This window comes from Halobacteriovorax sp. RT-2-4, assembly GCF_047085445.1.
In the GTDB taxonomy this organism is placed as follows: domain Bacteria; phylum Bdellovibrionota; class Bacteriovoracia; order Bacteriovoracales; family Bacteriovoracaceae; genus Halobacteriovorax_A.
The window spans coordinates 1-57,671 of sequence record NZ_JBKIXY010000001.1 but is presented as its reverse complement, the minus strand read 5'-3'; the positions used below and the strand labels follow the sequence as shown (position 1 = coordinate 57,671).

Genomic DNA, 57,671 nt, shown 5'->3' with positions numbered 1-57,671 from the left:
TCTTTCACTTCCTTTACAATTAGATCGCGTGAGTAGCGATTAATCCCAGGCATTGAAGTTACAGGAATCGTTTGATTTTCTCCACCTACGATAAAAAGTGGCATAATCAGATCATCTACTGTTAGCGTTGTTTCACGCATTAGAGATCTCATGGCGTGATTCTTTCTATTTCTTCTTGGACGAATATTATTTAAATACATAGATTATAATCCCATTTGAATTTTAGTTTTATAAGCAAGGGCATACATTGAAATTTGCTTGATCATACTTGAAAGTCCATTCGCACGAGACATTGATAAGTGCTGGCGAAGACCAATAGTATCTAAGAAGTCAGGCTTAGTTGCGAGAATTTCATCAGGTGTAGCATCTGAGTAGACACCAACTAGAATTGAAACAATCCCCTTTACGATGGCCGCATCGCTATCGGCACGAAAAAAAACTTTTCCATCTTTAAGCTCTGGAATTAGCCAAACTTGAGACTGGCATCCTTTAACTTTATATTCTTCTTGTTGTAAATCTTCAGGTAGGGACTCCATCTGTTTCCCGCGAGAAATGATGTGCATGTAGCGATCTTCCCAATCACCAAATCCATTAAATTCTGAAATAAGTGCGTCAACTCTTTCTTGTATTTGCAAAATGAACTCCTTAAGTCAATATGAGTCGGAGTCTAGCATTTTTTAGATAATGCGTGAAGCAAACTCCACTACTTTTTCAATTTGAGCGGCAATGTGGTCAATAAAGTTTTGAAGGGCAATGAAAAAGCCGTAATTTCCAACCTGATTTGTTAGCATCGCAATCATTGAGTCCAGAATATCAAGATACGGCTGCAAACCAAATTTCTTGACTAGTAATTCGATATAAGTAGCGACACCTTCCACGTCACGTCCTTCGTTTGTTACAACATATAATGGGTTCTTAATAGTGGCCACGAAAGCTCCTTTTTTGTCTCTTAACTATAGTTATAAAGTCGAATCATTCCACGAATCAATTAAATTTGCGATTTTATTAAATTGTTCATGAAGCGGCTGATATTCCTTAGAATTATAAGCATAAATTGACTTCTTAGCGGCCTGTGATTTCACTATTTGGGCCTTATTAAAGAATGGAGCAATGAAGCGGTCATCTCCAGTTACTTTACGAATCAGTTCCTTAATCTCATCAAGATCACTCTCTTCTTGCTTACGTCTCGTATCCATTAGATTCGGAATATGAGTGATGATCTCTGGAAGCTTCACTATATCCATATCTTCTATGTCTGATAACATCCCATAAAAATGCTCTAGCCCCTTCATTGAAAAATCATCTGGTCTAAATGGAACAATCACTCCATCACTGACGCAAATACTATTAACAACTAAAAGCCCAAGAGTTGGTGGACAATCAATAAGAATATAATCGTAGCGTTTTCTTAATCCCGCTTGTTCTACATATTTTTTTAGAATTGTTTGTCTTGGAGAATTAATGGCAGCGACACATAATTCAAATCCAGATAATTCTTGGGCCGCCGGAAGTAGATCAACACCTAACTCGGACTTGAAAACAACTTTTTCGAAAATCGTTGAAGAATGCAGATGCTTAAGTTCTTTAATTGAATTAAGAAGCAGATTGAAAATACTAATACTCTCTCTACTTTCTTCATGACCAAACAAGTAACTCATATTCGCTTGAGGGTCCATATCAATAACAAGAACTTTGTGACCTTTCTGGGCCAAGGCATGGGCAGTATTAAAACACATTGTTGTTTTACCAACCCCACCCTTTTGATTAAGAAAAGATATTATCTTTCCTTTACCTAAATCTTCTAAAGTATTTGTGCGATTGCGACCAAAGAACATAACCTTCTCCCAAGAATCATTCATTGTCATGATGCTTAAAGATTATATCATAAATTTAGAAGTGGGTACCAATTAGTCATATTGATTTGGATCAAGTTCGATAACACAACGCAGACCAATTCGACTACTTGCCTCAGTATCTGGAAGAAACTCAAATGCGTACACACCAGCACCCGAAAGACTTGAATAATCACCACCACTTGCCATACTTCCGTTAACTCCGCCAGTATTGTCAAAGATTCTAAAGATCTCATCATCGTGAAGTTGTGAGTTAGTGATACCAGCAGTCGATCCGATTCTTAGAGTATAATCATTAATAACACTTCCTGGCATAGCATCTTCAGTAGCTTTTGCTGCATTTGAAATAGGAATACCGAAAACATAGTTAAAATATCTTGCACTATAATCAGAAACATTTTCAAATAAATGACTTTCAAGCTCTAGGTCACAATCATTGTCTCCATCAGAGTCATTACATGGCCCAATGAGTGAATCCATCAGATAATCACCTGTCCCACCATAGATATCAGCTTTAGTTGAAACAATTGAAGCAAAAGAATAAATATTAGCATTGAAGCTATAGGCCGTATTAGAAATCTCAGAAACGTTTCCTACAGCATCTTGAACACCAAAGGCAGATGTACAATCTTGCGTGAATACAGAACCTGTATGCAAAGAGCGAATTCCTGAAGAATTTGTTCCAGGAATTGTATGAATATCTGATGAGCTTAAGTTATCAATATCCATGAACGAAGACTCAAGCCCACTTGCTAATGAAGCATTACACTTACTTGAAGAATTAAGCGCAAGTCCTCTTTCCACAACTTCAACATTAGCATCAGAAGTCGCTCTAACATCCCATGCACTATAAGCAATTTGCTCATCACGAGTTGGCAGCTTATAAGTAGTAGCAGCACCATAACCAACGATCGTTGGAGCGCCAGTTAGTGTTGTACATGCATTAACAGCACTAGAGTTAGTAATATTAGTTAATGGTGGCAAGAACGACTGGAATGCAACAGCAGAGTCTAAAGTCTGAGTTGAAAAGTTTTGCCAAGTTCCGTTTTTAACATAACAAGTACCAGTTGATCTTTCATAGAAGATTGATCCGTCAGGACCATCATAGGCTCCAAGATTTTGGGCCACACACTGTCCATCAGTTGTATCACAGCTTGTTTTTGAATAAGGGCATCCCATTTCAAAACGAGGTACAAGTAAGTCCTTACCAAAGTCATAGACAGAACCAATCGTTCCAAGAGCTGAGGCAGTATCACCAAAGCCTTTATACTCACATACATAGTTACTATCGATAAACGAATCAGAATGCATCATCTCACACGCCTTCTTATTAACCATCCAGCGATGTACAAATGCAAAGTTTTCTTGAGGTGCAACCACAGTTAGTTTTGCAACATTATTATTAGTTGTAATCTCTAGAGATTCATTATCCCCTAGCTGATTAGTGTAGCTAAGAACTGGCCTAACTTCATAAACATAAGTGTGGTTTGGAACAGGAGCTAAACGCGAGTTCTCACCGTTATCAACATATGTATTTGACGAAGTAATAAGTTCTCTATTTAGTGGATTGCTATAATTAAACGTATAAAGAGGGCCGGCCTTCTTACGATATACATTGTAGCCTTGAATTGCTCCAGAAGTACCGACAGTGAAATTCTCCCATTCAAGGTTCACTCTAGAAGTACCATGATAAGGAATCCAATTTGATCCATCTGAATAAAAACAATCCTGACCAGTAGTTGCCTGATAAGCAGTATTAAATAAGAATTTTCCGTTATTATCACTTGCAAGTAATGTCTCAGTTTGAGAATTGAAAACAACACTTACAGAGCTAGCATCACCTGAATCATATGTTACATCACCAATACAACTTGCACTTCCAAGATCATCACAAGTTGTTGTCGTATCTTCTAAAAGTCCATCAGTTGTGTAGTCGCGATTAACCTCTGAGATATTACATGCAACAGACTTATTAATTAGTACCCAATCACTTGAAGTCGTTCCAGTTGAATAATAACAAAGATTTCCTGCCGTACGGTAAATAGCACCAGCAGAATCAGGTTTTACATTTGATGTGTTTGGAGCAACCGTTCCATAACACTCTTTTCCACCGTCACACTTAGTAAGAGAATGTGAACAAGTAAAGTTTGTTTCAACACGAATTCCAAAATGGTTAACCTTTGTACCAAGGGCCTTTACATCTGCCCAACCATGATGAGCAACTGTCTGCGGCTCAACTCTAACTTTGAAAGAAACAGAAGTTCTCGGTGATCCAGTTCCATTATCCACAAGATCAAATGAAATCGTTGTCTCACCAAATTGAGATGCCGTTGGGATCATTTTTATTCTTAGAATTTCATTAATAGAAATTCCATTATCAATTACACCACTTGCCATAGCACCATTTACAGCAGCAAGATCTCCGGCTTCACTATATTCACCATCTAGATCAGTATCTTTTAAAAACTGAATATTCATTGGCTGAATCAGTACATTATTAGTTGAAACAACATTTTCAATCGTTACTGTTTGAGAAGCTTCATTGATACTTCCACCTTCACTAATAATAACATTATCAATAATAATATCTTCTTTTTCACCAACGATAACATCACTCATGTAACTAGCGTTTTGAGTACCGTTATTAGAGGCCACTGACCACTCGTCTGTATCAATTGATTCATAACATAGGCCGTTTGTGCGATCAAAATAAATGACAGGGTCATTACTTACGTGTGACGTAGGATTGAAGCTAGGTGCTCCATTTCCAATACAGTTATTTACACCACACTCGGTACGTCCAGCGCGGCGATTATATACAGAATAATTACAAATAACAGGTGCATCAGATGTTTCAAGAACAACAACATCAAGTGTTTGAACAACAGACTCCGCATTACTTGAATCTCTTACAACAAATTGGAAATCATCAGGTGTACCTAGCGTATTAGCGCTATTACCATTGAGGGTTTCGTATAAACATGTAATTGCACCACCTGAAGAAATTGCACAATCCTTAATTGTCCCCTCTGTTCCTGAGACAGAGCTTTGTCCGGCCATCGTATTAATACGACTTCCGCTACCATCGATAAAATAAACAGTAAGAGTCGATGTTGTATTATCGACATCAGAAACACTACCTAATGAAATCGTTTCACTTACGCTATTCCAATCAGAAGACTCATTCATTGTATGCGTAAATGGCCCACCTGCAACAACTGGCGGATCATTCTTAGCATTGATAACAACATTGATATAACCTGTTGTATGGAAATCTGCCATACTCGTTAAAGGTAATGGTGAGTCAGAAATTTGATATTCTACTGTATAGACACCATTAGCATCTCCATCGAAGTAAAGATTACAATAAGTGGCATCATCAACACTATTAGCATGAAAGTTATCTCCAGGAGCACCTGTACATGAACCTTGGATATCTGAATAATTTGTTAAATTTTTAAATTTATAACGGAGATCTGAACTTGGAAATCCCATATAAGAATCATCTGATGCAGTTGGAAAGTAAAAACCAACGGCAGTTTGGGCACCTGGCGTTCCTGTGCCATCTTCATCCACTGTAACAGTGATAATATTAGCAGCAACAGGCTCATCATCGACTTCAACAATTCTTGCAGAAGCAACACCAGTATTAGAGTACTTTCCATTTGCATAGATTTGATACTCAACCATGGCCTCTGAAGAAGCATTAAAGTAATCAGTATTTGCTCTAAAGGCTAAAGTACACTTACCTAGCGAACAGTTACATGAAATTGATGAGTTTTGGACACTTGCATGAATTGAGTTAGCACTACAGAAAGTTGCAAAGTCTCCATCATAATCAAAATATCCAGAAACTGGAATTTCATTTACTTCACTATCAAAAACAAAAGTAATTAAGTCATCTTCGCTTACTGTCGCAGACCTTGTTGCAGCAACACTTGGTGATTGATCAACATTTGTCACATCAACATATAATCTTGAAACGGCACTATCACCATCATCATCACTGATATAGAAATCAATATATGATGAACCATTAATATGGCGTGATGGTTCAATATCCATTGAACAAGTACCACTAATACATTCACAAGTAGCACCTAACATTTTTATTCCAGGAGTTGGACTCTCTGTTGTGTTAGGCCCAGTAATTGAGGCCACGATAATTGGGTTAATCAATGAACTAGAATTTATAGCATTCGTAATTTGAAGTGAAGTTGAAAATCCAGAATCAATTTGTACTGTGATTGTATTTGTTGCAATTGAAACAAGTTCTGATCCTGCAATAACAGAAGGATTGTCCACAAGTTCAATATATAGATCAGCATAGTTAATTGCATTTTGCCAAGTATTAACTCTTTCAAAAGTCATTGAACCAATTGTAATCGATTGATTAAGGCCTGAAGAGCTATTGACGATCGTACATGAAGTTGGGATTCCCCCATTTTGATCAGTAAAAGAGATTGGAAAACTTGTCTTAAGCGCATCTTCCATCATAGAGACTGAAGTTGTCGTGATAACTGGAGCTTTGGGAGATACATCTAGAACACAACTTCTTGTGATCTCATCGAAATAGTGTCCATCATCACAGCTTGCCTGCTTCAAAGAATTCATCTGCGGTGTACAACCGATGAAAGCACTTAAAAATATTGTAAATAAAAGTAAACGATTCATTATCTTTCCCAAGTATCCCAATAACTTATCGCCAAAATATTTCTTAACTTTAAATAAAGACAAACAAACACTTATGTTATTTCAATATTATAGAAGATAGCTGATCCCGCCTCTATATTTATGTAATTATTGATACTTAGATATGCACTAAAGAATGAAAACGCCTTAAATAACTGACAGGCGCTCTCTTCTATTTGCAAAATTTGAAACTTTGATTAAGCGAGCAAAGTGCTTGCCTCATTTCTTCATTTTCTTCTTTAAGCTTATTATTTTCTTCTTTTAGTGTAGCTATCTCACGAGTATTTGTTGCCAACTGAACTTCAACACCTTCACTCATAAGCTTATACATGGAAATATTCTTATCTAGCTCTTTTACAGCTTCAATAAGTGGCGACACTAAGACTGCATAATCCACAGATAGCCATCCATCTGCATTCTCAATGACGGCCGTTGGAAATTGCGCTTGAACATCTTGAGCGATTACACCGATTGAGTGCATTCCAGGAGAAAGTGATTTTTCATTCCAATCAAATTCAACCCCCTTTAGTGCCTTAATCTTATCAAGTGCATTTTCAATTTCGACAACATTATCTTTTAATCTTTCATCAGATGTACAGTTCGTGGCACCGGCACCACCTCCAAGCGTACAGTCTGTTGCACCTTGAACTCTTAGATTGCCTACGACATGAAATTGCTCTGAAGGTGTCGTTGTTCCAACTCCAACACGCCCTGCTGCCGTAACAGTCATACGATCAGTATTTGCTGTAGTGATTGTAACAGGAAGGCTTGAGCCAACTGCTCCTGCTGAGTTCATATTTCCAAGCTTTATACCAGTTCCATTATCTACAAGAACTTCAAAATTATTAAGCGTTCCACCTTTAAAAACAACATTATCAATTCCACCTTGAGAAATAATCTTTTGTGCTGAAGTAACTTGACCAAAGAATGCTGAACTTGTCGTTGCATCACCTGCAATCGTATTAACAGAAATATTTCCAAAATCCACATTACCAGTGACAGTAATATCACTGTCAAAAGTAGCGGCGCCCGTAACCTGTAGAGCTCCATTTACAACAGCATTTCCATTATTTGTAAGTACGCCTGTATTTACAAGGCCACCTGTTGAAGTAATTCCATTTCCTTGAATTGTCCCACTTGCTGTTAAATTTGTTGTTGATAAATTTCCGGTATGAGAAAGTGTTCCGGAAACAACAGTACTACTTAACTGAGAAATACCTGTAACATTCAGATTGCCTGCAAGTTGAGTACTTCCACCAACAACCATCTGGTAACCCGATGTATTGGAAACGGCAGAACTACCAACTAATAGCCTTCCATTATTTGTCAGTCTCATATTTTCTTGTTGAGTATTAGAAGTATTTGCAGTTGTATAGAAATTCAATTCAGTACCAAGATTTGTCGCACTAAAATTTTCTGTCGCAGTTGAGCGAATACTTGCAGTATTAACTATTCCACTACCAGTATCTCCACCAAAGTTTAAGAGACCTAGAACATCGTTAGTTGTTGTCATCGAAGGTGCAGTGATTAGACCTTGTGAACTTGCAAGATTAATTGATGACTGATTTCCACCATAAGAATAGAATTGTCCACTCGCATCTCCAGAGTCACTACGAACATCAATTTGAGCAGTCGCATTGAATGTTCCAAGATTTGATGTGTGCCCAAATGAAAGAAAACCATTTGCATCGTAGAGAGCAAAATCTGAAGATTCAGATTGAAATGCAATATCACCAGGTCCAGAACTACCGGCCGTTATTGTCGTCGTTCCAGAATTAGTCATATTGATAGCATTAATATTTGTAATCCCAGAACCGTCCCCTACAAATGCAGCAGCTGTAACAGTCGATGAAACATTAAAGTTTCCATTTATTCCCGAGTTACCATAAACGTAGAACAGATATAGTGGATTAGGAATACCACCAACTGATGTTCTCCCTGAAGAGTCGATATAGAATTCAGCAGAATTCCAAAAAGATGAAGTTAAACTATCTCCGTCTCCATCAACATCGATAAAGAAGTAATTCATCCCACCGACATTAGTGTTACTTCCGTATACTCCCATCGTGGCATTATGCTCTTGTCTTAAACCAAATGATAATGCCCTTGCCCAACTAGATCCTAAACCAGAACTAACATTTCCACCAACATGCAGTAGAATACTTTCTTCAGCAGTAGTAGGGCCTGCAATATTTCCACTTACAGTTAATTTTGAAGGGCCTTCATAAGGATCATCAGAAATTGTAACTTTTCCACCTGAACCTACTCGTCTAATATGTGAACCACTAATATCCCAAGGGCCAGCATAACTACCATTACTTAATTGCAGATCCCACTTATTAGTCGATTCATTAAAGCGAATGATGTCCCCAGCAGTGAAGGTTTCAATATTTCCATCACCATTTAGATCACCGACAACTGGTGCTGCATCATTAACAACATAGAAGTCACCATTATTAACTCCTGCTACAGAAGGTGGTGTAACTCCTCCTCCAGCATCAAGAATTAATCGACCTAAGTAGTTTGAGCCACCAAGGTAATCAACAGCAACCCAAGCTGATCCATTATACTGTAAAACTTGTCCTGCACTAGATGCGCCAAGAGAACTCAATTTCGAATTCGTAATTGCTCCATCTTGAATTTTACTTGTAGAAATCGAACTATTTTGGACATCAAAACTTACAGATGTCACTGTTTGTCCAAAGGCATCTGTAACAATAAGGTCATAAATAAAGCCACCAACGATCTTTAAACCATTAGGTACTCCTAACCTCACCATATTTGCTGACTTTGATAAAATATTTAAATTAATAACTTGTGGGCCATTCTTTGTTTTAACAGCACTTATTGTTGAAAGGTTTGTCCCATTAAGAATCAATTGATTTGAAGAAACTTCAATAAGTGTAATCTGATGTCTTTTAGTAATATCAGAAGTGTCTGATGAATCAACGTTATTGCGAGCGGTATTACTCACCGGCTTACACGCGACAAAAAGTACAACGAAGAGAATGTAAAATGCATTATTAAGTTTCATATCCATAAATCCCTAATTTCATATCGGAGATTAATAAATAAAGTTAAACTATTAATATTACTATACCAAAGCACTTGGTTATCAATTGCAAATAAGGAGTATTTGCCAATGATTTCTTAAACTTGTCATTGGTTATAAAATACTTATATGAATAGCGTTCAAAGATTTTTGCAAACTCTTTTAGTCACAATTACATTTCTATCAATGGCCACAGCGTCCTTTGCCGAAAAGTATGACCTCAATACAAACCTAATTGTTATTCAAAATATTGCTAATGATGGAATGTCTTTTGTTATTCGAAAAGGACGAGTTGATAATATTGTAAAGGGACAAGTCTCTCTATTTTCTTCGAAGAAGATTTCTTTTACGGCCCGTGCTATCTCCATAACGAAAGAATACTCTCAGTGGATTGTGACTGATAATAATATGCGCGTGCCTTTTGAAAAAGGTCAAATTGTTACAGTTAACTACTCTCCTGAGCGAGTATGGTTAGAAATCCCTAAAATTCTTGGAGATGCAAAATACAAACAGATGCTAGCAGAAGAAGAGATGTCTCTTAGAGAAAAACAATTTCAACGCTATGATAATCGATTTGAATTTTTCTACGGGAAGAATCAAGGCTTAAGTGAATCGACAAGTTCAAGTATTAATAATGATGGAACGAGAACTGGTGACACGTTTCAATTTAACTACGCCATCCCTATTAATCAAACTTTTCAAACAATCATAGGATTTCGCTACGATCTAGACCTTCTGACACTTCTAAATCCAAATGTTGAGCAGGAAACCAAAAGAATGATGGGGACAGCGGCCTTAAAAATTTCATTTAATAATAGTTGGAGTTATCGCTTCAGCTACTTTATTTCACTAGGCGCAGGCTTTGGCCGTTCTGAAACGAGTATCCAAGATACAGTTAGAGTTGGAAGCGCAATGCTTCTTCCATCAGTCAGCTTAGGTCTTGAGTATAAGGTTTCAACTTCTCAATCACTTATTTTCAAAGCTAATTTTGATGCTATCCAAACTGATGAAGAATTCGCAGATGGCTTCCAACAATCGACAGATCAAACAATGTTTGGCCTATCTGTTGGATATGCCTTTTAAGTATCACCTTCACCATCATGAGGAATTGAAGGCTTAATCAATATCCTAATAATATAAGCAAAGAATGATTCTTTCTCTCTTTTATGCTTAAAGAAAGAAGCTTCAGAGACAGGTTGTAACAATAAGGCAATCAGTAGAATTACTTTCATCTTTCCTCCCTAATTAGAAACAATAGTAAAAGGAAAGCATAACGAAAATTGAATGTCATTTGATGTGAAAAAAAATAGGCCTTCATTAAGATAACTTAAGAAGGCCTATACTTTATCGACTTTTTATTTGATTAATTCGATTAAGAATTATTTCTTTGCAGCTGGAAGAACTTCGATTAGTTCAACTTCGAAAGTAAGTGTTGCGCCACCAGGAATTGATGGAGGAGCACCTTGATCACCATAAGCAAGCTCAGATGGAATTACTAGCTTAATTTTTCCACCTTCACCAATAAGTTGCATCCCTTCAGTCCAACCTTTAATAACTCTGTTAAGAGGGAATTCGATTGGCTTATTTCTCTTATAAGAAGAATCAAACTCAGTTCCATCTCTTAAAGTACCTTTGTAATGAACTTTTACAGTATCTGTTTCAGTTGGCTTCTTTGCAGAACCAGCTTCAATGATCTTGTAAGCTAAACCAGATTCAGTCTTCTTAGCACCTTCTTTAGCAACAAATTCTTCTAGGAATTTTGCACCTGCATCTTTTTCTGTTTTAGATACTTCGCTCATTCTTTGGTTTACGATATCTCTAAATTTAAATGCAAATTGTCTTGTATCAATATCAGTTGCATCTTTAGTCATACCGTCACGAACACCTTGAACAAGGTTATTCATTTCTCTTTCAGTAAGTTTGAAATCCTTAAATCTCTTTCCGTAAACATGTCCAACTGAATAGAAGATTTTATCATTTTCAGTCTCAGGCTTTACTTCCTCTTTCTTACCACATGAAACAAATAGTAATGGCGCGATTGCCATTGTTGCTAGTAGTTTCTTCATTTAACATCCTTTGTCTAAATTTATTGAAGTCTTTTTACTAATTAATATTTATATAAATAGATTAAAGTGCTTTGGTCTGCTTTTCAAGCCTTAAATATTTTCATCCATTGCCTTATTGGCCAACATATCGCAGTGCTCATTTTGCGGATGACCACTATGTCCTTTTACCCAACGAAACTGAAGATTAGAAAAACGTCCTGCCACTTCATCAAAACTTTGCCACAGCTCAATATTTTCTGGAGTCTTCTTGTCGGCTTTTTTCCAACCACGTGCCTTCCAACCAGGAACCCATTTCGTAATTCCATCAACAACATATTTCGAATCACTATAAAGGAAAGCGGCATGTCCATGATCTAGCCCCATCTCTTCCAATTCATTCTCTAGTGACTTCAATGATTCAATGGCACCAGTAAGCTCCATTCGATTGTTAGTTGTCTGATACTCGAAGCCAGAGCTTTCAAAGAAAACGACGCCATCTGGATTTTGTCCCATTGCCCCCCACGCTCCAGGTCCAGGGTTTCCACGACATCCACCGTCACTATAGACAGTGTAGGCCCCCATGGCCTCCATTGGTATACTGAAGTGTCCATTGCCACTTGCAACGCCATTATCGACATCCTCAAGGAGCTCGACGCTTTCGCGAAGCTGAGCAATTGCATCATGATCATCTTGTGTATCAAGTACACTTTCTAAATATTCTAAAGTTTTTAGTATGTTTTTCTTTTTCATTACTTAAGTATTCCTTTTTAAAGTCATAAGTATAAAACTTCATTTACAAAAAAGGAAACTTCCACCACAATTTCTTTATGGAATTTATTAAACTAGAGTCTGGAAAAACAGTTAACAACCTTGAAATCGAAGCTTTTAAAAATAAAGTTGATTCACCTCGCTATATCTATCTGATGGCAGGAGTTCATGGAGATGAAATCGAGGGAGTTCACTGCCTAAAAGAAATCTTTTCATGGCTTAAGACTGAGGTTGAGACAGATCTACCTCTAGTCGTTATTCCTATCGTCAATAAAGATGGTGTTAATGCAGGAACGCGCGTTAATGCTAATGGTGTTGATCTTAATCGAAACTTACCTACTCAAAGCTGGGAAAGTGAATTCGAAGAAGATAAGTACAATCCAGGAAGTGCTCCATTAAGTGAGCCTGAAAACCAATTCCTAAATAAGCTCTTTAATGAGTATCCTCCGGCCTTTATTTTATCAATTCACTCATGGAAACCAATTGTAAATTACAATGGTGACTGTAAGGATGTTGCGCAGCTTTTGGCCAAACACAATAATTATCCAATTGCAGATGATATCGGCTACCCAACTCCTGGCTCACTCGGAACTTACGGAAGTGTTGAGCTTGGAGCACCTGTACTTACATTTGAATGCCCAACAGTAGACACTGGTGTAACTGTTGAAGAAGTGTGGCAAGAAAATGAAGTCGGATTCAAAGAAATGATCACATCAGGAATTCTGAAACGATTCCTCTAAAGGTTAATTTACTCTTCTTAAACAAAATTAACTTATCTTCGATAGCGCTAAATCCGTTAATAAGGCATATTCAAAATGAGAGTGCTGCGTTGCGGCGCCCATGTTTATATTTTGGTATAAATATCATTTAGGCCCCAATATCCCTCATAATCCCTCTCTCTTTTGGGCCTAGGTGTAATCGGAGGCCGTCCCACGGCCTCCCTTTATACTTCCCTCAAAAATCGTCAACTCCCTAAACAACCCTGTAGATTTTCCAAAGTCAGCGTCTTCGTACCCCTATTGTTATATATTTACTTCAAATGCGAACTCGTCCGAAGATGAACAAATGGCATACCATTTGCATCAAGTATTGAACGAATTTCATTTTCAGGAACGAAAAAAGGAGACAGAGTGACACCATTTAAGTGTATCTCATTAATTTTACTTGCGCTTACAACAACATCTGTTGTTGCCCAAAGTAGCACTAGTAATATCCAGGGTGTCAAAAAAGCACCAGGTGCGACTAGAAATTGGTCAGCTAGAGTTGATACGACAGTTTCAAGAGATTTATTAAAGACATCTGAGGCAGGCCACTATAGTGGAATGTATAACTCATTTCGTTTCAATATTATTACAGATAAAGGTAGTTTCGCCGCTAAAACAACAGTATCAAAAGACTTTGTTGATGAGCGAAAAAGTAGAATCAGCGATACGTCAGTATCCTTTACTAGAAAGGCTTCTCAGCCATTTGATGGTGTTGTTTCATTTGGTACGGCATCGTTAAAACTTCCAACAAGTAAGGTTTCTAGAAAATATTCTAAGCTTCAAGCAGGAATTAGCTTAAGTGAAGGCCTATCAATAGCCGATAGTGTTATTGGGATTAAGGACCTATCTGCATTAGTTATTCTTGGTGCATCCAAGAACTTCCATGAGTATGAAACAACAATGACTGGAAGCTCAAATACTTCATATAGTCTTTCATCAGTTGCATATCTGACATACAGCGTGTCGGATGCGCTATACCTATCACTTGGAGGAACGTATATGAAGGGATGGACATACCAGAATAATACAAAAGATGCTTATTCGTTCTCACAGGCCATTGGCTATAGCTTTGGCCCTAAATACAACCTAGAGGTAGGTCATGAATTTGGAGGAACTCCCCTATCACCTGATGGGAAAAAGGTTGAGATCGACCTATTTGATGAAAGAGATTCATCAGTTTATGCATCACTAACAATAAAAATATAGAACACACATAACGAAGACAAAGAGAAAGAAGAACAAATGACAAAAAGAACAAAGGTAGAAGAAAAAATGAAAATCAAAAATGAAAACAAGTTTGGAATGCTCAGAGGCCTTACACATGCTTTCGCATTGGCAGCGATCCTTTCAAGTTGTGCAAAGACTCTTCCGGACAAAGAGCCTGATTTTGCACAAGAAAGTTACCGTACTAAGAACTCTGTTACTTCAGCTAAGCTAGTTATTGAATCAAAAGCAGTTGCGACTCAAGAAGAGCTTTCTAAAAACAGAATTTCAACAGACCTAATCGACACAAGTGTTGGAAGTGAAGCAAAGACTCTTTACTCAACTCAAATCGTTAGTTCTAATGATAAGACTTATAATGTTCTTGTAAAAGATCTTCTTATTTTCGCAGAAAAAGAAGGTCAGAAGTTTGAGATTACATTTGATCTTACGACAAACTACCTAGTAGCGTATATCGCTCCAGTAAATGCTAGTGCACAAACTCTTAGCGCTTCTAATAAAATCATTCGCGATGTTCTTCCAGTTAAAGCTTCAAAGCTTGATCGTATTCCATTATTTCAATACGGTGTTGATTTCTACCAAAGAGAAAATGTAAAGAATGATCTTGATGAGAAAACAAGACATATCAGATATGTTGAGAAGGACCGTTCGGAATCAACTCACTATAAAGTTGACTACCTAATCGAAAACAGAACTTACACAGGTGTTTTCGGAATGGATCAAAAAGAAATCGCGACAATCTACCGTCGTGATAAGGTTGAAAATAACCTATTCACAGTAGGACAACTTGAAGACCGAATCCTTAATAACGAAAATGCTTTCACAACGTCTAAGCATGATGGTCATGTTTTTGAAAACAAGGATCTAATCAAGGTTATTCTTGATGACAATGAAAGCAAAGCTTACTTTGCTCGTGTTATCAAGAAAGAAGACCTAACTGATAACGAAGAAAAATTAGTTCGTGCAGAAAGATTTAACCTACTATTTTCTAGATGTGACGCTGATACAGCAAAGAGGGCTAGAATCGCTCTTGATAACTGTTTCCTACGTTCAGAAATTTCTGAAAAAATTAAGTACGTTAAATTCAAGTACGATATCGATGATAATGATGAGATCCTAGCTGAGACGAAAATCTCTTCTAGTACAGTTGCAGAAGATGCAAAATTCATTCAACTAGAAAAAGACTCTCAACCAGAAGAGATTTACCCAACTGAGATCAGAGAAGAGCTATCGACAGCTTGGCTAAAACTTGAAAAATTTAAGAATCAAGAATTCACTTTTAGAAGAGTATTAGAAGACTCTCCAAATATCTTTAACTACAGTTTTGCAGGTTCTAAAGCGACTTTCCACGTTGAAATCGTTAAGTTCCACTTTGAGCCAGATCGTGTTCTAGTAAAAAGATCAAGACCACTACTTGATAAGACAGGATCAACTGATCTTGACACTGAACCATTACTAGCTTTTGAAGCAGAATACTTCCGTGAAAGTAAGAATGACAAAGGTGGAATCGTTTACGTTCCAGCAAGTCACAATGATGAAAGAGCAATTGCAGTAGTTAATCTTGGAAACGATCAAATTGGTGATGTTCTTACGTCACTAGACCCTTACCTAATGAGCGTATGTGGTGGAGGTAAGGCCCATGGTCTTACAGAAGTAAGTGACATCGTACAAGTAGTTGACGGAAGAGATGAATTCCTTAACTTCTCTACTCAATCAACTTATAAGAAAGGAAACTTCTTTAACTGTGCTGACTTCGGTGGAGATTACTGGGGACAACAGAATGAAACGATGACTTTCAAAGAAAGAACTACTTTCATGAAGTATAATCAAGAGTTCGAAGAACCAGAGCAAAACCTTTCTTACGAAGTACAAAAGAAGTTTAACTTTGGTCTATTCACTGGTTCTAAGCTAGTACCAAAAGGATACACTGAGCAAACTCGTGACTTTGATACAACAGTAGACCTACCAATGGTATTTGATATCAGAAATGGTAAAAATATCGAGTACGTACTTACAGGTATTCCATCAAATAAATATGATAAAGATGGGAAGCTAATTAGAAAACTGACTCAAACAGAACTTGATTTAAGAAATAAGATTATCGTTTCTTCTCAAAAAGTTGTTGATGATATCAACCTAGGCTTCAAGCGTGCTTTCAAAGGTACACAATATGAAGGACGTGGTGATATTATCACTCTAAAAATAGAAAAAGATGATTCAATTCCAGCAGGAACGAAGAATCTTTCTCTTACTCACAATCTTGATGGTGAGTCACGTTCAGTAAATATCGAGGTAGTAGAAAAAACTCACCTTGGTGATCTACAACGTAACCACATCTACTGGGTAGAAAAAGCAACTTCAAGTTCAATCATTGGACTTGGTGGACCGTCATTTAACCCAAGAAATGGTGTTGTTGAATCAGCTTCTGTTTACCTATATGGTGGTAACATGAAGTCTTCAATTAACTGGATGGTTGATAAGGCCATCGCAGAGAAGAACTTTGTTAAGAATATTACTCCAACTAAAGAGCTTAAAAACCTTGCTGATGAGCTTAATAAGAAAGCTATTGAAGATGCTCTAGCTGAGCACAAGGCAAAGACTCAAGCGGCAGGACAAAATACACAAGTTGCTGACTCTGATGAAGTTGAAGTTGAAATTGAAGGTGAAACAGTATCTCAAAGCACAAAGAAAGCTGAGATGAAATCTCACCGTCATGGTGTTGCTCATACTAACTTAAAGAGCAGCCTACTTAACACAATTAAGCGTCCAAATATCGCTTCACAGATGGGGAAAATCAAAGATGCTCACCGTCTAATGAAGAACGACTTTAGAGCTAGCTCATTTGATAAAGATGAAGTTCTTTCTAACTTCACAAGAGCTAACCAAAAAGAAGCAAAAGCAGTACATGCTGCTTGGCAAGCAATTGCTAATAAAGATGATGTTGCACTACAAGCTGCGATTCATGGTGACAACTCAATTGAGGCCCTTCAAGCGAAGATCAAGCACTCAATGGAGTACGATGCAAAAGGTAATAAAAACCCAATTTGTAACCACGAAACAGCTGAGTTTGCTCTAAGTAATCTTGCTAAGAACTACGATGTTCTAAAGATGGCACAAACTGACGAAGGTAAGAACGATATCCTAATTGATATTTGGATGCCGACTCTTGCTCACGAAATTGGACACAACCTTGGTCTACGTCACAACTTCGTTGGATCATTTGATAAGAAGAACTGGGTATTCCCAGGAGAAAAAGAAACTAAGAGAACTTCATCTTCTGTTATGGATTATACAATTGATGACCACGCTACTTACGATGGTCTAGCTCCATACGATGTATACGCACTACGTGCAGCTTATACAGGGATGGTTGAACTTGAAGGTTACACAAACTCAAGAAAGAAATCTGTAGAGATCAACGGTGTTGACGTTAAGGTATCTTCTGTAGAGTCTGAATTCGAACCAGGTCTATACTATCACCTAGTAAGAATTAAAGATGTTGTTGATGCACTAGTTGGAGAAAATGGAAACCCATCAAATATCTCTAAGCATAGACTTATGGCGGAAGCTGGTCTTAAGAGAATTAGATTCTGTTCAGATGAGGACGCTGGAAACTCTCCTCAGTGTAACAGACACGACTTTGGTTCATCTTTTGAAGAAATCGTAGATTACCAAATTGCAGACTACCGTCAGATGTATGAGTATATCTACTTCCCAGGTAAGCGTAAGGAATTCTACGGTGGAGCAGCATTTGGTTGGCTAATGGACAAGTTCTACAAGCTTAGAATGATGAATGAAGAGGTATTCTACCACCTAATTTATACTCCAGAGTTGTACTCTCAAGCAGATCAAGCAACTCATGATGCAACAACTAACGACCTAGTTAATGGTGTAATTAAATCACTATTCTTCCTACAGTCGGTAGTTGCAACTCCAGATATCACTCCAGGTGCTGGACTTGATACTGAAGCACAAAGAAACAAGAGATTTGTTTCGACTCTTGTACCATCTCAAACTGAAGTAACAGCTGAAGATGGAACAGTTCTACAAGTAGCAACGCAAAAACCAATGGTTGTTGAAACTAAGTGGAATGAGGCAATCTCACTAGATAGTGATTCATACAGAGCTAAAAACCGTGGTGTTGAATATGATAAGGCTGCAGCTCTTGTAGCACTTACAGAGTCAGAGTCGTACTCTTATAAGTACCGTTCAAACTCTTTAAGAATTCCATACCAGTTACTAGAGCAGTACCTATTTGGAATTGATATTAAAGATTCAATTGTACAATCAACAATTGGAGAAGTTCTTTCTGGTCAAGTTACACCACTAGTATATGACCCAGAAACTGGACGTAATATCCCACTAACTAACGGAGCTTTTAAAGTTGAAGTTGGTGAAGTTGAAACTAACTATGCTGCTATCGGTGGTCTAGTTTACGGTAACATTGATACTTTTGAACAAACAGCTAACCCTGCTCGTGCATTTTGGGTAAACCACATTTCTCAAAACGACCTACTTACTGAGACTTTTGAGCACGAAGGGCAAACTTACCAAATCCCAGAGGATTATGTAGCAGAGAAAACTGATATCAGAAAAGCATATGTACCTTACGCACAAGATTCATATGTAGCTGGTAACGTTATTAAGAAAGCGAGTATGATGCAGTTAATCTCTCACGATGAGCGTTGGTCAACATTCTTTAAAGAATGGGAGCAGGCACAAATCGCAGGACTTCAACTTGCTCAAACTCCAGCGGCACAAGGTGCAACTGAAGATACAATGAAAGCTCAAAAGACAGAGCTTGATATGGCAGCAGCTCTTGGTGATGCAACAGCAATTAAATCAGAGATGGAGAAATACTTCGCTCAGATCAACGCTCTTCTTGCTTCACAAAATCAAAAAGAGATGATTGCAGGATTCCTTGCTCAAAGAGCACTTGTAAAACAAGCTGGTTCATACTTTGTATCAGCACAATTTACAACAATGATGAATGAGATTGGTCTTGAAGGTGTGTCACTTGAATACATTAACCAAGTACTTAGCCAGGCAATCGCTCCAATCGCTTTTGAAGCTGAAGCATGTCGTCTTTCTGAGCAATACTGTTCAACAGTTGATATGATTCAAATGGCAAAGACTGGAAACAAGGATACTTACTTAGACAATAAGATCACTAACCTTCTGAACAACTTTTCAATGCCTTCTGTGAACGAGCAAGGTCAAGTTGAGCTATTCGCACCAGTTATTACAAAGATCATCCAAGGTCTAAATAATAACGAGCAAATCAAGTTAGGAGATGTTTTCTTAAGAGATATCCAAGAAAACAGCTTCGCTCAGATTCAGCAAATGGATCAGCTTGTTGGTGAAGCGATGACGAAAATGAAAGTTACTAAAGATGTAGATAGCTTCTACGGAGATATGAAGAGAAACGTAAAACTTCTTGGATTATACTTCAGACTAATTAATCCGATGGAAGGAAAATAATCCGAACCATCTACCGATAAATTGTTCTTAAATTTGAAACCCGCCCTGTCCAGGCGGGTTTCTTTTTTTGGAGGCGTCATTTGCCACGATGGCAAAATGATGCCGAACAACCCAGAGGCGACCACAAAGGGAGCCTTCGGGTAACCAACTTCAAAAACCACACTACTTACTCATTGAATTAAAGAATGTTATAATTTAAAAACACGATGGCAAAATGATGCCGAACAACCCAGAGGCGACCATGGCCTGCTTCGGCTCCTGCCTCTCGCAGGCATACAATTCTTCCTGAACATAAAGGGAGCCTTCGGGTAACCAACTTCAAAGACCACACTACTACTCATTGAATTAAAGTCCCTAAAAAATTACAACTCGACCCAAAACCTCATCTTCTTAACACCATTAACCTCAATAACATTCTCAAGCTGGCCACGGTTTTTACGAATTGTCTTCTCAGATCCAATATTACCTTCATCACAAGTAACAAGAACCTTTTTAAGGCCCTTAATATTGGCCCTAACGTAGTTTAAGGACTCAGCAAGAATTTTAGTCGCATATCCTTGACGGCGGAAACTGGGGCATACTCCATAACCAATATGGCCACCAACCTTTAAAAGATGATCGTTTAATTCAAAACGAATTGATGTACGGCCTACAATTCTCCCGTCCTCGTTGAAGGCAAAAAGTAATGCGGCAGCTACGTGCTCTTTTGGAATATGAATTCCCCTTGCAAACTCCGGAGCTATCGAAACATATTTCTCAAACTCTCTATTAGCTAGAGTTTCCCAGTAATGAACAAAGTCAAAATTGTTCTCCCAGTCCTCATGGAAAGCAGCAAAGAATTCATCCTTATCCTCATGAGTTAAATATCTTAGAGTAATTCTATTCATGTATCCCCTTCGTCTTAAACTAATCCAAAGACTCTAAATACTCAGCGCATGCTAAGTAAATATCTGCTTGTAAATGGCGGTTTTCTGACTTTAGAAGTCGGCAAACCTCTTCAGTGGTAGCTGATTTTAAATTATTAGAGTTAACGAAATTTGCATCTCCAGTGAAAACGACAGCAGCTGAGATAGGATGAGAAAAATGCTCTCGCAAGGGCGTCTCGTATTTATCTTCTAAGATCCAATGCCCAAGTTTGTTAATACTTTTCATACTAATGCCAAGTTCAAGACCTAGCATTCGCTCTAAACCAAAAATAACGCTTTCCCCTTCTCTTAATTCTCCTCCAGGATAGTCAAGCTTACCACTGTCTTTAACAAGGTATAGCCACTTGTCACCGGCCCTTGGAACAAAGAAAACATTGGTTATAAGGGATTCGTTAATTGGTTCTCCAGTTAAGAAAAAACGGCGTTTAAAATGCTCGTTATCAACAGGAGATAAGAGTGTTGAATATTTATCTACTTCCATTTAATAATTATAACAGAAAATAGAAACAACAAGGCCCTCTTTCGAGGGCCTTATTTATATCAAAATTTAAAATCTGAATTATGCTTTATTGAATTTGATAACTTCAGTTGGACAAGCTTCAGCAGCTTCAAGAATTAAAAGTCCGTTATCAAGTGGCGCATCTGGACGAATCACACAGTTAGTATCTGTAACTTCGAATACTTCAGGGTAAATACCTTCACAAGCGTTACAAACAATACAACCTTCTTCAATCCATACCTTAGAAACAGCAAAGTTTTCTTGAGCAGGAGCTCCTGCACCAGCAGCACCAGCGAATTCACCAGCAAACTGTGGGTTTGCAGAAATTCTAAGTCCTACAGGAATATCACCTTGTGGAATGGCATCTGCAATAAATGAACGAGTTGTTTGGTGATAAAACATCTTTGGTTTTACGTAACCATATTTTTCATTAAATGTTTCAACAGTATTTTCAGCACCACGGAATGCTTCAATAAACTTGCGTCCCTTCATTGTGCGAGATTGAGTAACACCGTCTTTAGACTTAAGTTCGATTTCAACTGTTGAAGAATCAAGGTTTTCAAGCTCTAAAATATCTTTAAAAGCCGGTCCCATTTTAACTTCAATACCAAAGTCAGAATCTTGAACAGCAAAGTCACTTGAAACAGTTACTTGAGTTTTCTTACCAAATGGGTTGAATAGCCTTACCGTAACGTGGTTAAACTTAGCAGGCTGCCTAGAATTATTCCAACGGTAACCAAAAGCAAAACTTTCATCATCTGAAGATTTTAGAACTTCAAACTTCGACTTCCCAAATAGGAAGAAGAATGAACCTGAAAGAAGGCTTAAAACACCTAGTTGGACAACCATCCCTGTTACAACTAATAATGCAATGGCTAATGCAATTAAAGTAGTATTCACTTTATCTCCTTAAATTTCACTTGTAATTTCCTAGAGTATAGCACGAATTAAAATTATTCGTCTAAGGAATTACACATAGTTAAATCGATTTTATCTAACGCAGCTGGACTAAAGCCCACGCAACTCTTAAGTAGTCCACCATTAGCGACCGCGAGTCCAAGTGTTTGATTTTGCGATCTCATCCAATAGTGGCCATCGGCCACATCCATTTTTAATGTTTGGCCATTAACAAAACGTAGGCTCATGGCCTCGTCTAATTCTATTTTTTCAAATCCAATAAGTTCAGTTATCGGATTTGTGTAGTTCAATAAAAAATCATTAGCACTGAAATTTTCATCATCAAAGATTGCCAAATCAATACTATTTTCTAAATCAATTCCTGCTGAATTAGTTCGTCTTAAGTCTTCCAGAGCACCTCTTGTTCCTAATTTCTTAGCAAGGTCATCAAAGAGAACTCGGATATAAGTTCCAGAAGAAACACAAACACGAAAGACGATCTTACGGCCCTGAACCTCTAATAGTTCAATTTCATGAATTGTTCGCTCAACAGGTGGCTTTTCAATAAATACACCTTCTCGTGCCCACTCATGAAGCGCCTTGCCTTCGTGCTTAGTTGCTGAGAAAGCGGGAGGGCTTTGCATATACGGACCAATAAAAGTTTCAAGCTGACTCTTTACCTCATCGAAGCTTACGTCAGAAAACTCTAATTCTTCAATTGTACCTTCTTCAGTATCAAAATCACCTGTTGGAGAATTAACACCAAGAATTCCTGTCGCAATATACTCTTTAGAATCAATTTGAGTGTATTGATTTAATCTTGTTGCAGGTCCAATACCAATAACAAGTAGACCAGTTGCAAATGGATCAAGAGTTCCAAAATGTCCGATCTTACCAATATTTTTAGGAAGGTTTTTTTTAAAGCGCCTAATAACATCAAAGGAAGTTATCCCTTTTGGTTTATCAACTTTAAAAAAGAAAGGCCCAAAGATTGGGCCCTTAAATTTCTTATTTCTTGAAGCCATTAGAAAGACTTTCCTTTATCTTTTTCAGATTGCAGTAGTTTTTCAATTTCCTGCTCATCTTCAAATTGCGAGTCATACTCAGCAGTTAATGAAGGTGTGTGTCTTACTTGTAAAGTCTTAGCAAGGTGACTTCTAATTTTACCTAGAGAAGTATCCATCGCCTTAGCAATATCACCTCTTCTAGAAGGATCGAATGTATCCCAATATAACTTTGCCGTAGAAAAGTCTGGGCTTATCTCAACCTTAGTAATCGAACAAAATGTGAACGCAGAGTTATCTAGTCCACGACGAAGTAATTGATTTACTTCATTTTTAATTTGTTCTTCATATTGAAGTTTTTTCTTATTGCCACTCATGACATCTCCAACCGAATTAAAGAATTGGTGAGTCTGCTGTTAAAACATCCTCAAGCTTACGTTTCTTTTCTTTCAGTTTATATGCTTCGAATAGGTCGCCAACTTTTACATCGTTGTAATTTTCTAGGCCAACACCACATTCGTAACCATTTTTAACTTCTTTAACATCATCTTTAAATCTCTTAAGAGAAGACATCTTACCATCAAACATGATCTTACCTTCTCTAAGAAGACGTACGTTACAACCAACTTGGATAGCACCATCAACAACAATTGAACCAGCAATTGTTCCAACTTTAGGAACAGAGAATGTATCACGTACTTCCGCGCGCCCGATGTACTCTTCAGTAAACTCAGGATCGAGAAGACCTTCAACAGCTAGTTTCACATCATTGATTAGTTCATAGATGATTGAGTAAGTCTTAACATCAATTCCATACTGCTCAGAAAGCTTACGTGCAGAAGTTGATGGTCTCATATTAAATCCAAGAACAAAGGCACCCGAAGTATTTGCCAGTTCAATGTCTGAGTCACTAATTTGACCGACACCACCGCGAATAACTTTAACTTCAACCTCTGGATTTGAAATTGTTTCAATAGCAGATTTAATCGCTTCAAAAGATCCTTGAACATCTGAACGAATGATAAGGTTAAGATCTTTCTTTTGTCCCTCATCTGATACAGCAGTTGCAAAGAAGTCTTCAAGAGAAACTTTTGGCCCTTGAGTCTGAGCTGCAGTTTCAATTCTGATTCTTTCATCAATACGGTTTTGAGCAATCTTCTTTGCTTCTCTTTCGTTTTTAACAACGTTTAGGCTATCTCCTGGAGATGGCGCTTCTGCAAGTCCAATAATTTGTACTGGCATCGAAGGCCCAACTTTATTATGTTGAACACCTTTATGGTCAGTTAAACTTCTTGCACGTCCAAAAGTTTCTCCAACAACAATTGAGTCACCTTTTTTAAGTGTCCCTGTTTGAACAAGAACAGTTGCAACAGGACCACGTCCGTGCTCAATTCTTGATTCAATAACAACACCTTCAGCTGGCCCTTTAGGTTCAGCTCTAAGCTCCATGATTTCAGCTTGAAGTGCAATTGCTTCAAGAAGTTCATCAACTCCATCACCTTTAAGTGCAGAAATATGACAGAATTGAGTTTCCCCACCCCATTCCTCAGGAGTGATATTAAATTCTGTTAGAGCTTGTTTAATACGATCTGGGTTAGCACCTTCACGGTCCATTTTGTTAACCGCTACAATTAAAGGCTTACCTGCAGATTGAATGTATTTAATTGACTCTACAGTCTGAGGCATAACACCATCATCAGCAGCAACAATTAAAATAACAATATCTGTAATATCAGCACCACGCTGTCTCATAGCACCAAAGGCCGCGTGACCTGGAGTATCTAGGAAAGTAAGCTTAGAGTCTTTAACATCTACCGAGTAAGCTCCAATGTGCTGAGTGATCCCACCAGCTTCGCCAGCAGCAATCGATTCATTTCTAATATAATCTAGTAGAGTTGTTTTACCGTGGTCAACGTGACCCATAATTGTAATAACAGGAGCTCGAAGTGGAAGCTTATTTAGTTGCTCTTCAGAAAGAGATTCTTTCCCAAGTGCCGCATCCTCATCAAAAGTCTGATCCTCTACTCTATAATCGTAAAGAGACGCAATTTGTCCCGCTAATTTAAGACCAATATAGTCACCATTTCTAACAAGTAGATTTAGGTCAAGACACTTATCGATCATATCTTTAAGCTTAATAGATAGCTTCTTCGCTAATTGCTCAGCGTAAGCACCACCGTGAAGCTTAATAATTCTCTTTGCTTCTTTTACTTCTGTAATCTCAGTTGATTTCGAAGGTCCTGAGTACTGACGCTTTCTCTTAACTTGAGTATACATTGGGCGTCCAGTACCTTGAAGTGAAGAGTAAGACTTAAGCTCTGAAGTTGCACGTTCTTCGTTAAGGGCTTGTGAACGGTTAACCGTCTTCTTAGCACTTAACATAGAAGCAAGACCACTTAGACGATTTTTATCCTTCTTAGCTGTACGATCTTCATCACCTTCAACAACACCTGCTTTAGTGTTGATATCATCTTGAACTTCTTCGTCCTTAGTAGCAGCTTTCTTTGCCTTGCGAGCAGCAGCTTTCTCTTTATCTTCTTTAGTTGGAGCTGAAACAATTCTTAGACCAAATGGCTTTCCATCTAGAGTCGTCGATTCTTTCTTCTCTTCTTTTTCTTCAGAAGCTTTTTTCTCTTCAGTCTTAGCCTCGACAGCAACTTCTTCTTTTGCTTCCTTAGCTTCAACTTCTTTTTCTTCCTCTACTTCAGGAGCGTGAGCTTCCTCAGCAACAGGAGTACTTACAGTCTCTTCTGCATTTACTTCAATATCTTCAGAAGATTCAACAATAGCTTCAGTGTTTTCATCATCAGAAGTTGCCTCCGAAGATTTTGATGAAGCTTTACGACGTACAACAGTCTTCTTCTTACGAGTAACTGTCTTCTTAGCAGGTTTATCTTCCTCACTATCATCGTCAGCTTGTGCCGCAGACTTCTTTCTTACAGTCGCCTTTTTTGCAGCTTTCTTTTTGACCGTTTTCTTCTTTGTCGCCTTCTCAGCAGGTGCATCTCCAGCACTTCCTCCAGTAAGTGATTCCCACTTAGTAATATCTTCATCAGATAATACCGACATGTGGTTTCTTACTGAGAATCCGTGTGACTTCAGCTCTTCTACGAGGTCTAATGGCTTCTTTCCGAGTTCATTGGCCAATTCAAATATTTTCTTAGGCATTTTATCTCCGTAGTATGACTACACTTTTCTATTTTAAAATTACTTAATTTTAAATGCAGCTAATTCTTCTCTTAATCTTCTTTCTGCTTCATTAAATTTGTCTGAACCTTCATCTTCCTGCTCAGCACCTTCTTTATTAATAATACCTAGGTACTTAGGAACTGCAGAAGCAGATACTAATTCTTCTTCACCTTCTGGTTGAAGCTCAATTGTTCCTTCTTCAACTAACTTTGCAGCTTCATCAATTGCAGTTTGTGCTGTAGCAGCATCAACACCAGTCATAGTAGCAATTTCATCCGCAGGAGTTGCCATGAAGTCACCAATTGCCATGATGCTATTTTGTACAAGTACTTGTGCCATTGCATCTGTAACAGATGGGATTTGAAGTAAGTTCTCAACTGACTTATTAACTTTTTCTTGAAGTTTAGACTTCGAGATAATGTTAATATTGTAACCAGATAGCATTGCTGCAAGACGAACGTTTTGTCCACGACGTCCAATAGCAAGTGATAGCTGATCTTCTTCTACGATTACGTCCATTGATTTTGAATCGTGATCAATAGAAATATTTTCAATTTCAGATGGAGCAAGAGCTGCAATAGCAAATGTAGCTAGATCATCATTCCATCTTACGATATCAATTTTTTCACCTTGTAGTTCATTAACAATATTTTGAACTCGTGATCCTTTCATACCAACACAAGCACCAACTGGATCAATATCTTTATCTACTGATTGAACAGCGATTTTAGCTCTTTGACCTGGCTCACGTGCAGCTGATTTGATTTCAATTGTTCCATCTTGAATTTCTGGAACTTCAATTTCAAAAAGCTTAACAAGGAACATTGGTGAAGTTCTTGAAAGTCTAATTTCTGGCCCACGGTTAGTCATAACTACTTCAGTTAAGTAAGCTTGTACTCTGTCACCAGGGTTAAATTGCTCACCAGGAATTAGCTCTCTTCTTGAAAGAACAGCATCGGCCTTCCCAAGATCAACAACCACGTTTCCACGCTCATATCTTCTAACGATACCAGTTACAAGATCACCTTGTCTGTGCTTAAACTCAGAGAATAGGATTTCTCTTTCAGCATCGCGAACTTTTTGCATAATAATCTGACGCGCAGTTTGTACGTCAACACGTGTGAAGTTAGGGTTTTCAATTTTGATCCCTAATTGGTCACCGATTTCAACATCTTCATCAAGCTCTCTAGCATCACCTAGATTGATTTCAATAATTGAATCTCTTACTTCATCTACAACGTTTTTATATTGGAAGATCTCTACATCATCGTCATCTTCGTTATAACGAGTTTCGTATTCACCTTGAATTCCAAACTTCTTTCTAGCAGTTACTAAGAAAGCTTGTTCAATTGCGTTTACGATAATGGCCTTATCGATACCACGGTCTTTACCTAACACATCAATAATTTTACTTAATTCTGAGAAACTCATTTTTCACCTCAAACAATTACACTTCTGGTTCAAGTGCGATCTTATTAATATCATTTAAGTTTAATTTTAAATCAAAATCACTATCGAGAGTCACGTCGATATAGTCGTCTCCGTAGCTATTTAAGCTACAAATAACTTTCTTAGCATTTGCTGTTTTCTTATCAAACTTTTCACCTGGGAAAAGATCCCCAAATTTCTTATTAAGTTGAACAAGAATACGCTCACCGATACTTAATTCTAAGTGCTCTCTTGTTTTAATTTTTCTAAACATTCCTGGAGAAGAAACTTCTAGAACAATATCATCTGGAATCCAATCAAGTGCTTCCATTGGCTCACTAAAAGCGCGGTCAACGTTCACACAATCTTCGATTACAGCTGTTCTTGTCTCTTTATTCATTATGTAGACGCGTAAAGTTTTAGAACCTTTGATATACTCCATATCATAAAGAAGGTAACCTTCCCCACTTACAACTTCAGTAGCAAGTTCGAAAAATTTTTGTTCCATACCTGAATAAGAGATATCTAAATCCATTAAAACGCATCCCATATGCTTTTACAAAAAAGCCTATAAAAATAAAAAAAAAGGGTAGCCCTAAAAGTCTACCCGATTATATCTTGTTAAATATTTAACTAATCGTTATTTACTCAAAAACCTGAAAAAAACTTTCTAATTTCTAAGTACTTATTAATTATCAAAGATTTTGAAATCTTGTCAAGGTTTGTCATTGATAACTTATGAAAACAACTTCAGCTTACGACTACTTGCATTATAAATGCACTACTTCCATCTGCATAGAAATTCTTCTTTAGATGAATTTTTTCAAGGCCCAATCTCTCATAAAACCTGATGGCCCCCTCATTTGAAGCCTCCACCTCAAGATAAACTTGAAATATTTGGCCATTAAAAACACTCTTGCAATGACTCAGCATGTCTTCAAATAGCTTTTTGGCAATTGAGCGTCTTCTAAAGTCAGGGTGAACGATAATTTTATATAAATGACAAAAATCTGGTTGATTCACCTCAAACACACAAATTCCCACAACTTGATCATCTTCGGCCCAGATACATGAAATGTCTCGACCAGAGGATGCCAATTGTTGCCAATTTTCTTTTGACCAAGGCCATTTGAAAAATGCAGCTTCAAAGTCGCATAAATTCGACAGTATCTCTTCGTCAATATTGCTTATTAAGTCTATTTTGAATTCTTTCATCTTTATAAGAATAACCTTGAGTCAACATTCTTTAAAACGAAGTCTTTATATTCCTCATCTATATAAGGGCCATTATCTAATTTATGAGTTTCTAGAAAATTTTGGTATCTCTTCTTCAATTCGTAATTTGTGTTATAAATCTGAACCACTTTTTTAGTTAGCTCTTTACTTATTTTACAAGTGCCAAACTTTGGATACGAAGCGTACTCACTTTCTAAATCCATAGACTTTGAGAGCAATAATACTCTCTTTATTAAGTCTTTCTGTTTTGCATTAAGGGACTCTGGCGCAATTGTAACTTGCTCAAGAGCAGGAGCTAGGCCAGTTAACTTAGCAATATAGTTCTTTTTCCCTATCAGGCACAAACTTTGATTATAAGCTTTTAAAAGATCATTTGTGTTTTGACCGAAATAGATTTGGCCATTTACAGAGAAAAGGGCCCTATCTTTGAGGGCCCATGTATTCATTAAAAATATTGAAACTAGAATAAATCGCATTAAGTATAATGCTAATTAAACTGGAGAACTAATGTCAACGTTTGCTACAGCTTTACCTGCAGTAAGTTTTGTCTCCATCTGATAACGAATCTTAACGTCTGGGTTGAAAGTATATCCATCTTTACCACGGATAATGTACTTTCTCTTCGTATTACTATTGTCTTTCGGCTCGATAAGCTTTCTTAGACGAGAGATTGACGTATAAATAAGTTTGTCGTGAATTAGTGGATTGTACTCGTCTTTCCAAATCTCACGTGCCAGATCTTCTTTGTCATAAAAAGAACCACGGTTCTTAGCTAGCAAGAATAGAATTTCAAGAAGAACAAAACGGTGCTTAAAGTCGATAACACCAATATTCTTTTCTTTCACTTTTCTATTATTGCGATCAAGGTAAATATCAACACTTGAATCATTAACTTCATGAATTTCAGCATCAAGTACATTAGTTAGACGCTTAAAAGTTGTTGAATCAACTGCTTGCTTTGCAAGGTTATAGTAAAGAGTAGCTTTATCATAATCACCCTTCACTTTTTCAACCTGACCAATTCCTAAAAGAATATAACCATAAAGATTCCAACACTTCTTATTCTGAAGTGTAATATTAGCAAGATTGAAGTGCTTTAAAGAAGCCTCCACATCACCTTTGGCAATTAGGATTTTTCCATAAGTCATATGCATCGAACCACCAAGATATTCCTTATTAATAATCTTTAATAAGTTATCCAGTTGGGCCATGTAATCAAGAGAAAGGTCGAATTCACCTCTATTATAAGCATTATTAGCTAGGGCCAATAAACACTTTGAGTGAAGATCAGGATCATTTTCTTCTTTAGATTTATTATAAGATAGCTCTAAGTCGCTAAATGCACCTGCAAAATCATTTCGATACGACTTGATTAAACCTGCATAATAGAAGTATTCAGCAGAAAGACTACCAAGGTTTACTTGTAAGTCATTAATGATATTCTCACTCTGATTTACATACTTAGCGGCTTTTTCATCTTCAAGCTTTTCAGCAGCAATTCTAATAAGAAAACTTAGAATTTTTAAAACGCGATAATTATCCTGAGGACACTCAGCACAGTCGATGGCCTTTAAAAAGTTTACTTCGGCCTTATTAAGATCGGCTTTATCATAATGAAGTTTTCCTAATTGGTAATAAGCCTTACCAACCTCTAACTTAGTCAAAATATCTTGTGAAGGAATAAGCCCTTCACCATGACCAAGAAAGCCTAAAACCTCAGTCTTAAAGCCGCTGTTTACACTATTTCCAGATTCTTGTCCCCCGACAATCTGCATATCAACTCCCTATTTCTATTCCGCTGTGAGAATTTTGTGGAATCTTACCACAACATGTTCATAACATGTCATCACGCTGCCCGTCAAAACTCTTTATAATAACTAAAATAATTACACTCAAAATATTGATGAACCCTTTAATTATTTGATATTATGGGCCTTTAAAGTAGGAATTATTCCAAAATTTTATGGAGATTACATGCCCAAGTACGATTTAGACACAATCAGACACTCGAGCGCCCACTTAATGGCGCAAGCAATTTCAAGACTTTATCCTAATGAGAGCGTTCAATTTGGCGTTGGACCTGTTATTGAAAATGGCTTCTACTACGACATTCTGATGGATCGAACCCTGGGCGAGGAAGATCTTCCAAAAATTGAAGATATGATGAAAACAATCATCAAAGAAAAATTACCAATCGAAAGAAAAGTTATGACTAGAACTGAGGCTGTTGAATTCTTCAAGTCGCAAGGTCAGGAACTTAAAGTAGAACTTATTGAAGCAATCCCTGAAGACGAAGAAGTTAGCTGTTATTCGCAAGGTGAATTCATTGACCTTTGTCGTGGGCCACACGTAGAAAATACAACTGACCTACCACAAGGTTTTAAGCTTCTTAGCATTGCGGGTGCATACTGGCGTGGTGATGAAAAGCGTGAAGTTATGCAAAGAATTTATGCTGCTTCGTTCTCAGATAAGAAAGAACTTAAGCAACATCTTATGATGCTTGAGGAAGCAAAAAAGCGTGATCACAGAAAGTTAGGAAAAGAACTAGAATTATTCCACTTTGAGCCAGTTGCTCCAGGTGCTCCTTTCTTTATGCCAAAAGGAACAATCGTTATTAACGAACTTGTGAACTATATTAGAAGACTATACCGTATCTATGAATACGATGAAGTTATCACGCCTCAAATCTTAGATAGCTCTCTTTGGCATACTTCTGGTCACTATGAGCACTACAAAGACGACATGTTCTTTTCAAAGATTGACGATCGTGAATATGCGGTAAAACCAATGAACTGCCCATGTCACATGCTAATGTTCAAGCACTATAAGTATAGCTACCGTGACCTACCACTTCGTTATGCGGACTTTGGCCGTCTTCACAGAAATGAAAAAGCAGGTGCACTAGCAGGTCTAACTCGCGTGCGTTCATTCTGCCAAGATGATGCCCATATCTTCTTAGCACTTGATCAAGTTCAAGAAGAAATTCAAAGAACAATGAAGATGATCTTCACAGCTTACGAGCTATTTGGTTTCGATAATATCACTGTTAATTTATCAACTCGTCCAGAAAAGAAAGCTGGTGATGATAAGACTTGGGATATTGCAGAGAACGCACTTGAAGAAGCACTAAAAGCTTCTGGTCACAATTATGTTATCAAAGAAGGTGACGGTGCATTCTATGGACCAAAAATTGATATTGAGGTTGCAGATGCAATTGGACGTAAGTGGCAGCTTGGGACAATTCAGCTAGACTTCCAACTACCAGACCGTTTTGATCTTAAATTCACGACGGCAGACGGTGGCGAAGAAAGACCAGTTGTTGTACACCGTGCCCTACTTGGATCACTTGAGAGATTCTTTGGTGTTTACACTGAGCACGTTGCAGGTGTTTTCCCTTTCTGGCTAGCACCAGAGCAGATCGTTATTGTTCCAGTTAATAATGAAGCACACGGGGAAGCTGCTCACAAACTTAAAGAGCAATTATTTGCGCAAGGTTATCGTGTAAGCGTAGATGATCGTAATGAAACAATGGGATATAAGACTCGCCAAATTCAAAAGTCTAAAATTCCATTCATGTTCGTTGTTGGTGATCGTGAAATTGAAAACAATGCCGTAGCAGTTAGAAAGCATGGAGCAAAAGGTTCGTTCAATTGGACGAATGCAGAAATGCTTGAGAAACTTAAGGCACTAGATAGTTTAAAATACCCTAAAGCATAAGCTTTAGGGTTTTTTATATATTCACTTTAAAAGAAGGTTTCCATGGAAAGGAAAAATATCTTAATCATATGTGGTGGTGGGTCTACTGAGCATGAAGTGTCTCTTCGCTCTGCTCAATATATAAAAGAGCAAGTCGCCATCAATCCAGAGTTCAACCCTATTGTCGTTGAAATGACAAAGTCGGGGGATCTTACTTTAAACGGTCAAAAAGTTAGCCTAAATGGACAGATATTAGAAACGGCAACAGAAAGGCCATATATCAATTATGTCATTCCAGTTATTCATGGACCTCCAGGAGAAACTGGAGAAATACAATGCTTCCTTGAAATGCATAAGCTTCCCTACCTTGGCCCACGCCATGAAGGAAGTAGTATTTGTTTTAACAAGGTAACGACAAAGTTATGGTTTGATCATCTAGGTATACCAAATACGAAGTGGATGTCGATTCACAAAGATTTACCTTATGAACGAAGTGAAGTTGTGGATTTTTTTGAAAAATCAAATAATGACGTTTTCATCAAGGCTGCTAGTCAGGGCTCTTCAGTAGGTTGCTACCACGTAACAAATAGAGAAGATTTGGTGGATGCAATCAATAAAGCACTCGAGTATAGCGATGATATTCTCATTGAAAGAACACTTAAAGGGCGTGAGCTAGAAATTGCAGTATTTGAGCAAGAAGGAAATCTCCACGCATCTAAACCTGGTGAAATCGTAAATGCAAGTGATGAATTTTATGATTATGAGCAAAAATATAGTGAGCAATCAAAAGCTAAAACTTATGTTGAGGCGCCTGAGTTAACTAATGAACAGATCTCTCAAATGCAAATTATAGCTAAGACAGCATTCAAATGCCTAAAGCTAAGACATCTGTCACGCATAGACTTCTTCTTAAGCGATGGGGATATCTACTTAAATGAAATCAATACTTTTCCAGGTATGACAAGTATTTCAATGTTTCCAAAAATGCTAGAAAACACAGGACTCAAATTTAGTGATTTTCTAAAAGAGAAGATTCAAAAAGAAGTTAGATAATATAAAACACTTAAGGGTTAAAGAGATGGAAATCAACTTAATTGGTAAAAACAGTCACGAACACGCTAAAGAAAAGCTAGCAACAATGTACAAGGATAACTTCACTTCTGCAGAGAAGAAAGAATATATTCCTCATCATAAATTTTCACAAGGAGCATACCTTGCGATGGAAACAAGAGATGAAAATTCTCCAGAATTTCTCCTCGATGCTGCTTCACAGATAGCCACACTAGGACTTGGTTTCAATGCAACGGCCCTTTTTGGAACAACAATGCATGAAAGTGCATGGACAGGAAATTATCTCGATTCAACTTTTATCGAAATCGCCGAGTCTTTTAAAACTCTTCTAAGAGAGAAAGCTTCTAACGACAAACTTACACCAGTATTTGTGAACTCTGGAGCGGAAGCCAATGAAGCGGCCCTTATTATGGCCTATATGAAAAGGGCCCATACTGGTGCAAACAAAATCATAGCTTTTGAAGGCAGTTTTCACGGACGCTTCCTATCAACACTTTTCTCGACTTGGAATCCAAGTAAGCGAGAGCCATATCAAATCGAAGGACATGAAACAACTTTCATCGATTATCCTGAAACAAAGAATGATCAATTTATTTTAGATATAGATCCAGAGTGGATTAGATTATGGGAGAATCCATTTTCACCAAGCTTTGAAGCAAATTTAAAAGAATTTGAAAGTAAAGCTGATGATTTACTTAAATCAGAAATCGCCTCTTTAAAGCAACTTCATGAAGTTCTAAAAGAGAATACTCACTTTGCAATTTTAGTTGAGCCAATGCAATGCGAAGGTGGTGATCGCTATTCAACAAATCGCTTCCATGTGGCCCTTAATTTGATCGTAAAATCTTATCAAGTTGCACTTATCTATGATGAGGTTCAAACAGGGTTTGGACTTGGACGAGACTTCTTCTGGCACAGAACATTTGATCTAAAAGATTCACAAGGAAATCAAATTAATCCTGAGTATATTACATGTGCAAAGAAGGCCCAAAGTGGAATTGTACTGACACAAGATCCATGCTGGGAGAATAATGAGTTTCAAACTTCTTCTGTTATCAGAGGTTACTATCAAGCAATAGCAATCGATCAACTTCGCTACAAAATTGCAACAATCGAAGAATATACAAGAAATAAACTTAATCAACTTATAAGTAAGTGGGATCAGCTTTCATCACCTAGATGCTTTGGTGTCGCATTTGCTTTTGATCTATCGGATGCAAAAGATATTGCACCTTTTATCTCAAACCGCTTTGACCTAGGACTACTCTATTATCAAGCTGGAGATAATACACTAAGATTTAGACTTAATACGGCCTGGACTAACGAAGATATCGACTATCTATTCGACGCAATTAACGAGATTGCTAACCGAATTTATAAAGGTGAAACAAATAAACTAGAATATACTCCAAAAACTAAAGTAAATTCTCCCAATGAATACTTATGGCATGCAAAATTAGTGGAAGCCTTCAGTGGGAACCTTCAAGACAAAGCGGCATTTAGCTTTGCCCAAAAATTCTTTAATGAAGAATTTAACTTAGAATTAATTAAAATTGATGGTGAAAACTTCGACTATTACAAACACAAGATTGAAGAAATCCAACGTCATACATATGAGCCAACGAGACAAACAAGCATTGAGAAATTCGAAAAAATTGCTCATTGTAAAGATTCAATTGCGATGGCCCTACTAAGCGAAACAAGACAACTGGTAGGAATCTCATTTGCAGGTAAAATTACTCACTTCCCTCATGAGAGTGGACTACGCTTAGTTAAGTATTTCAATAGTCCAAAAACTCTTTATATGCTCGATACAACAATTATAAATATGGAGCAATCACAAGGAATGGGAAAATACCTAAAGTATGCGCTAACACTTATTGCAAGTGCCAATGGCAACGAATATATCTACGGAAGAAACCGTGATATTCACGCAGGAGCAATGCTTTCTATAAACTGTTCTCTTGGGGCCATCATTGAGATGAAACTTAAAGAGAATTATCTCGATGATGAAGAGCATCGCGATGTTATCATCTATCGCCAAAACCTGAGATGGAGTAATGAGAAATTAAAGTACTCAACTTCCCCTATCTTAAATGCTGCTTCATTCGAGAGTATGCCAACACTTGTAAACAAGATCTGTCTTTCAAACTTCATTGATGAAAGTTTTATGGCAAATCTTAAGCGTTTCAAAGATATCGCACCTAAAGAACTACAACACTTTTTTACAGCGAGTGGACATAGTGAGTGTGTAGAAAAAATATTCAAATCGATTCTTATCAAAAATCAAAAAGAAAGAACAAAAGTAATATCTTTTAACCATGACTATTTTGGTAAGCAAAGCTTTATGTCCGCTACTCTTTCAGGCGTTTTAGACTTCTATCCGAACTCTAAAGTAGATACGATTGGCCAACTAAAAGAAAAACTTGCGACCAAAGATTACTTAGCTCTTTTCATTGGTGATCTTTTAGTCAATTTTACTAATGAAGAACTAAAAGAAATTATAAAAATCGCACATGACAACGGAACAAAAGTTGTTTTTAACGAAAGTGTTTATTTTCATAATAAAAAGAAACTCTTTTCAAAAGACCATGGAATTATTCCGGATGCTAGCTACATTCACATCGCAGGACAAATTGGTATTTGTATGCTGCAAGAAGAAGTCTATGAGTCAAGGCCTCTAATGATGATCTCAACGTGGGATGGTGACGCTTATGCTCTTTCTCAAGCTGTATCATATTTAGAGTCACCTGCTGACGCTAAAAAAGAATTTAAAATTATTAACGACACTTCTTACGCTTTTACATTAAAAGCGCCAAGTATTTTTGGTAACCAAACAAGTAAGAAGTGGTATTTTACATGTTAATGACAGACTTAAATTTACCTATATTCAAATACGATGCTTGTGGCCCATACGAAAATGGGCTTAAGCACGGTGAAACTTTTAAAGAAGCAATACAAGAACTTATAGAGATTAGAACTGGCCTTCTTCTTAAAAGGTCACCGCATTTGAAAGATAAACTTGATGAGTTTGCAAACTTACAGTTTAAAGAAACCATGAAGTTTGATGCAAGCCTAGCACAAGAGATTGAAGGGATAGCGAAAGGCAGTGAAACTTCAATCAAAGACATTATTATCCTAAATAACTACACTGACTTTAGAGATATTCAACTCGATAGTGAGAATCAAGACGAAGGGTGTACATCGGTCTCATATATCGATGATAAAAATAGCATCGCTGCTCAGACATGGGATATGCATCAAAGTGCAAAAAATTATCTCATGCTAATTGAAATTGACGATAAGGATAATGGAACAAAAGAACTTATCTACACAGTTTGTGGATGTTTAGGATTAATGGCCGTTAATAACCATGGTCAATTCATTGGTGTTAACAATATTAATGTCCTAGATGGAATAAATGGAATTATCTGGCCTGCATTAATTAGAAAAGCAGCGAAACAAAAAAGCCTTAATGATATGGGAAAATTACTAATGGAAGCTCCCATTACATCAGGCCATAATTATCTTATAAGCGATGGAAAAAGTGCCTTCAATTATGAGATCACTCCTACACAAAAAGAAATTTTAAATACAAACCCACAAGGTCTAATCTTCCATACAAATCACTGTCTTGGTAGCACAGTTAGAAAAGTAGAAGATCGAAACAATATTAGTAAAACGACACATGCAAGGTTTGATCTTGTCGAAAAGTATAGAAGTGAACTTAAGGATGAAGCATCTATTATGAAACTTCTTATGTCTCACGACGGCCATCCTTTATCAATTTGCTCACACTACTCTCCAGAGGGAGCAAGTGATCCTTCTCAAACATGTGGTGGCGCACTTTATAATTATCAAACACAGATATTTAAGGCCTGGAGAGGCTGCAAAAAATATGACAAAAATTTTGAATATGTAGAAATTCATCTACCCCTAATTTTATGAGAAATTAGATTTTAAAGTGAGAGTTTATGGCCCATCTACCTTTTTTTCACACATGGACAAAACAAAACCAGGCCAAGAAAATCGATATCCAAAATACTTTTGAATGGGGCTATATTACATCTTCTAATCAGAAGATTTATGACCTTTCTTCAGGAAGTTATCATCAGTCATTCGGCAATAGAAATATTCAAATTGAAAAGGCAATGATTGAGCAAATCAAGTCAATGCCAATGGCAACCCCAAAATGTCAATTTGAACTAAAAGAGACTGTATCGAAAAAGCTCGTTAACCTGATAGGTCTTGACGGAAGAATCTTCTATACAACTTCAGGGGCCGAATCAAATGAAAATGCCATAAAGATGGCCAGGCAAATTACAGGGCGCCAATTTATACTATCATGTGAAACTTCCTATCATGGAGCGACACTGGGTGCTCTTGCTCTGACAGGAGATTGGCGCCGAGATGGTGCGGGTGTTCCTTCAAGGTTTCACGCTTTCATTCCAAACTTCTTTAATGATCCAGACTTAGAGAAAACAAAAAAAGTCATTCAAGACATTGGAAGTAGTGATATTGCAGCGATTTGTATCGAAGTTATAACAGGTGGCAATGGCGTCTTCATTCCCCCACAAAGCTACTATGATGAAATCATGAAAATTTGCAAGGAAAATGGAATCAAACTCATTTTAGATGAGGTCGTGTGTGGATTTGGTCGAACAATGACTAATTTTGGTTTTCAAAATTATACAAATTTAGAAGCTGATTTTATTAGTCTTGCAAAAAATATCTCTGGTGGATTCTTTCCATTTGGAGCAGTCTTTGTTAGTGAAGATAATGCAGCTTACTTTGATGACAATATACTAAGCTGTGGACTTACAAATGCTGCACACCCTATCGGATTAAAAGTTCTTGATGAAGTTATGTCATTAATTGAATCGAATGATTTTATTAAAATAAGAAACCAGAACTATGACCTCTTAAATCAATTTAAGATCAAATTAGAAAACTCTCATGCGATAGATTCCATCAGGCATATTGGCCTTCTCATGGCCATTGACCTTAGTGATGTAATCATAGAAAGTTCTCTATTATGGAACAAATTACTTTCAAATGGTCTTTTCATTAATATCACAAACCGCTCTCTAATCCTTTGTCCGTATCTAAATTACGCACCAAAAGAACTAGAAGCTTGCTTAAATAATTTATTAAATATAATCGAGGACTCATATGTACAGTAAGATTTACCCAAGTGCCCAAGAAGCGCTCAAGGATGTAACAAGTGGCTCAACGATAATGAGTGGCGGATTCGGCCTTTGTGGAATCCCGGAAAACTCAATTAATCAGTTAGCTCAAATGGAACTAAGAGATTTAAAAGTTGTTTCAAATAATATTGGAAACTCAGGACGAGGACTTGTAAAACTTTTGAAAAAGAAAATGATCTCAAAAGGATTCTGTTCATATGTAGGAGGTAATCCAGACCTAGAAGCGGCCATGTTCGCAAATGAAATAGAAATCGAACTAGTACCTCAGGGAACGCTAAGTGAGAGAATTAGAGCGGCAGGTATGGGAATTCGTGCCTTCTATACTCCAACAGGATATGGGACAGAAGTGGCCGAAGGTAAAGAAGTCAAAGAATTTGATCGTCCATGTATTTTAGAAGAAGCGCTACACGCAGACTTTGCAATTATCAAAGCACAAAAAGCAGATCCATATGGAAATCTATGGTTTAAAGAAACAGCTAGAAACTTCTCCCCTCTTATGGCAATGGCAGCAAAGACAACGATCGTTGAGGTGGAAGAAATAGTTGAACTTGGAGATATCAAACCTGAAGATGTGCATATACCAGGAGTCTTTGTTCAGCGAATTTATCAAGGTTCAAATTATGAAAATGCTATTGAATTTTTAAAAACGAGGGAGTCATAATTATGTGGACGAAAGAGCAGATGGCCAAAGAAGTTACAACTCTCTTTACAGAGAACTCTACGATTAATCTTGGAATTGGACTACCAACAATAATCCCATCACAACTTCCTAAGAATCATAGCTATATCATTCATAGTGAAAACGGTGTTCTTGGTGTAGGTGACAACCCGACAGAGGCCGAAGTATCGGCTACTTTAATTAATGCAGGCAAAGAAACTATTACGGTTGAAAAAGGTGCAAGCTTTTTTGATAGTTCGATGAGCTTTGGAATGATTAGAGGTGGCCATATCGATTTCTGCGTCCTTGGTGGAATGGAAGTTGATACACAAGGCTCACTTGCAAACTGGAAGATCCCAGGTAAGAAAATCACGGGAATGGGTGGAGCTATGGACCTAGTCAATGGCGCTAAAAATATCATTGTTATGATGAGTCACTATAGCAAAACTGGTGAGCCTAAACTATTACCAGAGTGCACTCTCCCTCTCACTGGAAAAAGTGTCGTTAATTACGTTGTAACTGAATGTGGAAGCTTTAAAATTGAAGATGGAAAATTTAAAGTTTTAAATATGGCCAATGGATTAACTATTAAAGAATTGAATAAGAATTTTGATAACGAGATTTTTGAGTAAAAAAAAGAGGGCCCTGCAACTGGCCCTCCATTTTTTCGGCTTCATGCCTATCTCTTGCTACGACATCCTGTCGATCAATTAAATTATAACGCACAATAATGAAAAATGCAGAAAAAAAATAAATGGGTAAACATTTCCATTTACCTTGAAGCACGTTTATAATTAAACGTAATCACAAAAACTTACGGGGAATAGATGAGTATTTTCAACAGGAATAAAGCGGCAAATAATAGCACTCATGCTTTTGAGTCTCAAAAATACAAACAAACATTTACATATTTTATTCCTTCCCCACCGGCCAGATCGACACCATATCAAGAAAAAGCATTTGATCAAGTTACTCAGTTCTTAAATGCAAAAGAGATGGCCTATCATATTGCTCATACTGCTGTTAATGACAAAGGCCTTTGGGTAATAATTGAGATTTTTGGAAAACAAAAAGAAGTTACAAAATTAATTCAAGAGCTAAATGATTCCTTTAATTCGAGTTACAGTACAGAGAGTGATTCAGAGCTTGAGATTTATTACGAAGAAAATGAAGAGTTTCATAAAGATGATAATTACAAAGCTTAATACAAATCAATTTAAAACTTTAATTATACTCCTAGGATTAATCCCTCTTATCGGATGCTCTGAAGTTGAAAAGCAGTTAAATACTTCTCAAAGTATTAACCATACTTGTCCTATTGTAGAAAAGAAAAACAATATTTTATTAGATAACGAAAAAAATGAACCCGAGATTAGTAAGATAATTAGCTCGAAATCAACAAACTCAAGCTATCGTAATCAGATATTAAATTTTACACTCTCTCAATTATACTTCTCTCCGCACGCGACTACGCTCAACTCTCATACCTTATTGATTGCAAAGGTTGCAGGAAAAGATTTCTTCATTAACAGTATTCCACAAAAACAAAATGATTTCGCTTTTTTGAATGCCATTTCTCAAATGGCAAATTTCTATAAAAAACCGCTCGCAATCAAAAATCGACTAACGCTTATCGAAAAGAACATTAGTGAATACATCTACGCCTCAAACTCTTTGGAACAATTTATTAAAGATAATCAGGCCGAATTATTTAAGAATAAAGATTTGAAAAGATTGTATTTTAGAGGTGCTCAAGGTGTACGTGAGAATGAATTATTTGCAAGACTTAGTTATGTAAAAAGACTAAGTAAATTAACAAAATTTGCTAAAGATCATAATAGTATAAATAGCTACAACTCCAACTACCTGTTTAGAAGAGGTAATTATAGTTGCTCATTTGATTCAAAACTTCATGACTCAAAAATGGCCATCTTAAAAAGGCCTAAGAAATCATACTACAACACTTTTTCTCATTATAAAGACCAGAATAATTATATTATTGGGATTACAAGTTCCCTACCTGAGATTAATAATTCAATCAAAGATGTTCTACTGTCGAATTTTGAAAATGATAATTACACAGCACTTTGTATGAGTGAATTAAAGCAAGGTAGACGCTATATCCTACTCATGAATGGAATCACATATAATGCTCAAGTATTAACAGAACTAATTAATAACTTTCCAAGTGTTTCCTCGGCGCAAGAGTATATGAATACAAAAAGATCTTTAGTTCTTCAAAATCCAAAAAGAACAATCTCTGAAATATATGGAACGACTAAGAACGAACAAGGTACGGCACAATACTATACGCCTGCACTTGGTAAGCTTACGGTACTTGAGCTCAATAATGGATTAAGTACATATAAAGATCCAAGAAATGGTCAACTTACATGCAATTAACACTCAAGGGAGATGCCTCACAAAAGAGTTGGTCCCTAGAGGTCAACGAGTCAGAACTTGAGCTAACTGTTCTTGAATTCCTAAGAAAACATAACATACCTGTTGCATCTAGTTGTGATGGTGAAGAAGTATGTAGACTCTGCCTAATTAATGAAGATCAATTGGCATGTGGCCTACTAGTAAAAGATATCATTCAAAAGTATAATTCTAATATTACTATTTCATATTTATAAACTTATATAAAAAAGGAAAAACTATGCGTTACTTATCATTCGATATTGAAGCTACTGGACTTGAAGAAAAAGATTTAATCATCGAATTTGCAATGGTTCCCTTTTGTGCAAAAACAAAAACAATTAATAAAGAACTTCAAAAACATTTTTATATAAAATGCCCAAGCTTTGAAGAGTTAAAGCCAAATCTAAACCAATGGGTTATTGATCATAATAAAGAACTTATTGAAAAGGCCCACTCTGAAGGCGTTGCAATTGAAGACTTCAAACAAGAGCTTATTAAATATTTTGAATCACCAGAAGTTAAAGAATACTTTGGAAATAAAAAAATCACACTATTTGGAAAATCGATGAGTGCGATTGATCTTCCTTTTATGACAAGAGATCTTGGCTGGGATTTTATGAGAACTTACTTTGAGCACCGTCAACTTGATCTTTCATGTATTGCCTACGGACTCATTGATATGGACATCATACCAGCAGAATGTGAGTCAGGCTCAAAACTTATGAAGTTTTTAAATATGGGTGATGTTGCTCACACGGCACTTGAAGATGCTGTTAACACTGCTCTAATGTACTTTAAGTTATTAGACCTAGTGCTTGTGAAAAAACTCTAGAGGGTCAAAGGCCTTAGAGTCATGTCGAATTTCGAAGTGTAAGTGGTCACCAGTTGATTTACCAGTATTTCCTACTGAAGCAATAACTTGGCCACGAGCAACTTTTTGTCCCTTTCTCGTATAATTCTTATGTGCATGAGCATAGACAGTGAAGAATCCACCAATATGAGAAACGACTGTGATATTACCGTAACCTGACTTCCTACCACTATAAACAACGACACCAGAATCGGCCGAAACGATATATGTCCCTTTACGGGCAGCAATATCAATACCTTCATGAGGTCTGCCCCAGCGATGCCCATAACCTGAAGTTACACGATTAGATGATGGCACAGGCCAAAGGAAGCGAGAGCTTTGACGAAGCTTTTGATAGTTAATAGAAGAAATAGATCGTCCTTCAACACGATTATATAAAATACCATTCTTATAAGGTAGAAAGATCGTATCACCTTTTTTAAAGGCAGCACCTTTATTAAACTCTTCGATTTGCCACTCAGGGATACTAAAAATCTCTGCTAATTTCTTAGCATTATAATTATCCGTTAACTTAATATAGCGCCCATTTTTAAGGGTCGTACAACTAAGTAGCGACATTAATGTTATAAGAAATAGCAATGACTTCTTCATTCGTCCTCATTCGTTTAATTTTCAAATGAGGACAAAAATGATCAATTATTTCAAATTATTTGGAAATTTTTGCCGCCCATTCATGGAATACATCGGACGAAAAATTCAAAAGGTTTAGGAAAGAAAACGAAATATTTCCGTTCATTATGGCATGGTGATCAGATGTCGTGTCTGGATCGATTTCTAAAGGAGATCCACCAATCCAAAAATACTGACGGCCCATTTGATCTACCCTTTCATAGACTTCTTCACTGTATCTTCTCATCTGAGGTGTTGTCCAAACGATCTCTCCAACCTCATTGGCCGACACATTTGGTACATTAATATTCAACAGTGAGCACTCAGGCATTGCAAGCAATGCTTCAGACTTCTTTTCAACGAGCTCTCTAACGACTCCAGCGGCCGTCTGAAAGTGCCTAACATCATCAGATGATCTCATAACAGTAGAAACAGCAATGGCCCTTATTCCTTGAAATACGGCCTGTCTTGCAGCACCAACTGTTCCAGAATAATAGATATCTTGTCCAAGGTTGGCCCCGTGATTGATTCCAGAAATAACCAAATCTGGCCTAAAGTCTAAAACAGAGTTTATTCCAATTAATACACTATCGGCCGGATAGCCATTACAACTAAAAGTGTAATCATTAATTTTTTCTACGCGAATTGGGTCATGAAGAGTTAAGGCCTGAGATGTAGCAGAGCGCTCTTTATCAGGAGCGACAATTGCAACATTGGCGATATCTTTTAGACTTTCATAAAGACACTGAATTCCTTCAGCAGAGTATCCATCATCATTTGAGAGTAAAATATTCATAGATTACTTATTAATCAAAAGCTATTAAATAGCAAGGGCCTTTATCGTAGCACCAAAGTATTCTGATAACTTAGGAACATCAATATTTCGATAACAGCGTTCAACTTGAGATGAGATTTCAAACTTAATATAGTCAGGATCTAGTTGCTCAATAATTCCAATTGAAAGATTTGAATCCCAGTTTAGTTTCATACCTAATTCAAACTTCTCATTCTTAGAAGACATAACCTTTGTATAAAAATTAACAATGAAGCTATTTAATTGTCCCTGCTGCGCCATCTGATGAATATCATCATATAGGAAAACGACACTTTGACATAAGTGAGACTGAATTTTTTCGTAAACTTGTGAGTCAGAGATATCAAAAATTATAGAAAAAGGTTTACCAGATCTTTCCAACTCTTCTTTAGTGTGAAGTCCACTAGTACCATAGTTAATTCTGATATTTGGATGAATTTTTGCAACTTGTTCGATAATTGAATCCACTACAAATGGAGCATCATTTTCAAAATGTAGTTCAATAATATCTTCAAGCTTTAGAAGTGATTCTTTTAAAAGTTCTTCAATGACATAACCTTGGATAAAATTAAAACTCCTAGGTCTAAAATCAAAACCATAGGCCCCTTTTGCCATTTCATTGGCAAATTTAAATCCTCTTTTGTCGTATATACCTTCTAGTACAAATCTCATCCTAATAATTCTACATTAAAAACTTATTCATTGCTTCAAAGAGGATATTATTGCATGAGGTACCAACTGATTCAGGATGAAACTGCATCGTAAAAAAGAAGTTCGGGCGGTATGCCATTAATAATTCATCGTTATTGTCGAAAATGAATTGAGTCAGACTCTCCTTATTACCAGACTTATACTCTCCACTATCAATTTCTACTTTTAAAGAATTATAGCGCTGAAGCTTGGCATGAATTAGCTCAGTCCTATCTTCTCGATTAAAACAATCAAATAGATCCTCATCTTCTTCAAGCTTCATCGTAATGGCCTGACCATGCATTGGCCTAGAGCTTCTCACAACTCGAAGTTCATCAAAAATATTAAGAACTAATTGATGACCAAGACATATCCCTATGATCCGCTTGGCCTTTGAAAGTTCATCTTTAAAGTTGACACCAACACTTACAAAGGATTTTAAATATTCCTCTGGGTGGCCAGGGCCTGGCCCTAAAACGACTAGTTGATTTTCTAGGAGGTCTGAAATATTGCTTTTAGAAAGATTTCGAAAGTTTACGATATCAATATGAAAATCAAACTGATCAAAATAAGAGAGAATATTATTTGTAAAACTATCTTCAAAGTCGATAAAGACTAGTCTCACAAAGTTACCCCAAAGACTGAATCAAAATTCTTAGCATTGTAGTTAATTAAAATCTTCAATGAGATTGATTGATCAAGATTTAATTTATTATTAACAAACTCATCCTTTTGACGATATTCAATATCAAATACCCAACAATTATTAAGTGGATTGTAACGAGTTCCAAGATAAGATTCATATACCCTTTCTAATTCGAAGTCATAGTAATAACCAGTTCTAAATGAAAAGATATCATTTAATTCAAAATCAACATCAATAGTAAAATAACGTCGATCTTCAGAGAAAGAGTCGTAGTTGAAGCCTAGTTCATATTGAAATCTTTTCAAATCATGCTTCATTGTCAATGAAGTAATATGCTTACTTTCTGTATGGAAATAATACTCTGACAAATTAAGCGAAAAGTTATTAAAGTTAAGACCACTTAAAATTGCAAGCCTTGTCAGCCTATCATCAGTATCAATCGTTGACTCTTCATTATCTTCTAGGATTAAACCTTGAGAGATATTGAAATAAGCAATTTTGGAATATTCATAATTATCAAGTTGATAATTAAAATTCTTAAACATCTGATAATTAGGCTTAGGAGTTTTCTTTAAAATATTATTGTTAAACACTAATTCAATCGTATTTGATTCAGGTAAATCAGTACGAGTCGATACATCTTGAAGTGTATTATTTCGACCTCTAATAATATCTCTTTCATCAAAACGCCCATTGTCTTCAAGAAGAGCGAATTGATCCCCTAGTCTCTTATTTCCACGATATTTTTGAGCATTGTAATAAAAATGGTTCACACCGAATTTTAAACTATGTTTATACGAAGAACGATAAAGCTTTCTTACGTCTAATTCTTCTTTTTCTGTACGTGGAATTTTAGCAATTAAGTTTCTTTCCTCATCTTCGATTAAAACAGGCTTGATAATCTCTTCTTGAATATAAGCACGTCCATAAATTTTTTCGATATCGACCCACATTGAAGTATTAACATAGTTCCCATACTTATAACCGTTTTGCTTCTCAAGTTTCTCTGTAGGAAGTACATAGTATTGAGCATCGAGACCCGATTCCATTTTTATATTAATATGAGAGATCGGCCTTAAAACAAACTCTAAGGAAGGGTTATAGTCAAAACGCTGAATATTTCTATAATAGAGATTTTCGTTAACAACATCTTGTTTAAAGTAATCAAACTTTAGATTTTGATAAAAGTTTATTTTTGATAGAACACCTTTCGAATTAAAAATATTAAAAGGTCTATGTCCTAATCCTAGTCTCACAGTATTTTGTACATAATCAGTATCGAAACCTTCGGGATCACTGAAGATACTATTGCTCATAAAACTAGAGTATAAGTTTGCGATAACTGAATCACCCATATAATCAGTAGAAATACGAGAGCCTTTCTCACTACCCATATAGATATTTTTTTCGAAGTACTCCTCATAATCACTTTGAATATCAAGATCTGTTAAATAAGTAGAGTTTGCCCAAAATGATAATTTATTATTTGGATGATAAAAATAGTTAAACTTGTACGCCCCCCTAATCTCATCTTTGCCACTTGGTTCAAGATCGAGCTTACCTGGCTGCCAAATTTTATCGTTTACAGTTTTCCCATCAAATTCGATATTAGAATATTTACCAAGAGAGTTACGATACTCAAGAGCTAGACCATTTCCACGCTTACCAAAAACAGTCGGTGAAAAAGTAGCATCACTATTATCATTAATTGCCCAATAAATTGGTTGCTTAAAGTAGAAGCCCTCATCAAAATCAAGACCGATCGTTGGAAAAAGGAGCCCTGACTCTCTAACCTTTCTAATAGGTAGTGAAACATATGGGATATAAACAATGATCACACCATTAATCTTAACAAATGCATGCTTTAGACTAATATAATCATCAGGCACAACTGTGACTTCTTGCCCTTGAATACTCCAAGACTCAGGACAATCTTTACATGTTGTAAACTCCGCCTCAATCGCTTTAAAAACTCCACTATCATGACGAACAATTTCCTTACCTCTTAGGACAAAGTTTTCATCAACTAGTTTTGCATTTTGTACCGAAAACTCGGCCTTTTGAAGAGAGTATGAAATCTGTGTTCCATAAAGATTAAATTTGGCACCGGCGTAGCGAACATTTCCCCAAATCTTACCAATTTTCGTCGCAAGAGAGATGCTGGCCTTTTCACCATAGATTGTATCTGTACCAAGCTTGATAATAACATTGCCGTGAGCTTCATAAGAGTTATCACTACTTTTACGATAGGCTTTATCAGAAAGAATTTGGACTTCATCATTTTCTCCAAAAGCTAAAACTTTTGGAGTATCTGCGTAGATATTATTTTGAATACTTAGTACGAAGATACTTTTGCATACAAGCGATAAAGTAATAAGAGCCCACAACAAGAAGTTTGTTGGAACCAGATCTAAGTGATTCGATATTTGATTGTTTTTCTGTGTCAATTTCCTCATTAGTACTTAATATTGTATCGAGAAAATCGTGTATTTCATACACTTTTGTGCCAGTCTTTAAGTTTTGTTGAAGTGTTTCCTTACTTAATGCTCTCTCGTGCTGAAAGCTTAAAATATTCACTGATTTAATAATACAAGGATAAGTATTATAGAGCTTAATCGTACTACTAATTTGATCTTCACGACCTGTGGAGAAACTCATCAGTACATCAAATGACTCTTTGCCCTGACAATCTGAAATACTTTTTAAAAGTACTTTATGGCCTAATTGGTTATGAGCTCCAACAAAAACAAACTCCCTATCTCCAACCAGCATACTATCCCAACGTCCAGGAGTAAGAGGCCACTCAATTTTCTTCAACGAATCCTTATCAAGACTCTGCTGAGTTGATTCTTCAAATAGCGCAACGGCCATCTGCCTATTTCTTTCAAAATATGGTAAATCACTTTGTTTAGATACAGAAGTTAAAGTGATATCATCGCGCTCACACCACTGAGAAAGAATATCTTTTAGAAATGTCTGCTCAATATTTTCAAAAAGTTTTCCACCAAAACGAGTGATTCCATATTTTTCAAATAAAATCTCTTTTAATGTGTTACCTAAAATTTCTGTATGATCTAATCCAATTGATGTAATAGCAGCAATTGGCCTTGTGAAGATATTTGTTGCATCAAAGCGCCCGCCTAAGCCTACCTCAAGAATGACAAAGTCAGTTTCATGCTTAAGTGCAAATTTAATGAAAAGAACAAATAGTGCTTCATAAAAAGAGAGCTTTAAACTTTTGATGACTTCTTCATTCTCATCTAATAATTCTGTTAGCTCTTCAATCGAAATATTCTTTTCATTCAATTTAAAGCGCTCAGTGATTGATAAAACATGCGGAGAAGTCCAAAGACAACTTGTAAACCCTGCACGTTCATATAAGTAACTTAAGCTATGGGAAGTTTCACCTTTCCCATTAGTACCACCTACGATAATAACCTTAGACCTTGCTTCAATAACGCGTCTGTCTTGAGAAAGAAAATCTCTGATATGATCTAACTTAGGTCTAAAACTCTCCTTTCCACATAAAAGTGTAAGACGTTTTAGAAATGACTCTTCAAGTTTTTGACTTTGGAAATTATCTGTATTTTTCACGGCAAGAGATATCTCACGAAAAGAAATTTTTGACTATAAAAATCTATTAAAATTGATAGCTCTTATTCTCAGAACCAATAATATTAATTCGTCCATGAGTATTAATTTTTTCAATTTCTTTCGTTAACTGGTCTAAGTAATTTGGCTTTAGATGCCCTAAGTAAATTGGAATATCTTTAGGCATCTTTGCGATCTCAAGCCCCATCGTCTGCGCAGTATGGTGACGACTATCCTTGGCCAACTGATCATAAGAATTAGGGAAACTAACCTCAGAAAAGATTGCTTTAATATTCTTGATTGTTTTGGCCTTTTGCCAGATTGCATCTGTAGGCCCGGTGTCTTGTGTAAAGATGATTGCACAATCACCTTTTTCGATAATAAAGCCAAGAGAGCCTGCAAAGTGATTCACTTTAATTGCGTGAACTGTATACTCTCCAATTTTCTTTGTTTCACCATTTTCAATATTTGAAAACTTAAGAGTTGGATCATCTTTAGTTGGAAGCTTAGTAAAATCCGGCCAAATTTCATCATTTAAAAGATGCTTTTGAATACTTGTTTGAACTTCGTTAGATGTCCAAATATAAAATGGGTCACCTTTTAAACCAAAACAATTATCGGCCAAAAATGCTAAGTCAGAAATATGATCAAGATGAGAGTGTGAGATAAGAATATTATCTATATTTATCTGTTCTTTTACACTGATACCTGTTGCAACAGATCCTGCATCAATTAATAATTTATCATCCACCAAGTACGATGTGGCCCGACACTGTGGTGAGACCCCACCGTGGCCTCCAATGACTTTAACGATCATTCTAACTCCAATTTATTTAATTTTAACTTGGATTAGAAATTTTTACTAGTAATAAGATACTGAAAAAATAGGTTTATTTAGAAGTAAGCTCTTGATAAATCTCTTGTGTTTTTCGATTTGTAATCTTTGAAAGAAGTTTTGCAAGGTTTTTCGGCGTTTGCTTACCGAGATAATTTTGGGCCAACTTTTCAAATTCTTCATTAGATGCTGTTGCTCCAGATTCTAGCTTAGGCCATGATACAACCAAAACAAACTCACCTTTTGCATTAACCAAATCAGTTTTAAATTCTTGTGCTTTAAAGCGTATACACTCTTCAAACTTCTTCGTTAATTCGCGACAAACGCTTACCTGCGCTTCTGGAAATTCTTGTGACAATTGCTCTAGTGTCCCATGAATACGATGTGGTGATTCGAAGAATAAAGATGTTACATTTGTCTGATATGCTTGTTGGAATTTTGCCGAAATCTCACCTTTTTTTCGTGGAAGAAATCCATAAAAACAGAATGGATTTGGTGCCATTCCACTTAACTCAAGTGCAACAGTAACTGCACTAGGCCCTGCTACTGATGTAACCTCACCGCCTTCATTAATGAGCTCTTTCACTAGAATATGCCCTGGATCAGAAATGATAGGACTTCCAGCATCAGAGACAAGAATTGGGTGTTGTGCCGATCTGATTAAATCAAGAAAATACTTAAGACGATCCTGTGAATGATCATTAAATGAGACAACTTTTAAATCTGAACGCTCTATTTCTAATTTTGATAAGAGTGAGCGAAAAACACGAGTATCCTCGGCCAAAACGAGATCACAACTCACAAATGCCTGACGCATATTCTCAGTTATATCTCCAAGGTTTCCTATTGGTGTTGTTACTAGAGTCAGTTTCAAAGTTAGTCCTAATATTTAATGATTCCCCTTATTTATAACTTACATAAGAAATAACTTCCATCTAAAATCTTAATACGCAATGCGTTACAATAATTATTAGATGCTGTTATTTTGTAGAAGAAGGAGTTTAAATGACAATGCAAGCAAGAGTACGTACAGATTCAACAGGAAATATCACTGTCCATATCGAAGGTGGAATGGATTATGAAAATATCATTCCTCTTAAGCAAGAGTTAGCTACAATCACTAACACTCACCCTACTTCATTAATCACTCTTGACCTGACGGCCCTTAACTTTGTTGGCTCTTCAGGAATTGGTGTATTCGTTGATACAATCAAAGCATTAAATAAAAGACGTGATCAAGTTAGACTTTCAAATGTTGCGCCAGAGTTTTTAAAAGTTTTCAAAATCTATAACTTTGATGCAATGGATATTCTAATTAACGAATTCGAAACTGACGATACAGAGCTTTCACAATTCTACGGTCAGAGAAAACGTACTTTTCAGAACTGATAATTTAAAAGATTCACATAAAAATCTTGGCCTGGGCGCTCTTGTTTAAAACCAATTTCGGCCGGGCCTTCTAAAGAGAAGCCATCCTGATTAATTGATCCCTGGTAATTATAACCACCACCCTGGTAGCGAGAATCTTGATAAGGGCTATCATTTGTATCTGGATAATAATAATTTTCTTGGCTAGGCTGCATACGATCATTCTTTCTGTACTCATGGCTTCCTACAATATACCCACCAAAAATTAATCCAGCATAAAGACCAAGAGATGCACCAATTGCAACTGAGCGTCCCGAAGAACCAAATGCCATGGCAGCAGTACCGAGCAGAGCTCCTCCAACGGTTCCATATCCTGCATTTAAAGCGACGATTTTCACACGAGGATCCATATCTGCTTTTGCTTGGAAGCTAGTAAAAGTTGTTGAAATAAAAAGAGTAATTAAGAATAATTTTTTAACCATATGAAAATTGTAAAAGAAGGCCTCGTTCGATGCAAGGTAAATGTTGTTCAAACTAGCGACACTGTGCACGATATTTCAAAATAAGAAGAGATAAAATGAGCACTATTTAATAACCTCAACCTTTGAGACTCTGACATAAAACCGCTCGATTTAACTTCAAACAGCTTAATGAGAAACTCTCCATTTAGCTTATAAATACCTGCTATATCGACTTGCCCACAACCATGCCTACGAAGCATTGTCGAACAAACCAAAAGAGGAACAGATTCAGAGTGAACAAGTCGAGACTTTCTAAGTTCTAATGAACTTCCTTTAGCTATTTTCCTGAGTGACAAATTCTTTTACCCCTTTGAATGATTTTCGATGAATCGGGGTGATACCATAATCTTCTATGGCCTTGCGATGGACGGCCGTTGGATAACCAGCATTTTTTTCAAATCCGTAATGAGGATATTTTTTCGCCTCTCTTATCATAAGGTGGTCACGACACACTTTTGCAATGATTGAAGCAAGTCCAATGAGTGATGATTTTGAGTCACCCTTAATAATCGGATGAATATCGTTAATTTTTTTTGAAGAGAATGGAAACTTTCCATCAACAAGAACGACTGAACTTGAATCGCAAAGAAGATTATGACAGCTTTTTTTCATTCCAAATAAACTCGCCTGAAAGATATTGAGTTCATCAATTTTTTTTGGCGCAACTTTCTCAACACTGTATTGAAATAGTTCATGTTCATTGAATTTTGAAAACTTCTCTACCCCCAATTCTTTGAGAATACTCTCCATTTTTTTAAGTGTTAATTTTTTAGAATCTGTCACACCAACTGAATCTAGCCTTTCGACGAGAGACTTCAAGTTATCAATTGATACCTTTACAGCACAGGTTACAACAGGGCCTGCAAGAGGTCCTCTACCTACTTCATCTGTTGCTAAGATAAATTTATGGTTATCGACAAACTGTGATTCAAACATTTTTGACCCTAAAATAAAAAAAGCCCCTATTTCTAGGGGCCCTTCTATGACTTAAATAGTTTTGATTATTTTCTATCGTAGTCAATTGCGATACGAGCAGATTTACCTGAACGATCTCTTAGGTAGTAAAGTTTCGATCTTCTAGATTTACCTCTTTGAACGATCTCAATCTTTTCTACGTTTGGTGAATGGAATGGGAATACCCTTTCAACACCAATTCCAGAAGAAACTTTTCTAACTCTGAAGTGACCAGTAAGTTTTCCAGCTTCTTTCATTGCAATAACTACACCTTGGAAAATCTGAATACGAGATTTTTGACCTTCAGTGATTCTTGCGTGAACAGCAACTGTATCCCCAGTTTTAAATGTTGGGAATGATTCTACGTTTGTGTTCTTGTAATTTTCATTTACAACGTCTACTAAATTCATTACGAACTCCTACTTTAACGTCTTGAACTTCTCAGAGGACCAACACCGTGTTGTTCTTAAGTAAGTTCTATTTCATGGTCTCAGAGGCACTATTCAGTCGATCTAAATAGATGGCAACTGCCGAGCGAACAGACAAGTGATTATACCCATCAGCACTTCCACCAAAAATTGGCTCAAGCGCAAAATGTGCCCGTTCGAGTACTTGTGCATGAAGACCCCATCCTGTACCAAATAACAGGAAGATAGGCTTTTTGTCAAGGCGCGCATTATTGATCAGGTCAGTTTCTACACCGTTATTTGATTCAAAATTTGCTCCAGTAACACAGACCAAAGGATCAACACCTTCTATCTCTTTGATTTTATTGATTCCCTCTTCCACAGAGTTTACTAGGCGTGCAATGGCAAGTGCATCTTGGCGATCAGGATTATAAGCTCCTGCATCATCTTCTTCCCAGTGTCCTAGGATTCTATTAACTAACTTATGTTGGGCCTCTAGTGGCGTTACAATAAAGTAGTTCTTAATCCCAAAAGTACGACAACTTCTTGCGATGTCGTGTATATCAAGATTCGTTACTGAAGTCGTAACAATATCATCTCTTTTATTTTTAATTGGGTGGTGTACTAAGCCTAGATAAATATTATCTTTCATCTTTGGTATATCCTTAATCTTTATTTCTCATATAGGCTTTATACAAATCTGGCCTATACTTCTTTGTATATTCTAGTTTTTTACTGTGATTGAACTCATCAATCAACTTATGATTTCCCTCGAGTAAAACGTCGGGAACTTTTATGCCATTAAACTCAGAAGGCCTTGTATAAACAGGACCTTCAATAAGTCCATCTTCAAAAGAATCAAGAATTGCGCTATCTTCATTTCCAAGAGCTTTAGGCAAAAACCTCATCATAGCATCAACAATAGTCATGACGGCCAACTCTCCACCAGATAACACATAATCTCCAAGAGAAATTATTTTAGTTACATACTGAGAAATGAAGCGCTCATCAATCCCTTCATATCGCCCACAAATAAAAACATACTGCTTATTATTTTGTTGAAAGTCTTTGGCTAACAACTTGGCTTCCTCGTTATTAAAAACATCACCACGAGGAGAAGTATAAATAATCTCTAACTGAGACTTATCAAGAGATTCTGTCTCTAGGATATGATTAATTCCACGCTCTAAAACATCTGCGCGAATAACCATTCCAGGCCCTCCCCCATACGGAGCTCCATCAACACCTTTAAAACTCTTTGGTGAAAAGTCTCCAAGGTAGAGAGGGTTAAACTCAACTTCACTACCTAAGAACTTACCAATGACTCCACTATCTTTAAAGGCAGTGAAAAATTGTGGAAATAATGTAAGGACCCAAACTTTCTTCATTTACATTAGATGTGGAATATAACATTCCACACGATTCTCTTCTAAATTAACTAATTTAACAAAATGATCAACAAATGGGATATCCACAAATTTGCCACCTACTTTTGTCACTAGAACAATGTGAGCTCCATTATCAAAGTACTTATCAACTTTACCCACTACCGCTTCTTTTTCTAAGTCATAAACATCAAGACCGACAATATCAGACATGTAAAACTCGTCCTCATCTTCAATATCAGGAAAAATATCTCGACTTACGTAGATTTCAAAAGGAAGCATATCTTCTGTAATATTACGATTATCAACACCACTTAAATATGCGATGACTTTATTACCAAAAGAAATTGTTTTAATCTCCTTCTCTTCGCCATCTTTACTTATTTTACTTCCGCTTAAAGGCATAGCTATAAAAGTTGAGCCATTTTCAAGGACACTATTCACTTTATTTTCAAGATTAAAAACAAAAGCACCTTTAATTCCATGAGGCCTAGTTGCCGTACCAAGTAAAACCATATTTTCTAAATTTTTCTTCATGCTGCCTTATACCATGCTCTCTTCATTAAATCATCATTATATTTTTCAGGTATTTAACTTGCCAATTTTGTAACCTCTCGTTTTAATATTTATATTAGATTATTTATTCATGGAGAGAATTATGAAAAAACTAATGACAGTTGCAGCTACGCTAGTTGCAATTCCAGCAATCGCGGCGACAGCAACAATTGATGCGCCAACAATTTACGGAAAATTAAACAGAGTTGCACTTTACACTGACAACGAAAACTCAAACAGAACTTCTTTTTCTGGCTTTGTAGACGTTGATTCTTCTGAGTCTAGACTAGGAGCTACAGGAAAATGGGGAACAGAAGGAATTGAAGGTACTTACGTACTTGAAATGGGCCTTAACTCAAGTAAATCAAACTCTGGTAATGATTACAGAATCAGAATGCGTCAAGCTGCAGTTGGAGCAAAGACTTCTTTTGGTACATTCAAGATGGGTCAAACATATACTCCACTTGATTATGTAATGCTAAAATCAGATCCACTAAGCTCAACAGTAGCTTCAATGGCCGGTTCTGATACTAGTGCTAGAATTGATGGAGCAGCATCAGGTGGTCTTGGTTTTAGATACCGTGCAAGAACAGACATGTTCTCTTACGAAACACCAAGTATGGGTGGTCTTACAATCGCTCTTTCAACAGATCGTGGAAATGGAAATGATAACGACCCAACAGCTAACTACGGCGATACACACTACTCAGGTCTAGTAAGATACCAAAGAAAAATGGATAAGGTAGATCTAGACGTTTACGCTGGTTATGACCAATGGGCAAGTGCTTCAACTGAAGATAGCAACTACACTCTAGCAGGTGTAAATCTTGGACTAGGAAGCTTCAAAATCAACCTTGGTTACAGTATCGAAAACAACGACACGACAGTAGCTGATAGCGAAATTAATCGTATTCTTGCTGGTATCACTTATATGCTAAATAAGAATGTTTTCTCTGTTACTTACCAAAATCGTGATGAGAAAGATCTTAATAATGACTACACTCAAATTGCAGCTCACTACAGATATATGCTTAATAAGAATATTGACTTCAATATCACTTACCTAACATATGAAGTTGATACTGGTGCAACACAAAATGATGCATCAATGGCAGCAGCTGGTGTTCAATTAAAATTCTAATTTTAATTATTAGCTAAATACTTTAAGGCCCACGCAAAGTGGGCCTTTCTTTTTCACAAAAAATCACTATAATAACCACATGAAATTAGATCAAATTAAATCAATCGCTATTATGCGAACATCTGCCCTTGGGGACATTATTTGGACACTTCCAATGCTTAATCGCATTCGCAAGGCCCTTCCAAAAGCTAAGATATATTTTATAACGAGCAATACCTTTGCCCCTTTAATCGAAGGAATTGAGGATATTGAACTTATAAGAATTGATAAGCCAAAGAAGTTAAAAGACTACTTTAAATTAAAAAGTGTATTTGCCCCTTACAACTTTGATGTACTTCTATGTACACAGGCAAACCTTAGAATTAATTTTATCTACCCATTTATAAAAGCTAAGAGAAAAATTGGCTTTGACTCAAAAAGAGGACGTGATCTACAAAAAATATTCATCAATGAATCAATCCCTTTCAAGAAGGAGCATTCTGTAGACGCTTTTTTAGGCTTCGCTGATTACTTAGGAATCAATTCAAACGAAATCGAATTCAACTTACCTTTTACGACTGAAGAAGTTTCACAACTTCCTCCAAAAGACTTTATCGTTATACATCCAAAAGCTTCTTCACTTCAAAGAACTTGGTCTACAAAGCGCTACATCGAGCTTTCAAACAAAATAAAAGAGCTACACAATATACCAATTGTACTAACTGGAATTCCAAGCGATAAAGATATATGTGATTCTATTGAACAAGAATCACAGGCCGATATCATAAATCTATGTGGAAAAACATCTCTTAATGGACTTAAGAATGTCTTTTTAAAAGCTAGAATGGTGATTGCTCCAGACTCTGGACCTGCCCATATGGCAGCAGCGCTAAATACACCGGTAATAGGTTTATATACGGCCGTACCTCCAGAATACACTGGACCATTCGGTCAAATAGAAAACTGTATTAATGCCTATCCTAGGGCCTTAGAACACTACTTTCATAAAACAGAGAACGATGTCCCTTGGCGCTTTCGTATAAAAGAAGACGATATGATGAATCTTATTACTGTTGAGGAAGTACTTGAAAAGGTAAATTCAATCTTGAAGTAGTGTGACTTATTTTTTTTACCCACAAACAAAAAAAGCCAGATCATTGATCTGGCTTTTTATATAGAAGGTGCATCTTCCTAGTC

At 36.7% G+C, this 57,671-nt stretch carries 53 protein-coding genes (1 of these 53 running past the window's edge); 18 read left to right on the top strand and 35 right to left on the bottom strand.

Going from position 1 to position 57,671, the window contains the following annotated elements:
- The 6 genes from hemB to ACMAYL_RS00240 form a co-directional block, all read right to left on the bottom strand.
- Positions 1-200 carry the 5' end (the start) of a porphobilinogen synthase gene (gene hemB, locus ACMAYL_RS00265; protein WP_412462510.1) on the bottom strand. 790 nt of this gene lie to the left of the window's left edge, so only the first 200 of its 990 coding nucleotides appear in the window; the start codon lies at positions 198-200; the stop codon falls past the left edge of the window.
- Positions 201-203: 3 nt separating this feature from the next.
- Positions 204-635 carry a SufE family protein gene (locus tag ACMAYL_RS00260; protein ID WP_103216998.1) on the bottom strand — a complete coding sequence of 144 codons (432 nt, stop codon included), beginning with the start codon at positions 633-635 and terminating at the stop codon, positions 204-206.
- A gap of 42 nt (positions 636-677) precedes the next feature.
- Positions 678-929, bottom strand: a complete 252-nt coding sequence (locus ACMAYL_RS00255; RefSeq protein ID WP_103216997.1) for a hypothetical protein — start codon at positions 927-929, stop codon at positions 678-680.
- A gap of 30 nt (positions 930-959) precedes the next feature.
- Positions 960-1,865, bottom strand: a complete 906-nt coding sequence (locus ACMAYL_RS00250) for a ParA family protein (protein ID WP_103216996.1) — start codon at positions 1,863-1,865, stop codon at positions 960-962.
- A gap of 42 nt (positions 1,866-1,907) precedes the next feature.
- Entirely contained in the window at positions 1,908-6,527 is a 4,620-nt protein-coding gene (locus ACMAYL_RS00245; protein WP_412470558.1) for a hypothetical protein, read from the bottom strand.
- A gap of 190 nt (positions 6,528-6,717) precedes the next feature.
- Positions 6,718-9,579 (bottom strand): tail fiber domain-containing protein, encoded by a 2,862-nt coding sequence (locus ACMAYL_RS00240; RefSeq protein WP_392992221.1) that lies wholly within the window; start codon positions 9,577-9,579, stop codon positions 6,718-6,720.
- Positions 9,580-9,783: 204 nt separating this feature from the next.
- Here ACMAYL_RS00240 and ACMAYL_RS00235 point away from each other — a divergent pair, with 204 nt between their 5' ends.
- A complete protein-coding gene (locus ACMAYL_RS00235; RefSeq protein WP_412462508.1) occupies positions 9,784-10,680 on the top strand; it encodes a hypothetical protein in 897 nt (298 codons plus the stop codon).
- Here ACMAYL_RS00235 and ACMAYL_RS00230 read toward each other — a convergent pair.
- The 3 genes from ACMAYL_RS00230 to ACMAYL_RS00220 all read right to left on the bottom strand — a co-directional run bounded on the left by ACMAYL_RS00230 (position 10,677) and on the right by ACMAYL_RS00220 (position 12,224).
- Positions 10,677-10,829 carry a hypothetical protein gene (locus ACMAYL_RS00230; RefSeq protein WP_158246795.1) on the bottom strand — a complete coding sequence of 51 codons (153 nt, stop codon included), beginning with the start codon at positions 10,827-10,829 and terminating at the stop codon, positions 10,677-10,679. The genes ACMAYL_RS00235 and ACMAYL_RS00230 overlap by 4 nt on opposite strands.
- A 147-nt stretch (positions 10,830-10,976) precedes the next feature.
- Complete coding sequence (locus ACMAYL_RS00225) at positions 10,977-11,663, bottom strand: FKBP-type peptidyl-prolyl cis-trans isomerase (protein WP_103216992.1); 687 nt, start codon at positions 11,661-11,663, stop codon at positions 10,977-10,979.
- Between the two features lie 90 nt (positions 11,664-11,753).
- On the bottom strand, positions 11,754-12,224 hold the full coding sequence (locus ACMAYL_RS00220; protein ID WP_103217557.1) for a ribonuclease H family protein: 471 nt from the start codon (positions 12,222-12,224) through the stop codon (positions 11,754-11,756).
- 245 nt (positions 12,225-12,469) lie between these two features.
- Between ACMAYL_RS00220 and ACMAYL_RS00215 the strand changes: the two genes are divergently transcribed.
- The 3 genes from ACMAYL_RS00215 to ACMAYL_RS00205 all read left to right on the top strand — a co-directional run bounded on the left by ACMAYL_RS00215 (position 12,470) and on the right by ACMAYL_RS00205 (position 19,876).
- Positions 12,470-13,150 (top strand): M14 family murein peptide amidase A, encoded by a 681-nt coding sequence (locus ACMAYL_RS00215; protein WP_412462507.1) that lies wholly within the window; start codon positions 12,470-12,472, stop codon positions 13,148-13,150.
- A 390-nt stretch (positions 13,151-13,540) separates the two neighbouring features.
- The gene (locus ACMAYL_RS00210; RefSeq protein WP_103216990.1) at positions 13,541-14,380 is read left to right on the top strand and encodes a hypothetical protein; all 840 of its coding nucleotides are present in this window, start codon (positions 13,541-13,543) and stop codon (positions 14,378-14,380) included.
- A 36-nt stretch (positions 14,381-14,416) separates the two neighbouring features.
- A complete protein-coding gene (locus ACMAYL_RS00205; protein ID WP_412470557.1) occupies positions 14,417-19,876 on the top strand; it encodes a zinc-dependent metalloprotease in 5,460 nt (1,819 codons plus the stop codon).
- Positions 19,877-20,238: 362 nt separating this feature from the next.
- Here the strand turns inward: ACMAYL_RS00205 and ACMAYL_RS00200 are convergent, their stop codons facing one another.
- From ACMAYL_RS00200 to ACMAYL_RS00150, 11 genes are all read right to left on the bottom strand, one after another.
- Entirely contained in the window at positions 20,239-20,763 is a 525-nt protein-coding gene (locus ACMAYL_RS00200) for a GNAT family N-acetyltransferase (protein ID WP_412470556.1), read from the bottom strand.
- A 19-nt stretch (positions 20,764-20,782) separates the two neighbouring features.
- A complete protein-coding gene (locus ACMAYL_RS00195; protein ID WP_392992230.1) occupies positions 20,783-21,283 on the bottom strand; it encodes a hypothetical protein in 501 nt (166 codons plus the stop codon).
- A 78-nt stretch (positions 21,284-21,361) separates the two neighbouring features.
- Positions 21,362-22,201, bottom strand: coding sequence for a ferredoxin (locus ACMAYL_RS00190; RefSeq protein ID WP_199177516.1), 840 nt, complete (start codon positions 22,199-22,201; stop codon positions 21,362-21,364).
- Between the two features lie 53 nt (positions 22,202-22,254).
- Entirely contained in the window at positions 22,255-23,223 is a 969-nt protein-coding gene (truB, locus tag ACMAYL_RS00185) for a tRNA pseudouridine(55) synthase TruB (RefSeq protein ID WP_412462504.1), read from the bottom strand.
- Positions 23,223-23,579, bottom strand: coding sequence for a 30S ribosome-binding factor RbfA (gene rbfA / locus ACMAYL_RS00180; protein ID WP_103216985.1), 357 nt, complete (start codon positions 23,577-23,579; stop codon positions 23,223-23,225). Before rbfA ends, truB begins: the two co-directional genes overlap by 1 nt.
- Positions 23,580-23,595: 16 nt before the next feature.
- Positions 23,596-26,370, bottom strand: a complete 2,775-nt coding sequence (gene infB / locus ACMAYL_RS00175; RefSeq protein ID WP_103216984.1) for a translation initiation factor IF-2 — start codon at positions 26,368-26,370, stop codon at positions 23,596-23,598.
- Between the two features lie 39 nt (positions 26,371-26,409).
- The gene (gene nusA, locus ACMAYL_RS00170; protein ID WP_103216983.1) at positions 26,410-27,822 is read right to left on the bottom strand and encodes a transcription termination factor NusA; all 1,413 of its coding nucleotides are present in this window, start codon (positions 27,820-27,822) and stop codon (positions 26,410-26,412) included.
- Positions 27,823-27,838: 16 nt separating this feature from the next.
- Entirely contained in the window at positions 27,839-28,354 is a 516-nt protein-coding gene (rimP, locus tag ACMAYL_RS00165; RefSeq protein ID WP_392992236.1) for a ribosome maturation factor RimP, read from the bottom strand.
- 215 nt (positions 28,355-28,569) lie between these two features.
- On the bottom strand, positions 28,570-29,034 hold the full coding sequence (locus ACMAYL_RS00160; protein WP_412470555.1) for a GNAT family N-acetyltransferase: 465 nt from the start codon (positions 29,032-29,034) through the stop codon (positions 28,570-28,572).
- Positions 29,035-29,036: 2 nt separating this feature from the next.
- The gene (locus ACMAYL_RS00155) at positions 29,037-29,501 is read right to left on the bottom strand and encodes a hypothetical protein (protein ID WP_412470554.1); all 465 of its coding nucleotides are present in this window, start codon (positions 29,499-29,501) and stop codon (positions 29,037-29,039) included.
- A gap of 45 nt (positions 29,502-29,546) precedes the next feature.
- Entirely contained in the window at positions 29,547-30,830 is a 1,284-nt protein-coding gene (locus ACMAYL_RS00150) for a winged helix-turn-helix domain-containing protein (RefSeq protein ID WP_392992240.1), read from the bottom strand.
- A 199-nt stretch (positions 30,831-31,029) separates the two neighbouring features.
- On the opposite strand from ACMAYL_RS00150, the gene thrS reads away from it, so the two are divergent.
- The 11 genes from thrS to ACMAYL_RS00095 all read left to right on the top strand — a co-directional run bounded on the left by thrS (position 31,030) and on the right by ACMAYL_RS00095 (position 42,940).
- Entirely contained in the window at positions 31,030-32,772 is a 1,743-nt protein-coding gene (gene thrS / locus ACMAYL_RS00145) for a threonine--tRNA ligase (protein WP_392992242.1), read from the top strand.
- Positions 32,773-32,814: 42 nt separating this feature from the next.
- Positions 32,815-33,804: a D-alanine--D-alanine ligase gene (locus ACMAYL_RS00140; RefSeq protein WP_103216977.1), complete on the top strand. Its 990-nt coding sequence runs from the start codon at positions 32,815-32,817 to the stop codon at positions 33,802-33,804.
- A gap of 25 nt (positions 33,805-33,829) precedes the next feature.
- Positions 33,830-36,688, top strand: coding sequence for an aminotransferase class III-fold pyridoxal phosphate-dependent enzyme (locus ACMAYL_RS00135; protein ID WP_392992243.1), 2,859 nt, complete (start codon positions 33,830-33,832; stop codon positions 36,686-36,688).
- The gene (locus tag ACMAYL_RS00130; protein ID WP_392992245.1) at positions 36,688-37,770 is read left to right on the top strand and encodes a C45 family autoproteolytic acyltransferase/hydolase; all 1,083 of its coding nucleotides are present in this window, start codon (positions 36,688-36,690) and stop codon (positions 37,768-37,770) included. Before ACMAYL_RS00135 ends, ACMAYL_RS00130 begins: the two co-directional genes overlap by 1 nt.
- Positions 37,771-37,796: 26 nt before the next feature.
- A complete protein-coding gene (locus ACMAYL_RS00125; RefSeq protein ID WP_412469436.1) occupies positions 37,797-39,005 on the top strand; it encodes an aminotransferase class III-fold pyridoxal phosphate-dependent enzyme in 1,209 nt (402 codons plus the stop codon).
- Positions 38,995-39,690 (top strand): CoA transferase subunit A, encoded by a 696-nt coding sequence (locus ACMAYL_RS00120; RefSeq protein ID WP_103216973.1) that lies wholly within the window; start codon positions 38,995-38,997, stop codon positions 39,688-39,690. Before ACMAYL_RS00125 ends, ACMAYL_RS00120 begins: the two co-directional genes overlap by 11 nt.
- Before the next feature lie 2 nt (positions 39,691-39,692).
- Positions 39,693-40,319, top strand: a complete 627-nt coding sequence (locus ACMAYL_RS00115; RefSeq protein WP_103216972.1) for a 3-oxoacid CoA-transferase subunit B — start codon at positions 39,693-39,695, stop codon at positions 40,317-40,319.
- Positions 40,320-40,514: 195 nt separating this feature from the next.
- Complete coding sequence (locus ACMAYL_RS00110) at positions 40,515-40,892, top strand: hypothetical protein (RefSeq protein ID WP_103216971.1); 378 nt, start codon at positions 40,515-40,517, stop codon at positions 40,890-40,892.
- Positions 40,855-42,090: a hypothetical protein gene (locus tag ACMAYL_RS00105; protein WP_158246792.1), complete on the top strand. Its 1,236-nt coding sequence runs from the start codon at positions 40,855-40,857 to the stop codon at positions 42,088-42,090. Before ACMAYL_RS00110 ends, ACMAYL_RS00105 begins: the two co-directional genes overlap by 38 nt.
- Entirely contained in the window at positions 42,081-42,323 is a 243-nt protein-coding gene (locus tag ACMAYL_RS00100; protein ID WP_103216969.1) for a hypothetical protein, read from the top strand. The genes ACMAYL_RS00105 and ACMAYL_RS00100 overlap by 10 nt, the downstream gene beginning before the upstream one ends.
- 23 nt (positions 42,324-42,346) lie before the next feature.
- Positions 42,347-42,940 carry an exonuclease domain-containing protein gene (locus tag ACMAYL_RS00095; RefSeq protein ID WP_103216968.1) on the top strand — a complete coding sequence of 198 codons (594 nt, stop codon included), beginning with the start codon at positions 42,347-42,349 and terminating at the stop codon, positions 42,938-42,940.
- On the opposite strand, the gene ACMAYL_RS00090 is transcribed toward ACMAYL_RS00095, so the two are convergent.
- The 8 genes from ACMAYL_RS00090 to rsmI all read right to left on the bottom strand — a co-directional run bounded on the left by ACMAYL_RS00090 (position 42,917) and on the right by rsmI (position 51,038).
- Positions 42,917-43,570: a M23 family metallopeptidase gene (locus ACMAYL_RS00090; protein ID WP_103216967.1), complete on the bottom strand. Its 654-nt coding sequence runs from the start codon at positions 43,568-43,570 to the stop codon at positions 42,917-42,919. The genes ACMAYL_RS00095 and ACMAYL_RS00090 overlap by 24 nt on opposite strands.
- A 55-nt stretch (positions 43,571-43,625) precedes the next feature.
- Positions 43,626-44,384: a 5'/3'-nucleotidase SurE gene (gene surE, locus ACMAYL_RS00085; RefSeq protein ID WP_103216966.1), complete on the bottom strand. Its 759-nt coding sequence runs from the start codon at positions 44,382-44,384 to the stop codon at positions 43,626-43,628.
- Positions 44,385-44,408: 24 nt separating this feature from the next.
- Positions 44,409-45,074: a hypothetical protein gene (locus tag ACMAYL_RS00080; protein ID WP_103216965.1), complete on the bottom strand. Its 666-nt coding sequence runs from the start codon at positions 45,072-45,074 to the stop codon at positions 44,409-44,411.
- 10 nt (positions 45,075-45,084) lie between these two features.
- Positions 45,085-45,717 carry an aminodeoxychorismate/anthranilate synthase component II gene (locus tag ACMAYL_RS00075; protein ID WP_412469435.1) on the bottom strand — a complete coding sequence of 211 codons (633 nt, stop codon included), beginning with the start codon at positions 45,715-45,717 and terminating at the stop codon, positions 45,085-45,087.
- The gene (locus ACMAYL_RS00070; RefSeq protein WP_103216963.1) at positions 45,714-48,125 is read right to left on the bottom strand and encodes an LPS-assembly protein LptD; all 2,412 of its coding nucleotides are present in this window, start codon (positions 48,123-48,125) and stop codon (positions 45,714-45,716) included. The genes ACMAYL_RS00075 and ACMAYL_RS00070 overlap by 4 nt, the downstream gene beginning before the upstream one ends.
- Complete coding sequence (locus ACMAYL_RS00065) at positions 48,061-49,332, bottom strand: hypothetical protein (RefSeq protein WP_412469434.1); 1,272 nt, start codon at positions 49,330-49,332, stop codon at positions 48,061-48,063. The genes ACMAYL_RS00070 and ACMAYL_RS00065 overlap by 65 nt, the downstream gene beginning before the upstream one ends.
- Positions 49,333-49,378: 46 nt before the next feature.
- Entirely contained in the window at positions 49,379-50,146 is a 768-nt protein-coding gene (locus ACMAYL_RS00060) for an MBL fold metallo-hydrolase (protein ID WP_412462497.1), read from the bottom strand.
- A gap of 73 nt (positions 50,147-50,219) precedes the next feature.
- Positions 50,220-51,038, bottom strand: a complete 819-nt coding sequence (rsmI, locus tag ACMAYL_RS00055) for a 16S rRNA (cytidine(1402)-2'-O)-methyltransferase (RefSeq protein ID WP_412470553.1) — start codon at positions 51,036-51,038, stop codon at positions 50,220-50,222.
- A 131-nt stretch (positions 51,039-51,169) separates the two neighbouring features.
- Between rsmI and ACMAYL_RS00050 the strand changes: the two genes are divergently transcribed.
- A complete protein-coding gene (locus ACMAYL_RS00050) occupies positions 51,170-51,553 on the top strand; it encodes an STAS domain-containing protein (RefSeq protein WP_103216959.1) in 384 nt (127 codons plus the stop codon).
- On the opposite strand, the gene ACMAYL_RS00045 is transcribed toward ACMAYL_RS00050, so the two are convergent.
- The 7 genes from ACMAYL_RS00045 to rimM all read right to left on the bottom strand — a co-directional run bounded on the left by ACMAYL_RS00045 (position 51,544) and on the right by rimM (position 55,336).
- Complete coding sequence (locus tag ACMAYL_RS00045) at positions 51,544-52,014, bottom strand: hypothetical protein (protein ID WP_103216958.1); 471 nt, start codon at positions 52,012-52,014, stop codon at positions 51,544-51,546. The two genes, ACMAYL_RS00050 and ACMAYL_RS00045, sit on opposite strands and share 10 nt — an antisense overlap.
- A 47-nt stretch (positions 52,015-52,061) precedes the next feature.
- Complete coding sequence (locus tag ACMAYL_RS00040; RefSeq protein ID WP_412470552.1) at positions 52,062-52,349, bottom strand: hypothetical protein; 288 nt, start codon at positions 52,347-52,349, stop codon at positions 52,062-52,064.
- Positions 52,327-52,989: a ribonuclease HII gene (locus tag ACMAYL_RS00035; protein WP_392992259.1), complete on the bottom strand. Its 663-nt coding sequence runs from the start codon at positions 52,987-52,989 to the stop codon at positions 52,327-52,329. Before ACMAYL_RS00035 ends, ACMAYL_RS00040 begins: the two co-directional genes overlap by 23 nt.
- 65 nt (positions 52,990-53,054) lie before the next feature.
- Positions 53,055-53,417, bottom strand: a complete 363-nt coding sequence (gene rplS, locus ACMAYL_RS00030; protein ID WP_103216956.1) for a 50S ribosomal protein L19 — start codon at positions 53,415-53,417, stop codon at positions 53,055-53,057.
- A 67-nt stretch (positions 53,418-53,484) separates the two neighbouring features.
- On the bottom strand, positions 53,485-54,066 hold the full coding sequence (locus tag ACMAYL_RS00025) for an RNA methyltransferase (protein WP_103216955.1): 582 nt from the start codon (positions 54,064-54,066) through the stop codon (positions 53,485-53,487).
- Positions 54,067-54,079: 13 nt separating this feature from the next.
- The gene (gene trmD, locus ACMAYL_RS00020) at positions 54,080-54,802 is read right to left on the bottom strand and encodes a tRNA (guanosine(37)-N1)-methyltransferase TrmD (protein ID WP_103216954.1); all 723 of its coding nucleotides are present in this window, start codon (positions 54,800-54,802) and stop codon (positions 54,080-54,082) included.
- Positions 54,803-55,336, bottom strand: coding sequence for a ribosome maturation factor RimM (rimM, locus tag ACMAYL_RS00015; RefSeq protein ID WP_103216953.1), 534 nt, complete (start codon positions 55,334-55,336; stop codon positions 54,803-54,805). It abuts the gene before it with no gap.
- A 121-nt stretch (positions 55,337-55,457) separates the two neighbouring features.
- Here rimM and ACMAYL_RS00010 point away from each other — a divergent pair, with 121 nt between their 5' ends.
- Together ACMAYL_RS00010 and ACMAYL_RS00005 are read left to right on the top strand one after the other, a co-directional pair.
- Positions 55,458-56,495, top strand: coding sequence for a porin (locus ACMAYL_RS00010; protein ID WP_158246790.1), 1,038 nt, complete (start codon positions 55,458-55,460; stop codon positions 56,493-56,495).
- A gap of 79 nt (positions 56,496-56,574) precedes the next feature.
- Entirely contained in the window at positions 56,575-57,588 is a 1,014-nt protein-coding gene (locus ACMAYL_RS00005; RefSeq protein WP_412462495.1) for a glycosyltransferase family 9 protein, read from the top strand.
- Positions 57,589-57,671 lie beyond the last annotated feature (83 nt).

Coding starts and splice junctions, on each gene's coding strand:
- ACMAYL_RS00250 (WP_103216996.1), bottom strand. CDS start 1,865: ATGACAATGAATGATTCTTGGGAGAAGGTTATGTTCTTTGGTCGCAAT.
- ACMAYL_RS00245 (WP_412470558.1), bottom strand. CDS start 6,527: ATGAATCGTTTACTTTTATTTACAATATTTTTAAGTGCTTTCATCGGT.
- ACMAYL_RS00240 (WP_392992221.1), bottom strand. CDS start 9,579: ATGAAACTTAATAATGCATTTTACATTCTCTTCGTTGTACTTTTTGTC.
- ACMAYL_RS00235 (WP_412462508.1), top strand. CDS start 9,784: ATGGCCACAGCGTCCTTTGCCGAAAAGTATGACCTCAATACAAACCTA.
- ACMAYL_RS00230 (WP_158246795.1), bottom strand. CDS start 10,829: ATGAAAGTAATTCTACTGATTGCCTTATTGTTACAACCTGTCTCTGAA.
- ACMAYL_RS00225 (WP_103216992.1), bottom strand. CDS start 11,663: ATGAAGAAACTACTAGCAACAATGGCAATCGCGCCATTACTATTTGTT.
- ACMAYL_RS00220 (WP_103217557.1), bottom strand. CDS start 12,224: ATGGGGGCCTACACTGTCTATAGTGACGGTGGATGTCGTGGAAACCCT.
- ACMAYL_RS00215 (WP_412462507.1), top strand. CDS start 12,470: ATGGAATTTATTAAACTAGAGTCTGGAAAAACAGTTAACAACCTTGAA.
- ACMAYL_RS00205 (WP_412470557.1), top strand. CDS start 14,417: ATGACAAAAAGAACAAAGGTAGAAGAAAAAATGAAAATCAAAAATGAA.
- ACMAYL_RS00200 (WP_412470556.1), bottom strand. CDS start 20,763: ATGAATAGAATTACTCTAAGATATTTAACTCATGAGGATAAGGATGAA.
- ACMAYL_RS00195 (WP_392992230.1), bottom strand. CDS start 21,283: ATGGAAGTAGATAAATATTCAACACTCTTATCTCCTGTTGATAACGAG.
- truB (WP_412462504.1), bottom strand. CDS start 23,223: ATGGCTTCAAGAAATAAGAAATTTAAGGGCCCAATCTTTGGGCCTTTC.
- rbfA (WP_103216985.1), bottom strand. CDS start 23,579: ATGAGTGGCAATAAGAAAAAACTTCAATATGAAGAACAAATTAAAAAT.
- infB (WP_103216984.1), bottom strand. CDS start 26,370: ATGCCTAAGAAAATATTTGAATTGGCCAATGAACTCGGAAAGAAGCCA.
- nusA (WP_103216983.1), bottom strand. CDS start 27,822: ATGAGTTTCTCAGAATTAAGTAAAATTATTGATGTGTTAGGTAAAGAC.
- rimP (WP_392992236.1), bottom strand. CDS start 28,354: ATGGATTTAGATATCTCTTATTCAGGTATGGAACAAAAATTTTTCGAA.
- ACMAYL_RS00160 (WP_412470555.1), bottom strand. CDS start 29,034: ATGAAAGAATTCAAAATAGACTTAATAAGCAATATTGACGAAGAGATA.
- ACMAYL_RS00155 (WP_412470554.1), bottom strand. CDS start 29,501: ATGAATACATGGGCCCTCAAAGATAGGGCCCTTTTCTCTGTAAATGGC.
- ACMAYL_RS00150 (WP_392992240.1), bottom strand. CDS start 30,830: ATGCAGATTGTCGGGGGACAAGAATCTGGAAATAGTGTAAACAGCGGC.
- thrS (WP_392992242.1), top strand. CDS start 31,030: ATGCCCAAGTACGATTTAGACACAATCAGACACTCGAGCGCCCACTTA.
- ACMAYL_RS00140 (WP_103216977.1), top strand. CDS start 32,815: ATGGAAAGGAAAAATATCTTAATCATATGTGGTGGTGGGTCTACTGAG.
- ACMAYL_RS00135 (WP_392992243.1), top strand. CDS start 33,830: ATGGAAATCAACTTAATTGGTAAAAACAGTCACGAACACGCTAAAGAA.
- ACMAYL_RS00130 (WP_392992245.1), top strand. CDS start 36,688: ATGACAGACTTAAATTTACCTATATTCAAATACGATGCTTGTGGCCCA.
- ACMAYL_RS00125 (WP_412469436.1), top strand. CDS start 37,797: ATGGCCCATCTACCTTTTTTTCACACATGGACAAAACAAAACCAGGCC.
- ACMAYL_RS00120 (WP_103216973.1), top strand. CDS start 38,995: ATGTACAGTAAGATTTACCCAAGTGCCCAAGAAGCGCTCAAGGATGTA.
- ACMAYL_RS00115 (WP_103216972.1), top strand. CDS start 39,693: ATGTGGACGAAAGAGCAGATGGCCAAAGAAGTTACAACTCTCTTTACA.
- ACMAYL_RS00110 (WP_103216971.1), top strand. CDS start 40,515: ATGAGTATTTTCAACAGGAATAAAGCGGCAAATAATAGCACTCATGCT.
- ACMAYL_RS00105 (WP_158246792.1), top strand. CDS start 40,855: ATGAAGAGTTTCATAAAGATGATAATTACAAAGCTTAATACAAATCAA.
- ACMAYL_RS00100 (WP_103216969.1), top strand. CDS start 42,081: ATGCAATTAACACTCAAGGGAGATGCCTCACAAAAGAGTTGGTCCCTA.
- ACMAYL_RS00095 (WP_103216968.1), top strand. CDS start 42,347: ATGCGTTACTTATCATTCGATATTGAAGCTACTGGACTTGAAGAAAAA.
- ACMAYL_RS00090 (WP_103216967.1), bottom strand. CDS start 43,570: ATGAAGAAGTCATTGCTATTTCTTATAACATTAATGTCGCTACTTAGT.
- surE (WP_103216966.1), bottom strand. CDS start 44,384: ATGAATATTTTACTCTCAAATGATGATGGATACTCTGCTGAAGGAATT.
- ACMAYL_RS00080 (WP_103216965.1), bottom strand. CDS start 45,074: ATGAGATTTGTACTAGAAGGTATATACGACAAAAGAGGATTTAAATTT.
- ACMAYL_RS00060 (WP_412462497.1), bottom strand. CDS start 50,146: ATGATCGTTAAAGTCATTGGAGGCCACGGTGGGGTCTCACCACAGTGT.
- ACMAYL_RS00050 (WP_103216959.1), top strand. CDS start 51,170: ATGACAATGCAAGCAAGAGTACGTACAGATTCAACAGGAAATATCACT.
- ACMAYL_RS00045 (WP_103216958.1), bottom strand. CDS start 52,014: ATGGTTAAAAAATTATTCTTAATTACTCTTTTTATTTCAACAACTTTT.
- ACMAYL_RS00035 (WP_392992259.1), bottom strand. CDS start 52,989: ATGTTTGAATCACAGTTTGTCGATAACCATAAATTTATCTTAGCAACA.
- rplS (WP_103216956.1), bottom strand. CDS start 53,417: ATGAATTTAGTAGACGTTGTAAATGAAAATTACAAGAACACAAACGTA.
- ACMAYL_RS00025 (WP_103216955.1), bottom strand. CDS start 54,066: ATGAAAGATAATATTTATCTAGGCTTAGTACACCACCCAATTAAAAAT.
- trmD (WP_103216954.1), bottom strand. CDS start 54,802: ATGAAGAAAGTTTGGGTCCTTACATTATTTCCACAATTTTTCACTGCC.
- rimM (WP_103216953.1), bottom strand. CDS start 55,336: ATGAAGAAAAATTTAGAAAATATGGTTTTACTTGGTACGGCAACTAGG.
- ACMAYL_RS00010 (WP_158246790.1), top strand. CDS start 55,458: ATGAAAAAACTAATGACAGTTGCAGCTACGCTAGTTGCAATTCCAGCA.
- ACMAYL_RS00005 (WP_412462495.1), top strand. CDS start 56,575: ATGAAATTAGATCAAATTAAATCAATCGCTATTATGCGAACATCTGCC.